Origin of the sequence: Desulfovibrio sp. TomC (assembly GCF_000801335.2) — a bacterium.
Lineage (GTDB): Bacteria > Desulfobacterota > Desulfovibrionia > Desulfovibrionales > Desulfovibrionaceae > Solidesulfovibrio.
Genome location: NZ_JSEH01000003.1, coordinates 286,503 through 339,746, shown reverse-complemented (window position 1 = coordinate 339,746; position 53,244 = coordinate 286,503). Strand labels below are relative to the sequence as shown.

The following is a 53,244-nucleotide window of genomic DNA, read 5'->3' as shown; positions in this document are numbered from 1 at the left end:
GATGGCCCTGCCTGCGCCGCAGTCCCCTGCCGACAAAGCCGCCATGCGCCAGCGCCGCCGCTGGCTGGCCAGACGCCGCTGCCTGCGGGCGTTGCGGCGCACTCTGACCTTCATCGTTCTGGTGACGCCGTTTTGCTATTTCGGTTTGATCCTGTGCTGCGGTATGCCGGCAGGAATGGGAGGGGCCATTCGCGCCCAGATCTACTTCTACGAATGGTGGATGTTTTTTCAAAACGGCTACGTATTCACAAAATACATCTGGCACGCACCACGCTTTGCTGCTCTCCCTCTGCTTGTAAATATTGCCTTCATTGTCGCTTACCCACCAGGGAATCCGTGGCAAACAAATTACGGCTTGTATTTTGAACAATTCTATAAAGATCGCATGGAGGTTATCCGGCTGGTTGAAAACGGTGTGTTGGTTGGTTTTGACGAACCCCATGGCGTTGTCTTGCTGCCGCCAGCATTTGCGCATACGGCATTCCCAACAGGACGAGTTGGATACAGTCGCAAGGGAACTCGCTACAGAATTTATTTTCCAGCCCAGTGGGATCCGTTAACGCAAAATGGATTTGAATACGACACGGATTACCACAAAGAAGCCGCACAATCTCAGAACCCTGTATATGCTTTAGACCACACGGCTTCATCGTGGTATTTTGTTGACGACTAGAATGCATCTATTGTTCTAGATACAATTACAACGGCCACGATCTGGCACGATAAAAATCCTGTATTACACTCAATCGTTTTTTGGCGCCAACCAGCCGGAGCGCACCTTCTCGGCCTCCTGCCCGCGACTGGCGCGGCGACCGGAAAACGGATAACCTGCCGCCATGATGGCCCTGCCTGCGCCGCAGTCCCCTGCCGATAAAGCCGCCATGCGCCAGCGCCGCCGCTGGCTGGCCAGACGTCGCTGCCTGCGGGCGTTGCGGGCGACAATAACTTCTTTGGTCCTGGCAATGCCCTTTGCGTGTTTTGGCCTTGTACTGTGCTGCCATATGCCATTTGGGCTGCAGACAACCATTCCAAACTTCATAAACATCTCCGTGGCGCTCATCTTTTTTCGAGCGATCTGGATCTTTGCAAGTGAAATTCGGTTTTCGCCACTATATTCCATTTTGCCACTGATCGTTTATGCATTACTCCAAGTCTCTCCATGGCCAAATGACACCTGGAAGGTAAATTGGGAGTTCTATTTCTCTCAATTCTATACGGACAGGATGGAAGTCATTCGACACATTAAGCAGGGTGAATTTCAAGAACTTGACAAATCCGAAGGCAAGATAGATCTGCCACAAAAATTCAAACACACTTCCTTTCCTCATGGAAGCGTCGAGTACTCTCGGATAAATGGCAAATATACTTTATTTTTTTCAACTGACTTGGACGGTATTCCATCGACAGGATTTGAATACAGCGACGACGAGGGGAAAGAATACTTTGCTACAATAAATCCTTCATACAAGTCTACGATGATCACACCGAATTGGGTATTTATTACATATTGATATAGACACACACTTTCATAAACAACTGATTAAGTATAACAACAACGCCATCAATAACAGCTATACGAAATCTCACCTGCCAGCCTGTTGGAATGCACCTTCGCGGCCTCCGACCGGCGGCCGGCGCGGCAACCGGAAAACGGATAGCCTGTTCGCCCTGCCCGCGCCGCAGTCCCTTGCCAACAACGCCGCCGGCCTTGCCTATTTCCCCGCCCTGGCCTACAGGCACATCATGGGCAACTCTGACCAAGACCATATTGCCCGGCACAACCGGCACTACAAGCGCAGCCTCACCCTGCGCTACATCACGGCCCTGGCCCTGGTCGCCGCCCTGGTCGTCATCTCCTACACGCTGTTTCGGCACATCATGGGCACCATCGACCGGGCCGCCGCCATTATCGCCATCTCCGGCTCGCAACGCCTGCTCACCCAGCGCGTCCTGGCCCAATGCCTGCTCCTGTCCGCCGCCGACGACGACGAGAACCGCCGCGACATCCAGCAACGCCTCAAGCAGGCCGTCGCCGCCCTGGTCGCCAACCACGAACACCTGCTCGCCGACCTGGACGCCCCCGGGTCCCTGGCCGCCAGTTCCCCGGAACTGCGCGCCATCTATTTCAAACCGCCCTACGACCTCGACAAGGGGATGCAGCTTTTCATCAAAAACACCCGCGCGTTCATCGATTCCGACGCGACCCGGCCGTCCCTGGCCGATCCGTCCTTTTTAAATCTCCTGGCCTTTGGCGAAAACGAGCTGTTGCGCGACCTCAATGCCGTGATCCGGCAGTACCAGCAACTGGCCGCCTCACGGCTGGCCGTGCTGCGCCGTCTGGAAGCCGGGGCCGCCGGCACCGTACTGGCCATCCTGATCGCTTCGGGCCTGTTCATTTTCCGGCCCATGGTGCGACGCATCTGCGCCGACCGCGAAAGCCTGCAGGGAGCCAACGAGGCCCTGGCCGAACTGGCGGTCACCGATCAGCTGACCGGCGCGTACAACCGCCTCAAATTCAACGAGGTCATGACCCGGCAAGTCAACCGGTCCGCCCGCTACCACGAGCCGCTGTCCGTGGTCATGTTCGACATCGACCACTTCAAGGCCGTCAACGACACCTATGGGCACGGGGCCGGCGACGACATGCTGCGCGAACTGTCCCATCGCGTGGACGGCGCGACCCGGGGCGTGGACTGGCTTTTCCGCTACGGCGGCGAGGAATTCGTCGTGGCCGCCCCGCAGACCAACCTGGGCAACGCCGCCCTGCTGGCTGAAAAACTGCGCCTGCTCGTGGCCGGTACGCCCTTTCCCCACGGCATAACCGGCAGCATCAGCCTGGGCGTGGCCGAACTGCGGCCGGGGGAGACCGTGGAGGAGCTTATGGGCCGGGTGGATGCCGCGATGTACGCCGCCAAGAACGCCGGCCGAAACCGGGTGGCGGTGGCGGAAAACTGCCAGGAAGGCGAGGCGGAAACGAACGACCGCTGTGGTCTGCCGCAGCTTGTGCCCAACGAGTAACCGTCCCCTTTCGGGGACAATGCCGGACGCTGGAGCAACGGTGGTTTCCGTCAAGGGGGAACTTCGGGACCCTGCCAACAGCCGACCGTATTGCCACCCAGCGCCGAGAACCCCTTAAAACTTCCCCCCTTTGCAGGGGTCCGGGAGGATCATCCCCCCGGCCGCCGGAGGTATCTTTCTCTTTTACACCCCACTCCCATTTGTTAGCGTCCGCCAGGGCCAAACGGCGCGGCGCCGGTGGCGTGGCCGGCGGCCAGGGCCTCCAGGCGGGGCGCGTCGAGGATTTCGATGGCGTGGCCGGACAGGTTGATCAGACCGTCGTCGGCAAAGCGGCGCAGCACCCGGGAGAGCGTCTCCGGAATGGTGCCCAGATAGGCGGCCAGCTGGCCCTTGGGCAGATCCAGGGACAGCACGCGCTTTTTGCTTTCCGCGCCAAGCAGCAACAGATGGGCGGCGAGGCGGGCCGGCACTTCACGAAGGCTTAAATCCTCAAGCTTTTTGACCAGCTGGCGCAGCCGGATGGATAAAAGCCCCAGCATGTTCATGGCCAGATCCGGCTCCTCGGCCAACAGCCGCCGGAAGCGTTCACGCGGAAAAAATAGATAGTCGCCCTCTTCCAGGGCCTGGGCGTTGGCCGGATAGACCCCGCCGGCAAAGACCGCCACCTCGGCAAAGACTTCGCCCGGGCCGAACACGTGCAGGATATGCTCCTTGCCCGACAGCGACGTCTGGTAGATGCGCACCTTGCCCGAGGCCACCGAGAAAAACCCCTCGGCCGCATCACCCGAAAAAAAGATGTCCTGCCCGCGTCCGTAGCGGCGCACTTCGGCCACAGCGGCCAAAGCGGCCAGTTCCTTGGGGCCAAGGCCGGCAAAAAGGCCGATAGCGGCCACGGCTTGGTTTTTCTCCACAACAATCCCCCTCTTTGACCTACGTCAAGGCGCTCCGGTCCAGGCTTGGCCAGGATCGGCCAAAATAGTCCCCTGACTCGTACCATACGCTCTGCGAAAGGACGCGCCATGTCTGCACCCGCCGTTCTACTGGAAACCTGCCGGGGCGTGAAGCCAGGCGGCTGCCCGCATGCCGCGCCGCTGCCGGCCGATGCCCTGGCCGCTCTGAGCCGTCTGGCCGAAACCACCCCCGTGCCCGATGCCCTGGCCGATCTGGCCCGGCCCATGCGCCGCCATGAGCAGTTCCGCCTGGCCGTATGCGCCTGCCCCAATGGTTGCGTGCGGCCGCAGGTGGCCGATCTGGGCCTTGTCGCGGCCCGGAGCGCGACGGTGGACGCGGCGGTCTGCGTCGGTTGCAACGTCTGCGCCGAGACCTGCCCTGATGCGGCCATTGTCGTACGCCGCGGCAAGGCGGTGCTCGACGACGTGGCCTGTCTGGGTTGCGGGCTGTGCGCCAGGGTCTGTCCGATGCGGGCCATAACCGTCGGCCCGACCGGCTTTCGGGCCTTTCTCGGCGGACGCCTGGGCCGCCGCCCGCGCCTGGGGCTGGCGGTCGGGAACAGCCTGACGCCGGAGGCTGCCTGTGCCCTGGCCGGGCGGGCGACAATCGCCTACGTCCGCCAGCTGCGCCCGGGCCTGCGCTTTGGCGACATCCTGTCCCCGGGCGGCCTGCCGGGGCTGCCGGCCTGGGTGCTGTCATGACCACGGCCGGTGTTCTCCTGCAAGTCCTCGGTCTGCTGCTTTTTGCCGCCCACAGCCTGCGCCAGGGCGATCCGGGGCTGACCGCGTCGAGCCTGGCGCTGATTGGCCTTCTCGCCAGCCGGCAGGGTTTTGCCCGGCTGGTCCTTGGACCGGCGCTTCTGGCCATGGGCCTGGCCTTTGCCGTCGTGGCCCGGGACATGGCGCTTTTTCGCCTGGCTGCCGGCCTGCCCTCTGTCCGTCTGCTGGCCATTATGGCCGGGGTGACGGCGGTATGCGCGGCCGGCGGGCTTTTCGCCTTTTCGGCCCGGGGAGCCGCGTTTTACCGGCGCGGCAGCCAGGCGACCGCCGCCCAGGCCGCGGCCTTCTGGCTTGCGGCCGGAGTGCTGGCCCTGGCCCGGGCCAAGGCGCCACAACCCATCTTGCTCGCCGACCGCTTTTTCCCGGGCTGGGGACTGCTTGAAATCACGGTCCTGGCCGGCTATGCCGCCTGGTTGACCGGACGCATGCTCGACGCGCCGCGCACCGGCCCCCTGCGTTCACGCTATTGGGCCGCCTTTTCCCTGGTCTTTTTCGGCCAGCTGGCCCTGGGTCTGGCCGGCGAGACGATCTTTCTCATGACCGGAGCGCTCCATCTGCCAGTGCCGGCGCTCATTGCCGCCGGACCGGCGTACCGCGGCGGCGGCTATTTCATGCCCATCCTCTATCTGGCCACCGTGCTGCTTGTCGGGCCGGGCTGGTGCTCCCACCTGTGCTACATCGGCGCGGCCGACGACGCCTGCGCCCGGCTCGGGCGCAAAACGCCCAAGCCCCTCTCTGCCAGACTCGGCTGGTGGCGGCTGGCGACATTGCTCCTGACGGTGGGCGGGGCGGTGGGGATGCGGCTTCTGGGCGTCCCGACCCTGACGGCGGTCTGGGCGGCGGCGATTTTCGGGCTGGCGGGACTGGTCGTCATGGCCACGGCCTCGCGGGCGACCGGGGTGATGGTCCACTGCACCATGTATTGCCCCATCGGCCTTGTCGGCAACGTGCTGGGGAAACTCAGCCCCTGGCGCATCCGCATTGCGGCGGGCTGCGACGGCTGCGGCCGGTGCGCCCGGGTCTGCCGCTATCTGGCGCTTGGCCGGGCCGATCTCGATCGGGGCCGGCCCGGCTCGACCTGTACCCTGTGCGGGGACTGCGTCGGAGCCTGTCCCGGTTCGCGCATCGGCTTCCGGTTTCCGGGCCTGTCCCCGGCGGCGGCGCGCCAGGCCTTTTTCGCGCTGGTTGTCGCGCTGCATGCCGTCTTTCTGGGGGTGGCAAGAATGTAACCCGGCGGCTGCCCTTGAACATGTTCCGGGGTGGCAGGGACTTGCTCCAGCCCAACCAACGGCTGCCAGGACACCCTCCCGGCAAATGTTCACTTTCCCTTGCCCTGTGAGAGGTATCCCTTTACCCTGAACACCTGGAACAGCCATAGGGTCATTTTCAAGCAGTCTCCCACAGGCCTGTGCCGCAGCATCGAGCACGCCAGAAATCCAGACAATTCTGCGTCACCCTGGGCCTTTTTTCATCCCGCCTGCCCCTTGGCAAGCGTTGCAACAGCACTATCCATAGAACAAGACCAAGACCTTCCCTTTCCCAGCCCCCGCCAGGGACGGACAGGAAAACGAAAACAGGAGCATGACAATGGGCGCATTTTCGATTTGGCACTGGCTGGTCGTCCTGGGCGTCGTTTTGATCATCTTCGGCCCGAGCAAACTGCCGAGCCTTGGCCATGACCTTGGCAAGGCCATCCGTGGCTTCAAGGATTCCATGGAGGCCAAAAACATCACGCCCGCCGAGACCGACGTCGAACAAAAGCGGCCCTAGCCGCTTCACGACAAAAGCCCGCGCCTCTTTCCGAAAGAGCGCGGGCTTTTTTTATTGGCGTTGCGTCGTAGAATAGAGGCAGGGACGAGGCACACAAATCCCCCACTCAGCCCCTCCCCACCTGTAGGCCCGGCACCAGCCGCCTCCCCCCGCAAAGCCCGCCTTGCCGTTTGCGTCCTTCATACCGGAATGAGTCCCTTGAGCGACAGGCCTGCCATGCCGCCATCGGCCACAGACCGCCCTGACACATATAAACCGGAACCTGCCTAACGCAACGTGCACCCTGTGCGGCGACTGCGTGGGGGCCTGCCCTGGCGCGTGCATCGGCTCTCGCCTTCCCGGGCCCTCGCCGATGGCGGCGCGACAGGTGTTCTTTGCGCTGGTAGTGGCGCTGCAAACAGTGTCTTTGGGGGTAGCGCGGATTTAGACAGGCAAGCTCCAGCCATTTATCTATAACAAAAAAGTCAATCCCAGATAATATTGTTCCATAATTTGCAGCTAAAGAAACTCAAACTAATAACAAGAGCACAGCAGCCAGACAATAACATTGTAAAAGGCCATATACGATCCATCAAAAACCGTTATAATCAGTACTTGCGCATCATTCTTCCAGTCAGAAGCATATAATTAGCATTGTTTACCAACGAAAACAGACACCCTTCATCCATCAATTCTTTTTGCAAAGTCATACTTGAAGTGCTGTCTTGCCATACTGCAGTATTATTCGACGGGAGAGCGATTGGTTTGCCATATTTTGCGTAAAAAGAAGACATGAGTGATTTTTTATTTATATTCTTTGCATAAATATGCACAACATTAAGTTTATTATCGACAAACTGAAAAAAAATATCAACTGGAATTCCTTCAATATTGCGCGGGAGCCCATCAATAACTTGGTAGCCTGGCTCCTTGTCATTTCCTCCAAATCTTGTGCGTATCAAGATAAATTTTTTAGATATATTGTCATAGCTCTCACCCCATTGTACTTCACAAAAATTATCGTGAATAGGCGTCAGATCACATTCTTTATAAGAATCGTTAGAGCAGCTAACGCCAAAGCAAAGACAGAAGATGAGTACAATTATGCAACGAAGTCTTGCCACAAGCACAGCCCCTACTTAGTTATTGCAAACCCAACAAGTTTCCACAAGCTACGAAGACAAAACCATTTTTCCCTCTACTCCACACACAAACAAGACATAAGCTTGTTCGCTAATACAATAATAAAACCACTATTTTGAAATTTCCTATCGAAACACCATCTAGTTTTTTAAACAAAAGCGTCCAGTTGTTATTTTAACCCTGGCTCTCAGAATCGACTCAAGCAAAGCTGCGAAACAAACAATAGACGCAGTAGCAAGGCCATAGAAACTATCTATGCTTATGTTAAAAAAGATCAAAAAATACCTCAAAACATTTTTGAAACGCTTTTAGAAAACAACCTATTCGTATCTGGCAAAACAATTTGCAGCATTAAAATATATTAACACATACATAACAGCCGCCAATTAATCAATGGCAAATTTAATCCGTACTCTCCCGCGCGAAGCAGCCTAGGAACAGCATGGGCCTTGTGTCGCGCTCTGAATCGCTCTGGCGCGCCTCCCCTGATCTCCATAAGACACCTCCCCAACGGCAGGTTCATACTGGCAAGTTGGTGTCCAAGAAAACCTGAGGCCTATCCGCCCTTGACCTTTTTCCCCCATCCCGTGCTATAGCCCCTAATATTCCCAAAAAGGTTTCCCGTCCCCGCGTCGGGAATCGCGCCCGTGCGCCGTTCCCACGCCTCGGTAACCACTGTTGCGGATTCCTTTTTTCCGGCTTTGCGGCTCCGGGCGGCTCCGGACTGAAAAAAACCGGCCCTTTCGAAAAAAAATTCCTTGTTTGACTTAGGTCAAACCGCTTTCGGCCCGGCCCGCGTAGACCCGAATCAACGAAACGGGAATCCGAACCAAACCCAAACGGAGGACGACATATGTTTTGCTACCAGTGCGAACAGACCGCCAAAGGCCTCGGCTGCGACAAACTCGGCGTGTGCGGCAAACAGCCCGACGTCTCCGACCTGCAAGACCTGCTCGTCTACGCCCTGACGGGCCTGGGGCAGGCCGCCGCGGCCGCCAAGAGCGAAGGCGTGGCCGTGCCCATGGAAACCGGCCGCTTTTTTGCCAAGGCCATGTTTTCGACGCTCACCAACGTCAATTTCGATGCCGCCGACTTCAAGCCGCTGATCGAAGAGACCGTGGCCAAGCGCAAGGCCCTGGCCGGCCTGATCAAGGCCACGCTGCCCGAAGGCCCGGCCACTTTCGTCCCGGCCGCCGACCTGGCCGGCCTGGTCGCCCAGGGCGCGAAACACGGCCTCAAGGACATCCCCGAAGCCGACGCCGACATCCGCTCGCTCAAGCATACGCTCATTTTCGGCATCAAGGGCGTGGCCGCCTACGCCGACCATGCCGCCATCCTCGGCCAGGAAGACCCGACCCTGTACGAATTCCTCTACGAGGGCATGGCCGCCACCTTCACCACCGACAAGGACCTCGGGGCCTGGGTGGCGCTGGTGCTCAAGTGCGGCGAAGTGAACCTGCGGGCCATGGAGCTGCTCGACGCCGCCAATACCGGCGCGTACGGCCACCCGGTCCCCACGGTCGTGCCGCTGGGGCACAAGGCCGGCAAGGCCATCCTGGTTTCCGGGCATGACCTCAAAGACCTCAAGCAGCTGCTCGAACAAACCGCCGGCAAGGGCATCAACATTTACACCCACGGCGAAATGCTTCCGGCCCACGGCTATCCCGAACTGAAAAAGTACCCGCATTTCTACGGCCACTACGGCACGGCCTGGCAGAACCAGCACAAGGAATTCGCCGCCTTCCCCGGCGCGATCCTCATGACCACCAACTGCATCCAGAAGCCGGCCGAAAGCTACCTGGGCAGCATCTTCACCACCGGTCTGGTCGGCTGGCCCGGCGCCGTCCACGTCAAAAACGGCGAGTTCGGCCCGGTCATCGCCAAGGCCCTGGCCATGCCCGGCTTCCCGGCCGACGAAGACAAGGACACGGTCATGACCGGCTTTGCCAGAAACGCCGTCATGGGCGTGGCCGGACCGGTCATCGACGCGGTCAAGGCCGGCAAGATCAAGCACTTCTTCCTGGTGGCCGGCTGCGACGGGGCCAAGCCCGGACGCAACTACTACACCGAGTTCGTGGAGAAGGCCCCGGCCGACACCGTCATCCTGACCCTGGCCTGCGGCAAGTTCCGCTTCTTCGACAAAAAGCTCGGCGACATCGGCGGCATCCCGCGCCTGCTCGACATGGGCCAGTGCAACGATGCCTACTCCGCCATCCAGGTGGCCGTGGCCCTGGCCCAGGCCTTCGAGTGCGGCGTCAACGACCTGCCCCTGTCCATGATCCTGTCCTGGTACGAGCAGAAGGCCGTGGCCATCCTGCTCACCCTGCTGCACCTTGGCGTCAAGAACATCCGCCTGGGACCCACCCTGCCGGCCTTCTTGACCCCCAATGTCCTCAACTTCCTGGTGGCCAATTACGACATCAAGGCCATCACCACCCCTGACGAAGACCTCAAGGCCATCCTCGGCTAACAGGCCACGCCAAGAGGCGGCCCCGGCGAATGCCGGGGCCGCCCCCCAGGAAAGAAAGCCATGAAACGCAAGATTATCGAAATAGACGAGTCGCTGTGCAACGGCTGCGGCCAGTGCGTCACCGGATGCGCCGAAGGGGCGCTGCAAATCATTGACGGCGTGGCCAAGATCGTGGCCGACCATTTCTGCGACGGCCTGGGGGCCTGCATCGGCCACTGCCCCACAGGCGCACTGCAAATCATTGAACGCGACGCCCCGGAATTCGACGAGCACGCCGTTGAAGAGCGATTGGCCGAACTGAAAAAAGCACCCAAGACTCCTTCTCCCTGCGGCTGCATGTCGGGCGCGCCGGTCACCATGACGCCGTGCCAGACGGCCAACGCGCCCACGGCCCAGGCGACTCAGACCGCCGGCGGCGGCTCGGCCCTGGCGGCCTGGCCCATCAAGCTGCGCCTTGTGCCGCCAAACGCCCCGTTTTTACAGGGAGCGCGGCTGCTGTTGACGGCCGATTGCGTGCCGCCGGCCTTTCCGGCCTTTCACAGCGCCTTCCTGCCCGGCCGCATTGCCCTCCTTGGCTGCCCCAAATTCGATGACGTGCAAAGTTATGTGGACAAGCTGGCGGAAATTTTGCGGCAAAACGACATCGTCGACGTCACGGTGCTGCAAATGGAAGTGCCCTGCTGCGCCGGCATGTCGCGCATCGCCGCAGCGGCCATTGCCGCCTCGGGCAAGGCCGTGCCGGCCACCCAGGTCGTGGTGACCCGGCGCGGCGAGATCGCCGGCATGCAGCCCTTGGCCGCCGGCGGCGCGCCCCTTGGCAAGCTGGGCTGACCCCGGCGGCTCCCGGCCTGACGCCTGCCCGGAGGATAGGCCTCCCGGCCCCTTTGACAGGAAACACGAGGTACGGTCATGAACAAGACCAATATATTCGAGGTAGGACCGTTTAAGGACACCGGCTACGGCATGCTCTGGGTGCATGATTCGGCCAATTTCCGGATCATCAACTTCAACTTCAAGGCCGGACAGACCCTGCCGGTGCATGCCCACGACATGGACGGCGAGCTGTCCATCGTGGTCCTTGAGGGCGAGGGGGAGTTTCTCGGAGCGGACAATGCCGCCAGCCCGGCCAAGGCCGGCGACGTGCTGGTGTGCCCCATCGCCACCCCCCACGGCATCCGCTCGATTACCGACATGCGGGTGCTGGTGACCATCGCCCCGCCGCCGTAAGTTGCGTGGGTAAGGGACGGGGGTAAAGGCGGAAGAGGCGGAAGAGGCCTCCGGCGGCCGGGGGCCTGAGGCCCCCGGACCCCCCAAATGGGGTAAAGGGAGTGGCGTTACCGCGACGGTGAGCGGGAGGAGGGATAATCCCCCCCGGACCCCCTTGGTGGGGAAAATTTATCACGGGATTTTGGGCGCGGGCTGGCGATGCCGGTCGGCTGTGGACCGGAAGCTCTCGGGTGGGCTGCGTGCGTCGACACGCCCGGCCGGGACCGACCACGTCACGAAAAAAATACGCCCGTTTGAAAAAAAATTCCCCGCCTGTACAATTCCAACGGGTTGCAGTTTCGGGTCGGCTTGCCTTTCCCTCACTTATGTGAAAAAAAGCGCAAAAGAAAGGGCCATTCATTTATCTACACGTTTTTTACGAGTAGGGGAAGCCGGCAACAGCCCTTTGCGCCACTTTTTTTACGATGCCCGGACGAGACGCGGCGAGACCGCCTGACGCACGTACGCCAACCACGCGCGCCAGGACGGAGTGCCGAAACAAAAGCCAATGGCGGACGCGAACCCGCCGGCCTCCTGACACGGACCCCAAGCCACAAGGACTTTGGCACTCCGGTCTCGCCCCGTCCCGTCCCGGCGTCCACTGCCGCTGCCCCAATCCCCATCCGGCGCTCCGCCCAAAGGCCCTGGCTTCGTCCTCCAGAAGCAGCAGCAGGCCGTCCCCCCCTACTCGCCCGCTACCCCAGAACTATCTGATTGCGCCCCTGTTCCTTGCCCCGATAGAGGGCCGCGTCAGCCCGACGCACGACATCGTCCAGGACGTCCCCCGGTGCAATGGCTGACACGCCGATGGTCACCGTGACCGACACGGTAACCGACTCCGTGCCCCGCCTGCAGTCAAAGCGTGTCGCCCCGACGCCTTCCCGGATGCGCTCCAGCAACCGGCCGGCCCCGTCCAGACCGGTCCCGGGCAGCAGCAGCAAAAACTCCTCGCCGCCCCAACGCGACACCAGATCACAGGCGCGCACCTCGGTCGCCATGGTCCGGGCAAGACCCCGCAACAGGTCGTCCCCGGCTTCATGGCCATACTCGTCGTTGACCCGCTTGAAAAAATCGATGTCGACCATGGCCACGGCACTCCCCTGTCCGGCCCCGTAGCGGCCAAACCGGAGCACCGCCTCCTCAAGGGCTTCCTCGGCATGGCGGCGGTTGGCCAGACCGGTCAGGCTGTCTGTCCGCGACAACTGGTCAAGGTTGCTATTGAGGGCTTCGAGTTCCTCTTTGGCCTCATGCAGGCGCTCGTTGGCTTCATGAAGCTCCCGGGTGCGCTCCAGCACCCGGGCCTCCAGCGTGGCGTTAAGCCCCACCAGGGCGGCCTCGGCCCGCCTGCGCCGCATCCGGTTGACCACCAGACCGAGGACGAGAAACGTCTCGACGAGCAGCAGGACAACACCGCTGACGACATACCATTTGTACTGCCCCCAGAGGCTGTTGTCCTGGAAAAGGAGGGTGCTGCCGGCGGGCAGGACGAATTCGCGGATGCCGAAACGGCGCAAGGCGCGCTGGTCAAAGACATAGGCATTGATGGAGGCGGCAAGCGCTTCGCCGGACGGTTCCCGGCCGTCCAGGGCATCAAGCATCCAAAGCGCCGTGCGCCGGCCGAACAGTTCGAAGCTCGCGGCATAACCGCCGACCGCTCCCTCGCCGATGAGGTGCTGGGCCACCACAAACACCGGCGCGGCGGCGCGCCCGACAATGTCCCGGACCACCTGGGCCGGCACAAAGGAAACCCCGTCGCTGTCCAGGGCAAAACGGATATACAAAATGGCCTGCTCGGCCGGGACGGCAGCAACCTGCCCCATGAGCGCCGCATGGGACAGACCGGAGGTGGACACGCAGGCAATCCGGTCGGCATACTTGGCGGCGGCTTTGGTGATTTCATCCGCCAGACGCCGTTCTTCCTCGGATGCGCCGAGGACCACCAGCACCGAGTTCGTCCCAGGCCGCAGCCTCTTAATCAGTTCCAGGTTTTTTTCAATATCCGACGTCGCCGTTGTCCAGGAAATCGTCTTGAAAGCCGATCCGGCCACAACGCCCTCGCCGCCCCGGTCCTGGGCGATAAAACAGGGAACGCCCTGGAAGGCCTCGCGCAGATACTGAGTATACAGGCCGGTGACGGCCCGGTCCGCAAAAACGGCTTCCGGTTGCCAGTGGGCATACTTCATGGCCAGATAGCGGGCCGTATCCGACGCATACAACGGCACGTTTTCAAAATTGGTCACATTGATATATTCGGCGGAGACGCGGACATCAAACTGCGTACTCGTCCGCAGTGTCTCGATCAGGCCGTGGTCAAATTGGGCGATGGCCGGATGGTCCTGATTGAGATTATGCAGGAGCAACACATTTTTGCGAGGCAATCCCCGGGAAAGGGCAGGCCCGGCCGGGAGGAACAGAAAAAGGGCCAAGGAAACGACGAAGAAAAAACAGGTTGGAGGCTTGCAACCTGTTCGCTTTGGGGTCACGCCACTAAATAGCATGGTCGCAGGATACAAGGGGACAGCCCCTGGAGCAAGACCGCCTCGTGCAACAATTCCATCGTAGGCCACTTGTTCCTCTGATTCCGACAGATAAAATCAACCAACAATGCCCGGCGGCGCAGACACAGGCGCAAACCCCGGGAAGACATCCCCGACCTTTTTCTCCGGCAAGCCCAGATGGCGCACGGCAATGGGTGCGATAACATCGCGCCAGTCCGTCGCCACGGCCACATCCCGGCCACCGGCCAGCCGATGGCCGGCCAGCCCCGGCCACTCGCCATAGATCCGCCCGCCAACGACCGGCCCGCCAAGGACCAGCATCACCCCGCCCAGGCCGTTGTCCGTGCCGCCAAAGGCGTTTTCCCGGGCGCTGCGGCCAAATTCCCCCAGGGCCACGATGACCGTGTCCTCGGCCGCCTGGCCAAGCCCGGCCAACATTCCGGCCAAGCCCTGGCCGGTTTCGCGCAAGCGGTCGGCCAGATAGCCCTTGGCCGCGCCCTGGCCGCTGTGGGTGTCAAACCCGCCAACCGAGACGAATCCCAGGGCCGCATCCCGGCGCTTGGCCAGTTCCCGGCCAAAGTGCTGGCCAAATTCGGCAAAATGCGGGGCCGGGATGGCTCCGCCGGCTGCCCGGCGCGATTCTTCGAGCAGCTTGGCCAAGACCTCCTGACGGTCCTCCCGCCCGGCGGCAAAAGCCTTGCCGAGCGCCCCGCCGGTTTCGCCGTAGAGCCGGCCGACTGCGGCAAAAAGCGCTTGGTCCTCCACCGGAAGTCCCGGCAGGGACTCCCCCCGGCCTGGGGCGATCATGGTGTAGTGCGGCGCGCCGTCGTAGGCGTCGGACTGGCAGGCCACCAGCATCTGGGAGCGTTCCCCGGCCAGGGCCAGGGCCAGTCGGCCAAGCCAGCCCGACTGGCTGCGCTTGCCCTGGGCGGTTGGCGTGCCGGCGGCAAATTGGGCCAGGGCCGGGCCATGGCTCGTCCCCTGGCCGGGCATGGCGCAGGCCGGGATAACGGCCAGCTGTTTTTTGGCAAAAAGCGGGGCCAGGGCGGACAGGGCCGGATGGAGCAGGAAGCCGCTGCCAAGGTCGACGCCGCCGCAATCAGCCGGCAGGGCCGTGGTCGGACGCAGGAACGGATACAGCGGATCGGCCACGGGCGCAGCCACGGACAAGCCGTCCGGGCCGCCCTGGAGCAGCACCACCACCAGCTGTTTGCCGGTGCGCCAGGGAGCCTTGGCCGCCGTCTCCCGGCCTTTGCCGCCGGCCTCGGCCTTCCCCTCGCCGGACGATCGGCCGGCCTTGCGGGCCAGGGCCGGCCCCGGCACGAGGCCAAGCGCTCCTATCCCGGCCAGCCACCGCAGCACGTCTCTTCGTCGCACCTTGCCCCCCACTCGTCCGTATTCCCGGGTCTGCGCGCTCACGTGGCGCGTCCGCAAGCTTCGTTTTTGCGAACGCCCAGGCCAGCATGCAGGAGGAGTTATCTTGTAAGGAACGCCAGCCTAGTAGCGCAAAAAATCCGGCGACGCCAAAATGACGCCCGCGCCATTGTCCCCGGCCTTGGCCGCCGCCTGCCCCACTGCCGGCGACAGCTCCGGCCCAAGGGCCTCAGTCAGGGTCTGGACCCCCACTTTGGCCGCCGGCGAAAGTCCGGCAATACGCCCGGCAGCCAGGTCCCCGGCAAAGCTCACCCGACGCGGCAAGGCCTCAGGCTTCTGCCAGGACGCCGAGCCCGGCAGATACCCTTCGGGACCGTCGGCGGCAAAAAGCGGTTGCCCAAGGCCGGCCAGGGCCCCGGCCAGGGCGGCGGCGTCGGTTGGCGTCTGGCCCATGGCCCGCACGGACGAGACGATATGGCGCAGCGGCGATTTGATCCGCCCGCCCCGGTACTTGGCGTCAAAAAACGCATCGTTGGTAAAAAGCGTGCGCAAGACCTCGCGGATATTGCCGCCGGTTTTGCCAAAGGTCTCGGCCATGCTGGCCACCAGCCCGGCCGGCGGGTCGTCGGTGAGGAAATAGACCGCCAGCTTGCGGCTGATGTTGCGGGCCGTGGCCGGATGCTCGGCCAGGATGCGAAGAGCGGCCGCGCCCTCGCCAAGGCCCGTGCCCTTGACCGTCTGGCCGAGCAGTGTCTTGTCGGAGGGATCGTGCAGCTCCACGTCGAAATAAAACCCGCCGGTATCGGAATCGGCCCGGGCCGCGCCCACGCGCCAGCCGGTGAGGATGCGGGCCAGGGCCTGGGTGTCGGCGGGTTTCTGGGGACCGCCGGGACCGAGGGTGTGGTGGGCTAAAAGCAGCGCGGCATAGGTCGGCTCAAGGGCTTCGCGCGCTCCCTGGCCGCCGTCGCGGTGGACCACGTTTTTCCAGTTGCCCCGGGCGATCAGCATGGCCGGATGCATGGCCGTGGCCGCCAGCAGATCGAGAAACCTGCCCATGGCGTAGGGCCGGATGGCCTCGCGTTCAAACGAGCCGACCCACAGGTGGGCCAAGCCCTTTTTGGCCCCAAGGCTGAAGTGTTCGCACCAAAAGTCGACCATGAGCTCCTGCAATTGGCGCGGCGAGGCAATGGCCCGCAGCAGGCGGGCCTTGGCCGCTTCCAGGGCCACCACGTCGGCCCGGTCAAAGGTGCGGCGCATGGCCTCGGGGTCACCGTCCCGCCCGGCTTCGGCCGGCGGGCCGTATTCCCGGAAAAGGCGCACCGTGTCCATTTGCAGCGAGGGCAGCGCAGCCAGGGCCTCAGTAAGTCCGGGAGGCTCGGCCAGGGTTTCCGGGTTGAGCTGGGATTCGATAAAGGCGGGCAGGCCCATGGCCTCCGCCTGCCCAAGCAGCCCCGGGCCGGGGCCGTAGGTCAGGCGGTTGACGGCCTGCACAATTTTGGGGTCGGCTCGGGAATCGGCAGCCCGGACCGGGACAGAGGCCAGACAGCACAACAGCAGGACACCCGGCAGGATGCCGGAGAGGGGACGCCACAGGGAGCGGTGAAACTGCACGATGCCGGCCATTTGGACAATGTGCGCGGCCAGTGGGCAAATGTCAATTGTGCGGCGCTCGCAGCCGGCGGATGCGCCCGAAACAATTCCATGCTAGGCTGCAGCCAACCACAAGGAGGCGAAAATGGCCGTCTATGCCAATCAGACCATCATCAAATACGGCGTGGGCTTTGGTTCGGCCCTGGCCATGTCCGTGTCGTTTGCCCTCAACAAATCCATCGCCTGGGCCATCATCCACGGCATCCTGGGCTGGATCTACGTCTTCTACGCCTGGATTTTCAAAGCCTATTGAGCGCGGCGAAATCGCCCGTCGCCATGGCCACGCCAGGGGGGCGGCGGGCGAAATAGACCCAGGCCGTACGGATTTCGCCGTCGGCGTCCATGACCACAGCCGTCTGGCGGCGCTCATAGACCTGGGGATGCTCTTCCAGGTCGTCCAGGCCGGCCAGCGTGTGGGCGTCCGTCACCCGGTACACCTCGCCAACCACCGGATAGCGGGCCTCGTCGGCCGCCAGATAGGGGATGCCCGCTTCCAGATACAGGCCGTAGGCCCTGGCTGTTGTCGCCGTGCCGCAAAAGGCCGCCCCGCCAAGCCAGCCGTGGTTGCAAAACCCCCGGCGCAGCGTGCCGTACACGAACACGTCCCAGGCCATTCGCCGCTCCTTTGCCAGGGCCGTCCCCGCCCACCCGGTTTTTCTGCCTGTCCGGCCAAATCTTGCGCGTCTGCGGACGCGCCCTTCCAGGCAGGCCTTTGCCGCAGCGCCCGCTTCGTTCCAAGCGCGAGTCCGTTGCGGCTAAAAGCTGACGCTCAGGCCCACATCGCCGCCGTAGCCGATCACCTGGGGATTGGACAGCGTGGCTGAGGCCGCGCCCCGGACCATGATCCGTTCGCTGATTTTATACGAGGAACCAACCGAAGCCGTGGCCCAATCGGCAGCGACAGGGGCGGCGCGCAGGGCATACGGCGCGGCGGTGGTCGAGGTGAGCGCGGCCTTGACCATGCGTCCGCTCTGGTCAACCAGCTCATGGTTCCATTTGGCTTCGGCAAACGGCCGCCAGTCGGCAAGGTCCACCGAGGCCCGCCAGCCGAGCTGGCTTACGGCCGAATCCCGGATCTGTTCGCCGTACGACAGGGCGGTAACGCCGTTGCTGCCGGTTGCCGTTCCGCTGGACCCGGATTCGGCAAACCCCTTGATGCGCACCTGCTGCACAACCAACCCCGCCACCGGGCCGGTGGTGACCGGTCCCAGGCGCAGATCGCCGCCAAGGCGCAGGGCCAGGGCCAGGGAGCGGCCGGTCGTGTCGGCGCTGTTGGCGTCGGTGAAAAGGCCAAGGGTCACGTCGCGGACGATCTTGTCCTGCTGCCAGCCGTAGGAAGCCACCGCATCCCCCCACACCGGCCCGGCCTGATAGGCGGTGTAGAGGCTGAGTGCCTGCTCGTTTTGGTCAAAGCGCCCGCCTCCCATGGAAAACTGCTGGGTCTGGGTGGAGGCCGTGAAGGCCGCGCCCAGGATCAAGCCGCAAGGCGTCCGGTAATCCGCGCCAATCGAACCGGTAAACGGCGTGCCGGCAACGCCCGGGAAACCCGAGTCGTTTTTGAGTTCCAACGCGCCCACGCCGCCGCCGATCCAGACGTTTATGCCGGTCGGACCGCGGTGCTGCCCGGTCAGATCGATCTGTCCCTGGAGAGCGGCCGCCCGGGCCAGACCGCCCTGCACCGGGGCCTCGGCCAGAAGCGACATCAGGCGTGGGGCAACAAGCAGACTGGTTTCGTAATCCGTTTCAATCCGCTGGCCCGCCGTGGTCAGGTGCTTGCCGTCGATAAACAGATAGGTCTGCAATTGGACGGGAGTGATGTCGGCCCAGGAGGTCACCAGGGCGGCGACCGGCGAGGGGGCGTTGGCGGCCAGCACCGAGTCGTACGTAAAGCCGAACAGGGTCGGATTGGTCGCCACGAACCGAAACAGGCTGGAGAGGTCGGCGGGAATGAAGCGGACGCCGGCCGCAGTCAGGTCCGCCCATTTCGTATTCCCGTAGGCAACGGTCCGGGCATAGTTCTCAATGCTGGTTTCCGGGACAAGCCCGCCGGAACCGGACAACACCGTCGTATAAAACGAATTCGGCACCATGATGGTGCGCGCGCCGGCTGCCTGCAAGGCCGCCACGCCGGCAGTCAACTGCGCCGCCACGCCGCTTAAAAAGGTCGGATTGGCGGCGATCCAGTCCGCGCCCTGGTTTTGCACGAAAATCAGATCATTGTTGCCGCTGTTGACCACATACAGGGCGTCGGCATTGGCAGCCCCGCCCCCGGCGGCCAGAAAGGTTGCGATCTGCTGGGTCGTGGCCACGTTCCCGGGCAGTTGCCCGGAAGCCGGGGTACCGCCGGTCGTGGCGCTCAGGGGCGCCGTATAGGCGCTGCCGTTGCCGAAGTTGCCGCCGCCGATGCTGACCGGCTCGGCGCCAAGGCCAAAGCGCGCCGCCAGCATGGTGGTCGTCATCACCCCTGGTCCGGCAAACCCGCCGCCGGCTCCATTGGCTACGGCAGCGACGACTGCGGCGTCGACGCTGGCGTTGCCGCTGGTGGTATAGCGAAAATACCCGGAATCCAGGGTGCTGTCGCCAAATCCGACAAATTGATTGAATGCGCCGGCCGCATTCCCGGACACCGGCCTGGCGCAAACCGCCAAGGCAACTCCGACGAGTATCAGGGCCATCGACTTCAGTGTGCACATGGCATTGCCTCCGGCAACCGCCCCAAAGGACCCCGACCAAGCTGTCCCGGGAAAAATGTTTCTTTGCTTCCAGTACCCAAAAAGCCGCCAATCTCCCAAGACAAGGCTAGCCCCGGTCAAAGACTCCGAACCGCACGATCCACCACAAAGCGGCCAGCCCGTCTCGCCAGCCGATCTTTTTGCCTTCCTCATAGGTTCGGCCGTAATACGACACCGGCACCTCATAAATACGGGCCCGAAGCCGGGCCACCTTGGCGGTCAGCTCCGGCTCCACGCCGAACCGGTCGCTTTGAATGCGGATTTTCTGCAAGACGTCACGACGAAAGACCTTGTAGCAGACTTCCATGTCCGACAAATTGATGTCGTTTAACATGTTCGACAGCAGGGTCAGCATCCGATTGGCCACGGAGTGCCAGAAGTACAAGACCCGGTGCGGGCCGCCGAGGAACCGGGAGCCGTAGACCACGTCGGCCTTGCCGGCGAGAATGGGCTGGAGCAGGACCGGATAGTCCTCGGGATCGTATTCCAGGTCCGCGTCCTGAATGAGCACGATGTCGCAGGCGGCAGCGGCAAATCCGGTGCGAAGCGCCGCACCTTTGCCCTGGTTTTGGGCATGAAACAGCACCCGGATGCGGGGATCGCCGGCCAACGTACGCAGGTAATCGCCGCTGCCGTCGGTGGAGGCGTCGTCAACCAGAATAATCTCGGTGGTTTCCGGTCGGGCCAGGACCATGCCCAGGAGGACCGGCAGGGTTGTGACCTCGTTATAAACCGGGATGACGATGCTGACGGTCATGGCGCGACCGGAATCAGGGGCTTGCATGGGTGGCTCCGTATCAGAGGGAGGATTGGCCGAGTGCCTGGAAATACCGGCTTCGACAGGAAGTTTCAATAGCGCACAGCGCGGCCAGGGCCGGACCGAAATCATCCCTCCCCATGGTGAAGACGCCGTGGCCGCAGACAATGACCCCGCGCCGTCCGCCGTCGGCAGCCAGGGCCGGGGGCATGGTGTGGACGAGGCCCCGGGGGCCGCAACCCACTTCGCCGGGCACGATGGGCACGTCGCCGACGAATCGTTCCCGGGGGCAGGCGATGTGGCAGGCGTTGCGCTGGGCGCAGTCGGTCGCCTGGCAATCCATGGACATGACCACGGCAAAGCGGGGATGGCCGTGGAGGATGGCCCGGCGGCGATCCAGGCGCACCAGGGCGCTGTGGGCGGCCAGTTCGCTTGAGGCCGTCAGCCCGGCGCAGGACGAACCATCCAGGGGGACCCAATCGATGCCGCCGGCCAGTTCGTCCAGGGCCGCCCCGGTCTGGCTGATGGCCAGCGCCCCGTCCAGGTTGTAGGAAATATTGCCAAAGACCGAATCGACCAGCCCCAGTTCCACCGTGGCCCGGCCGGCCTCGATCATGGCGGCCAGGACCGTTTCCCGGTCGCCAAACGGCCCCTTGGCCAGTTGCGGCACGGCGGCCGGCGGCGGCGGCAGATGGGCCACGGCCGTCTCAAAGGCGGCCCAGGCAACGGCGTCGAGGGTTCCGGCCCGGGCAGCGGCCAGATGGTCGGCGAAAAACTTGACGAACCCGGCAAAGGCCACCGAGGACACGGTGACAAAGGCCTGCTCGGGCGAAAGCGCCCCATGGGCCAGGATGCCGACGCCGGGGAGGTAGGCCCCCTTGCGTCGGGCCAGGGCCTCGGCTGCGGCGGCGACGGTCGGTTCGGCCACCACCGGGATGTCGTGAAAAAAGGTGCGCGTCTCGCAGTCCCGGGGCCTTATGGCCGGGGCTTCCCGGGCGGCCAGCCATTCCAGGATGGTGCGGTGCGGCTCGGCCGGCGGGGCCAGGATGACGCAGCCGACGCCCAGGCGGTCGATCAGCCCGGCCAGCAGATCGGCCCGGGACGAGGGCCGGGAAAAGACGAGCGCGTCGTCCAGGCAGGCCACCACGGCCGTCTCCGGGGCGCACAACCCGGCCCGGACCAGCCTATCGGCCCACTGCCGGGCCAGATCCTTGGCCGTCTGTCGGTTCAGGCCAGCCATGGCAGCTCCAGCTCCTCGGCCCGCCCCGGGCTTGGCCGGCCGTCTTCGGCTACGCCCCGCAGCCGGTAATACCCGGCCCGGGCGGCCAGAAACGCCGGCCGGGACAGCGGCGGCACGTCGATGCCCTCGCCGCTTGAGCCCGGTTCGGTGAAAAAGCGCTCGGGCAGATCGTCGGCTGCGGCGGCAATCCCGGCCCGGGCGTTTCGCTGCCGCTCCCGGAAAACCGCCCGCTCGCCAAGCCTGGCCAGTTCGCCAGCGGCAACAATGGTTCCGGTTGCGGCCGACACGGCCAGCCCCCATTCTTCCAGACCGACAGCCAGGGTGCAAAGCGGGCAGCCGCCAAGGGAGGCCGCCGCCGCCACCGCGTTTTCGCCCAGATAGACCGCCCTGGCCTTGCCGGCAAAGGTGAAACGGTCGGTGGCCACAGGCTTTCGCAGCAGCTCATGGGCCAGGCACAGTCCGCCCCAGGCATCCGGTCCGGCCGGACCCACAGCCAGGGACAGGGCCAGGCCGCAGGCTCCGCGCGGGTCAAAGGCCGGCAGGGCCACGCCCTTGACGCAAAGGGCCGGCAGGGCTGCCGGGGCCTTTGCCAGGGCAGCGACGGCGGCGGGGACCTCGCCCGGGTCGGGGTCACGGCCGTCGGCCTCGGCCCGGCCGGCCAGGACCGCCGCCGCGCCCGGCGGATCGAGGCCCATATCCAGACAGGCGGAGTTGGCGGCAACGGCCAGACGGCCGTCGGCCAGCCCGAGCAGGGCCGTGAAATGGGACAGGGCGTCGCCATCGGGCATGATGGCCCCGGAATCCGTCACCCGGCGGCAGGGCACGGGACAGCCGGGACAGCCGACCGCCCGGGGCGTGAAGACGGCATCCAGGCGCGGGGCCGAGACGGCCGCGGCCTGGGCGAAAACGGTCTGGCGGAAATTACGGGTGGGGAGCATCCGCCGCCCGGCGGTCAGGTCCAGGAGGGCGGCCGTGCCGAAGCGGCCAAAGCCGCACGGACCGGACAAGGCCGGGGCCGCAGCGATGAGACGCTCCATGGCGGCCCGGGCCGCGCCCATGGCCGCAGCATCGACCGGGACCGGAGCCGGTTCCCCGGCCACCGTGGCAGCGACCACGACCGCCACAATATTTTTGGCGGCCAAAAGCAGGCCGCTCCCGCCCCGGCCAACCGGATGCACGCCGTCGGCCACGGCAATGGCCAGCCGCGAACCGGCCCGCGCCGCCGGCCCGACCGCCAGCAGGCCGTGCCAGGGAGCCAAGGCGGCTGCTATTGCGGCCAAGCCCTGTCCGGCCAGGTCGCCGGCCGGGACAAGGCGCAACCCCTGCCCGTCAAGCATGAGGAGCATCGGCACATCCGCCCGGCCGGTCAACACCAGCCCGGCCAGACCGCACCGGGCCAGACCCTGCCCGATTCCGCCGGGCACGGACGCCGTCAACACCCCGCCCGTATGCGGATTTGCCCCAACCAGGGAGGCAAACGAGGCCCCAGGCAGGTCGTAACCGGCCAGCGCCCCGGGAAACAGGCACAGGCAGGCCGCCGGGTCGTCCCACGGGACGGCCGGTGAGGCGGCGAAAATGGCTCCGGCCAGCCCACGCCCGCCCCGGTCCGCCCGCAGGTCGCAGCCGGCCGGGGATTCCCGGCGGCGGCGACCCGTGGTCAGGTCGAAAAAAAGGATGTCGGCAGTCGGCTGGTCCATGGCTTGTCCTTTTGCGGTAACCGGCTGCGACCTAGCAGACGGGTCGTTTCGTGGCAACAGCGCGCCCCCCTAAAGCCCTGGCCCAAAGGGCCGATAAGAGCTGTGCACCAACACAAAGACGAGGCCCGGCCATGCAGATCACATCTTACTCCGGCAACATTTCCAGCCTGCTCACCCTGTCCGGCCAGACAACAGCCCAGGGAACAGAGCAGAGCGCGTCCGCCACCTCGGGGCACGCCTCACTGACCTTTGGCAACGGCGATGACAAGACCACCGCCACCATCAAAGCCCCCAGCAGCACCTCGGAGGTCTTTGCCTCGGAAATCATGCGCCGCATCAGTCTGGCCGAGACCCCGACCACGGCCAGCAACGCCGGAACCGGGGTCAATTTCGGCGCTGCCGGCGACTTGCAGACCTCGCTGGCCGACGCGGTCGAATCCGTGCGGCAAAGCCACGGCGACGCCGCGGCCACGGCGGTCATGGGCATTGTCATCAAGGGCGTCGGGGATGGGTCCGGCGGCGAGGACGCCCTGGGCGACGCCCTGGTCTCGGCGCTCAAATTCATTGACCGCAATTTCGGCGTTGCCGCCGGAGACGCGGCCATGGCCAATTTCAACGGAGCGCTCAACAATTCGATAAACGATTTCTACCAGAACGGGCATCTGGAGGAATTTTACGCCTCGGACGGCTCGAGCGGGACAGGCAGCGCCATCAAGCAGGCCCAGGGCGTGGTGTCCTCCACCCTGGCCCATGTGGCCAAGCAGTACGGCGTGGATGCGGCCCAGACGATTGCCGACATCCTGGACACCAATTTCACCCAGACCGGCTCCACCCGCGAGGGCCTCGGCAAGGCCATTGCCGCCGCCGACGCCTACCTGACCGAGAACTACGGCGCAGGCGACCTGGGCGACCTGCCCCTTGGCCAGGAGACTGCTCTGCCCAAGGGGTCGGTCCTAAGCCTTTCCGTCTGACCGGGCCGGCTTGCCAGCCAGGGCCAACGGTCCCAGCCCCTCTTTTCGTGCCCACCTGCCGCTCACCGGCTCGGCAACGCCCAGAGTCAAGTCAAACTCCCCCCAAGAGGGGGATTCCAAAGGGACTCAGTCCCTTTGGCCGCCGGAGGCACTCTTCCCGCCTTCCCCCACTACACTTGGCCGCTGCCGCAAGCCACCTGGGCCGCCCCGGAATTGCGGTCTGGGCCAATGCGCAGCTCCCCCTGGGGCAGGCTCAGGAAAACCGTTGTCCGGCCGGTTTCGTCACTGGTTTCCATGCGGACCGTGCCGCCGTGGGTCTCGGCTATGAGCCGGGTGGAATAGACCCCAAGACCGGTGCCGCCCATCTTGCCTTCGGTGGCGTACTTCTGGAAAAACCGTTCCCGCATCCCCGGCGGCACCACGCCGGTGTTTTGCACCCGCACCTCGGTCGGTTCCCCGGGGTGCAGGTGCACCGCCACCACGCCGCCCGCCGGCGAAGCTTCCAAGGCGTTTTTCACGCAATTGGCCAGCATGGTATAGAGCAACAGCCGTTCGCCACAGAGATATACGGTGTCGCTTGCGCCGGCCTCGCGTCCGTCGATGGTCAGACGGCAGGTCAGATTCCGTGGTCCGGCCAAGGCGGAAAATTCCATAAAGAGCCGTCGCGCCATGGCGACCAGCTCCACCGGCTCGGGGTTTAAGCGATAGGTTCCCCGCTCGATCTTAAACAGATCAAGGGACAGGTTGATCATGGACAGCATTTTGTAGCCGTTTTCCTCGATCAGCCGCAAATACATGGCCTGGGCGTCGGTCAGGCCGCCGTCGTCGAGGATGATCTGGGGCAGGCCGATGATGCCGGTGAGCGGGGCCTTGAGATCGTGGCGCATGATGCGGTCCACGTCCTCGCGCAACGTGGCCGCATCGAGTAGCTCCTCGTTTTGCCGGGCCAGGGCCTGCCGGGCAGCCCGCAGTTCCAGGTGGTTTTTCACCCGGGCCCGCACCACGGCCGGACTGACCGGCTTTATGAGGTAGTCCACGGCCCCGAGCGACAGGCCATGGGCCTCGTCTTCCGGGGCATGGTTGGCGGTGACGAAAATGATGGGGATGTCGGCGGTTGCGGCCTCGGCCTTGAGCCGGCGGCAGACCTCATAGCCGTCAATGTCGGGCATGACCACGTCGAGCAGGATAAGCTCAGGAGCCACCCGGCGGGCCAGGGCCAGGGCATCGGTCCCGCTGGCGGCCGCATGGATGGTGTAGCTGTCGTGCAGGCACGCGGCCAGCATGCGGATGTTGGCCGGCACATCGTCAACGATGAGGATCGCAGGAAGTTTGGACGGCGTCGTCATGGGCTGGCGGTTGCGGCAATCGGGCAGCTCTGCCTAGCCCTCGAGAAATTCCCGCTGGATTTCCTGAACCCGATCGAAATCGTTGAAAAAGACATCCAGAATGCGCGGTTCAAAATGGCTTCCCCGGCCGGCCCGCATGATTTCCAGAGACTTCTCATTGCTGAAAGGCTCCTTGTAGGGCCGCCGGCTGGTCAGGGCGTCGAACACGTCGGCCACGGCGCAGATGCGGCCGTACAGCGGAATATCCTCGCCGGAAAGCCCCTTGGGATAGCCCGATCCGTCCCATTTCTCATGGTGGGACAGGGCGATGATCTCGCCCACCCGCAACAGCTCGAAATTCGATTCGCCAAGAATGCGCGCCCCGTAGATGGTGTGGCGCTTCATGACCTCCCACTCCTCGGGAGTGAGCTTGGCGGGCTTGAGCAGAATGCTGTCGGGAATGCCGATTTTGCCGATGTCGTGCATGGGACTGGCTTGCAGGATAAGGTCCACCTCGGCCTCGGGCAGCCCCAGCCGGGCGGCCAGCAGGGCGCAGTAGCGGCTCATGCGCTGGATGTGGTCGGCGGTTTCCTCGTCCTTGAATTCCGCTGCGGCGGCGAGACGGTGAATGGTCTCCAGGTGGGCGGTCAGGATGACGCGCTGGGACTGCTGGACATTGTCCAGGGCCATTTTGAGCGCCGAGGTGCGCACCGCCACCATTTCTTCCAGCTCGGCCTGGTAGCGCTTCACCTCGTCCTGGGATTCCTTCATCTTGAGCAGCGATCCCATGCGCACACGAAGCTCGGTGAGATCAATGGGCTTGGAAATAAAATCGTTGGCCCCGGCTTCCACGGCCTTGAGCCGGTCCTGCTTGCTGGTCAGGGCCGTGACCATGATAATGGGCACGTCGGAAACGCCCTCCATGGACCGGATCTGCCGGGCTACGGTAAAGCCGTCGGTCTCGGGCATCATGACGTCGAGCAACACGAGGTCGATGCTCGAATCAAGCAGGGCCTTGGCCTCGGCAAAGGATTCAACCAGGATCGGTTCGTGACCGAGATTGCGCAACAGTCCGCCAATAACCCGCAAATTGATGCGCTCGTCGTCTATCGCCAAAATCCGTTTGGGCTTGTCCACACACACCAGCCTTATACCTTGTGTTTGCCCGAAGGCCTTCGGTCTTCTCTATTAGAGGATAGAAAACCACAGGGTCAAGTCGGGAAACCTCCCAACTGCTTGATTGCAGGTTGAACAGACCACCCGATCCTGGCAAGGGTGGACTGGCAACCATCCGCCGTCGGCCGTCAAACCCAAGGATCAACCATGCAGAGCACCACCGGCCCGGCCTGGCACGCCCGCGCCGAAGCCGAGGTCCTGGCCGCACTGGAAACGGACGCCGCAAGCGGCCTGTCCGCCAATGAGTCCGCCCGCCGTCTGGCGCGCCACGGCCCAAACGCCGTCAGCCCCGGCCGCCGGACCGGGGCGCTTGGGCGCTTTCTCCTGCAGTTTCACCAACCGCTCATTTATATCCTGCTGGCCGCCGCAGTTGTCGCCGCCCTGCTGGGCGAAGCGGTGGATGCTACCGTCATCGGCGGCGTGGTGCTGGTCAACGCCGTTGTCGGCTATCTCCAGGAGGCCAAGGCCGTGGCTGCCCTCTCGGCCCTGGCCCGGTCCATGGTCACCGAAGCGGCCGTCCTTCGCAACGGGATCTGGCAGGCCATTGCCGCCGAGGGACTGGTCCCCGGCGACATCGTGCGGCTGCGCCCGGGCGACAAGGTCCCGGCCGATCTGCGTCTTCTCTCGGTGCAAAGCCTGCGCCTGGACGAGTCGCCCCTGACCGGCGAATCCGTACCGGTAGACAAGGCCGTCGCCGCCCTGGCCGAGGAGACCATCCTGGCCGAACGCAGCAATCTGGCCTTTGCCTCCACCCTGGCCGTTTACGGCCAGGGCACGGGGGTGGTGGTCGCCACCGGCGACCATGCCGCCATCGGCCGCATCGCGGCCCTGACTGCCGCCGCCGACGCGCTGGCCACGCCGCTGACCCGGGCCATCGCCCGCTTTTCCCGGCTTGTTCTCTGCGGCATCCTGGTCCTGGCCGGCCTGACCTTTGTCGTGGGCGTGGTCCGGGGCCAGCCGACCACCGACATGTTCATGGCCGCCGTGGCCCTGGCCGTCGGGGCCATCCCCGAAGGCCTGCCGGCCGCCGTCACCGTCATCCTGGCCATCGGCGTTTCGCGCATGGCCGGACGCCGGGCCGTGGTGCGCCACCTGCCGGCGGTTGAGACCCTTGGCTCGACCACGGTGATCTGCACCGACAAGACCGGGACCCTGACCCAAAACCGCATGACGGTCAGTGAGCTGGTCCTGCCGGGCGGCGTCTGGACGGTCGGGCCGGACGGCTTTGCCCCGACAGCCGGAGACGCCGGGGCAGACCGTCGGGAACTCACCGACACGCTGACCGCCGCCGCCCTGTGCAACGACGCGGTCCTGGACGCCGACGGCAGCGGTTTTGCCGGCGATCCCACCGAGGCCGCCCTGCTCGTCGCCGCCAAACGGGCCGGACTCGACCTCGCCAGTCTGGCCCAGGCCCTCCCCCGGCTGGCTGACGAGCCCTTTGCTTCCGAACGCATGTACATGGCCACCCTGCATGCCCCGGGCCGGGAGGCCGCTTCGCACCTCTTTTTCAAGGGTTCCGTGGAGGCCACCCTGCCCCGCTGCCACGCTGCCGCAGGCGCGCCCCTGGATGCGGCCGCCATCCGCCGGACCGTGGAGGACATGGGCCGGCGCGGGCTTCGGGTCCTGGCCCTGGCCCGACGGAAGCTGCCCCCGGGCAGGACCGCCATTGCGGCCGCCGACCACGACAGCGGCCTGACCTTCCTTGGGCTTGTCGGCATGATCGACCCGGCCCGGCCCGAGGCCGTGGCCGCCGTGGCCGCCTGCCGCCGGGCCGGCGTCATGGTCAAGATGATTACCGGCGACCACGCCGCCACCGCCGCCGCCATCGGAGCCGACATCGGCCTGTCCGGCGACAACCCCATCGTGGCCATGACCGGACGCGACATCGACGCGGCTCCGCCTGAAAACTTGCCCCGGCTGGCCGAGGCTGCCCACGTCTTCGCCCGGGTCTCCCCGGAACAAAAGCTCCGTCTGGTCAAGGCGCTCCAGGGACTTGGCCACGTGTGCGCCATGACCGGCGACGGGGTCAACGACGCCCCGGCGCTCAAGCAGGCCGACATCGGGGTGGCCATGGGCCGGGGCGGCACCGAAGCGGCCAAGGAAGCCGCCGACATGGTGCTCACCGACGACAACTTCGCCACCATCGAGGCGGCGGTGGAGGAAGGACGCGGCGTTTTCGACAATCTCACCAAGTTCATCGTCTGGACCCTGCCGACCAACCTGGGCGAGGGGCTGGTCATCCTGGCGGCTGTGCTCTTTGGCCTGGACCTGCCCATTTCGCCGGTGCAGATTTTGTGGATCAACATGACCACGGCCGGCAGCCTCGGGCTCATGCTGGCCTTTGAACCGCGCGAACCGGGTGTGATGGATCGGCCGCCCCGCGCCCCTGGCCGGCCGATCCTCGACGCCGGACTGCTGCGCCGCGTGGTCCTTGTCGGCGGGGTGCTCTTGGCCGCCGCCTTTGGCCTGTACGCCTGGGAACTGGGCCACGAAGCCGGCGTGGCCGAGGCCCGGACCGTGGCGGTCAATGTCTTTGTGGCCATGGAGGCGCTCTATCTCTTAAACTGCCGCTCCCTGACGCGGCCGGCCCTGTCCCTGCGCCTGACCGGCAATCCCTGGGTGCTTTGGGGCATGCTCGGAGCCGTGGCCCTGCAAGGACTTTTCACCTATGCCCCGTTGATGCAGAAGCTGTTCGGTTCGGCCGCCATCGCGCCCATGGCCTGGGTACGGATTCTTGGCGTGGCCGTGGCCGGTTTTTTCCTGGTCGAAGCCCAAAAAACATTGGAGAACCGGGCTTAGGCCACCCTGGCGGTTGCTTGGCCGCCAGACCTCGTGATACAGGGTGATCGTGGCAGTTATTTCTCTTCGCATAGCGCACTGGGAGCGTTTTCTAAAAGCCGCCGGGGGCCTCGCGCTTCCGGTCGGGTTTGTCCTGGTTCTGGCCGTTTCGGCCCTGGCCGGCAGCCGGGTGGAGCCGGCCAAGGTTCCGGCCGGGCTGGCCTACGTGGTGCGCTACGAAGGCGACGTCGCCCCGGAAACCCTTGATCTGCTGCACCGCGTGTCCAAGGCCGAAACCCTGCGCGACACGCCGCCGGATTCGCCGCTGTTGCTCGAACGCCGGGCCGAAGAAGACAAGGCCGCTTTTGCCAAGGTCTTCCAGTCCCAGGGCCGGTTTGCCGCCACCATCGCCGCCAGCCTGGACACCGCCGCGACACCGGCCGCCCTCACCTACCGCATCGACGCCGGCCCGCAGTTCGACCTGCGCCGGGTGGTCCTGACCCCGACCAGCGGCAGCGACGCCCCGGCCCTGCCCGGCCCCGGACAGATCGGCCTGACCGTGCCAGAACCGTTTACGGCCAAGGCCATCCTCGAGGCCGAAGAAAAAATCACCGAACTGCTTCGCAACGACGCCCACCCCTTCGTCAAGGTGGAGAACCGGCAGGTCACGGCTGATTTCGCCAACCACGCCGTCAGCGTGGTCTGGACCGTGGACACGGGACCCCGCACGGCCTTTGGCCCGGTGGTCTTTTCCGGCCTGACCACGGTCAAGGAAAGCTATCTGGCCGGGCTTGTGCCCTGGCTGCGCGGCGAACCCTACGACGCCCGGACCGTGGAGCGCTATCGCCGCAAACTGACTGGCCTTGAGCTGTTTAACGCCGTGCAGGTGGAAACCGGTCCGGTGGACCCGGCCACGGGCCAAGCCCCCATCCAGGTGGCCCTGGTCGAACGCAAGCACCGCACGATCAAAGGCGGCGTGGACTACAAGACCGACGAAGGCCCCGGGGCCAACCTCGGCTGGGAAAACCGCAACCTCTTTGGCGGCGGCGAAAAGATGGCGGTTACGGCCAGCGCCTCGGGCATCGAACAATTCGGCGAGGCGTCCTTTGACAAGCCCGACGCCATCACGCCCAAGGATCTCTTCCGAGCCAAGGCCAGGATCGCAAACGAGGACAAGAAGGCGTACAAGGGCCAAAACGCCACGGCCACGGCCACGCTACGCCGCCAGTTCACCGATTCCCTGTCCGCCGGGGCCGGTCTTGGCTACCGGGCCTCGCGCATTGAAGAAGATCAGTCGCGCCCCTGGGAGGACGACGCCCGGTACGGCTTTGTGTTCGTGCCGGTGGAAGCCACCTACGACGGCCGCGACGACGTTCTTGACCCCCAGAAAGGCGTTCTGGCCAGCGCCTCGGTGGCCCCGTACTGGGGCACCCTGGCCGGCGGCGCGAATTTCATCCGGCCGGAACTCTCCCTGGCCCATTACTTAAAGCTCATGGACAAGCCCGGCGTGGTCCTGGCCACCCGCGTTTCCGGCGGGGCCAACGCCGGGGCCGAGCGCGACGACGTGTCCCCGGACCTGCGCTACTACGCCGGCGGCAGCGGTTCCATCCGGGGCTATTCCTACCAGAGCGTCGGTCCCACCCGCGGCAAAACGCCCATCGGCGGCGGCTCGGTGCTGACCTTTTCCACGGAACTGCGCCTGCGCGTCACGGAACTGGTCGGCATCGTCCCCTTCCTGGACGGCGGCACAGCCTTCACGAGCGCCCTGCCGCCCTACGACCAGCCCATCATGCTCGGCGCGGGCCTTGGCCTGCGGATATTTACCCCGGTCGGCCCGGTGCGCATCGACGTGGCCACCCCGCTGGCCCGGCGCAAGGACATCGACGACATTGCCCAATTCTACTGCAGCATCGGACAATCCTTCTAGGCCGTCCCCGGCTCCCGTCCCGCACCGGCCCTGGACCCGCTCCCTATTGCGGGGTCTGGCCGCAGCAGCCGTGATTCTGGCCGGCCTGTGGGCTTTTTTGCTGACCCCGGTCGGCCTGCGCACCGCCGCACGACTGGCCGAACGCGGCATCGCCGCCGGCAGCGGCTTTGAGGCCCGCATCGAGGACGTCTCCGGCGTCTTGCCCTTTTCCCTGCGGGTCGGGCGCTTTGCCCTGGCCGATGCCAAGGGTCCCTGGCTGGTCATCGGCGACGCGGCCGTGTCCTGGTCGCCGGCGGCCCTGTTGCGCGGGCGCATCGAGATCCGCGAAATCGCCGCCGATGTGGTGCGCCTGCTGCGCGCCCCCCAGGTTCCGGACACCCATTCCACCCCGACGCCGCTTACGTGGCCGCCGCGTTTCCCCTCCCTGCCGCCCATTCTGTTGGACCGCCTCGCCGTCAACCGGCTAATGCTGGACAAAGAACTGGCCGGACAGGCCGCCGTCCTGTCCATCAATGGCCGGCTGGCCGAATCCGGCCAGGGAGCCGTGGCTCTGGCCCTTGACGCCAAGCGCCTGGACGGCGACATGCCGCTGACGCTCAATGTGGGCGCGGCGCTCAATTACGCCGACTGGCGGCTGGCGGTGAAGGCCCACTTAAACGACGCGGCCGGGGGCCTCCTGTGCTGCGCCCTGGCCGGCCCGAATGCCCCGGCCCTGGATGCGGCCCTGACCGGCGACGGTCCGCTGGACGCTTGGAAAGGACGCTTAAGCGCCAAACTCGGGACCACGCCGCTTTTGGCCATGGACCTGGGGCTGGCCGTGCCCCTGGCCAAGGACGCCCTGGCCGCCTTTACCCTGGAGGCTCGTGCCGCGCCGCCGCCGGGCCTGCTCCCGGCCTTTTTCGAGGGCCTGCTTGGCCCGCGGCCCCATTGTTCCGTAGCCGCCCGGGTGGGCATCACCACCGACGCCCTGTTCCTGGACAAGCTCACGCTGGACGCCGCCGCCGGCTCCCTGGCCCTGGCCGCCCGCCTGGACCCGGTCGGCAACGCCCTGTCGGCCACGGCCAAGCTGGCTATAACCGACGCCTCCCGCCTGGACGGGACGCTCGGTGGAACGCTTGGAGCCGATATGACGGCCTCGGGCACGCTGTTGCAGCCAAACCTGGCGGCCAGCATCACCGCGCACAATTTCCACGCCGGTCCGGTCACCCTGGCTGACGCCGCTTTGACCGCCACGGCCCAGACACCCCGGCCCATGACCAACGATTTTCCCGGCGCAATCCTGGCCGTTTCCGGCACCTTGCGCGGTCTGGCCGGTCCTGACGGCACAACGCTTCTGGGCCAGTCCCTGGAGCTTGCCGCCAACGGCAGCCTGGCCCCGGACGGCGCGTTGGCCATCGAGAACGCCGCCCTGACCGGAGCCGGCGGTTCGGCCACCCTGGGCGGCGGACGGATCAGCGGCGAAACCCTGGCCGGGCATGTGGCCGTGGCCCTTGGCGACGTGGCCGGAGCCGCCTCCCTGGGCGGCCTGCGCCTCGGCGGCAGCGCCACCGTGGCCGCCGACATCGCTTCCGATCCAAACGGCCACGGCACGGCCAAGGCGGTCGTGTCCCTGGCCCGGCTGGCCGCCCCGGACCCGGCCGATACCGCCGCCGCTGCCCTGGCCGCCCTGCTCGGCCCGGCCCCGGGGCTGTCTGTCGACGGCGCATTTTCCCCGGACGGCGCAACCCTGTCCGAACTCTCCCTGACCGGCAAAGGAGTCAGCCTCGCCGGCACAGGCCGCTTTGTGGCCGCAACCGGGCACCTCGAAGCCAAAACCAGCCTCAAGGCGGCCGACCTTTCCCTGCTGGCTCCGGCCCTGGGGCAACCCTGCTCCGGGTCCCTGGAGGCGGGCGTCACCCTGTCCGGACCGCTCGTCTCGCCCCATCTGGCCCTCTCGGCCAAGGCCGACCGCCTGCACCTGGGCGAACTGGCCCTGACCGACGCGGCCTGTGACCTGACCATGGCCGACGCCGCCACCCGTCCGGCCGGCAAACTCACCTTCACGGCCCGTCGCGAGGGCGAAGCGGCCCGGTTGGAAACCACTTATGTCCTGGCCGGGACGCGCCTGACCGTGGCCGACCTGCGGCTGACCGCTCCGGAGGCGGCCTTTGCCGGCGAAGCCGACATCGACACCGCAACCGGGCGCGTGGCCGGCAAATTATCGGGCAATGCCGCCAATCTGGCCGGACTTGGCCGCTTTGTCGGCCTGCCGCTTGGCGGCAGCCTGAAGATTTCGGCCTCGGCCGCCAAAGGGGCGACCCAGTCCCTGACCCTTGACCTGACCGGAACCGGCCTGCGCCTGCCCGGCCTGACCGCCGGCACCCTGACCGCCACGGCCAATCTCGACGACCTGGCCGGCCGGCCCCGGGGCAAGGCCAGCCTCGCCGGCAAGACCATCGAAGCCTCGGGCCTCTCCCTGGCCAGCCTTTCCGCCACAGCCTCGGGCGACGGGCGGACCCTGGCCCTGGCCGCCGACGCCAAGGGACGCCTAAACGGCCAGATGGGCCTGGACGCCTCGGTGCGCGGCAATCTGGCCCCGGCTGAGGCCGGCCGCCAGCGTCTGACCCTGCAAACCCTGTCCGGCAGCCTGGAAGGCCATCCCTTTGCCCTAAACGCCCCGACAACCCTGAATTTCGGCAGCGGCGTGGCCCGAGTGGACACGCTGGCCCTGACCTTTGACAAGGCCCGGGTGACTGCCGCCGGCGGCTACGGCCCGACTGAAGCCTCGGGCAAGGTCAGTGTGGAGCACTTTCCCCTGCCCCTGCTCACCCTCTTCGGTCTGGCCGGCATCGACGGCACGGCGGATGTCAGCGCCACCCTGTCCGGCAGCCCGGCCAAACCACAGGTGACGGCCCAGGCCACACTCTCGGGCCTGCGGCTGGCGGCGGAACAGGGAAAGGGCCTGCCAAGCGTCGGCCTCTGGGCCAAGGCCGCCTGTACCGCCACCCGCCTGGACATCACGGCCGGCCTGACCGGCAAGGGCGGCAAGGGCGGCAAAAGCGGGGGTGACGCCATCACGGTCCAGGCCGGAGTGCCGGTGCGCCTGTCCCTGGCCCCGGCCGCCTTCGATCTGCCGCCAAACGGCGCGCTGTCCGGCCGGATGACAGCCGATTCCGACCTGTCCGATCTGGCCGCCGTGCTGGCCCGCTTCAATACCCGCCTCACCGGCCGCCTGACCGCCGATCTGGCCCTTGGCGGCTCGGTGGCCGCCCCGACCGCGACCGGCGCTCTGGCCCTGGCCGCCAATCGGGTGGAAAACGCCGACGCCGGGTTGGTCCTCACCAACGTGACCCTTCAGGCCGAAGCCGCCGGCGGCGTCCTGACCATAGCCAAGGCCTCGGGCGAGGACGGGCGGGGCGGCCGTTTCACCCTGGCCGGCCATTGCGGCTTTGCCAATCCGGCCAAAGACCCGGTGGACCTGAAGCTCACCCTGGCCCGGCTGCGCGTGGTCGGCCTCGATCTGGCCACGGCCGTGGCCGACGGCTCCGTGGCCGTGTCCGGCACCCTTGACCACATGCGGGCCGCCGGGACCATCGCCATCGGCCCGGCCGACATCAACCTGCCGACCTCGCTGCCCCCGGATGTGGCCGTCATCCCGGTCACCTACATCAATGACCCGGCCGCCCCCAAAAAACCGGCCAAGGTCGCCCCACCGGCTGCGGCCCGCCATATCGACCTCGACCTCAAGGTCGTCCTGGGGCAGGCCGTCTATGTCCGGGGCATGGGCCTGGAATCGCGCTGGACCGGCCAGCTGGCCATCACCGGGACCGCCGCCGAACCGGTGGTGATCGGCAAATACAGCGTGGCCAAGGGCAGCCTGGATCTGCTGGGCAGCACGCTGGAAATCACCAAGGGCGAGCTGGCCTTCACCGGCGCGTCCCCGCCCACCCCGGCCTTTGATATCCGGGCGGAAACCACCAAAAACAACATCACCGCCGGCATCGCCATCACCGGCGACGCCGGGGCTCCGAGCATCACCCTGACCTCCACCCCGCCCCTGCCCCGGGACGAAATTCTCTCGCGCCTGCTCTTTGGCCAAAGCGCCGGCTCCCTCTCGCCCCTCCAGGCCGCCCAGCTGGCCCAGGCCGCCGCCTCCCTCTATGCCGGCGGCACGCCGACCAGCATCCTGGCCCGCACCCGGCGCATCATCGGCCTGGACCAGCTGACCATTGTCCCGGGCAAGGCCGGCATGGCCGGCTCCGTGCTCAAGGCCGGCAAAGAGATCTTCAAGGGGGTCACGGTCGGGGTCGAGCAGGGCATGGGGGCGCAAAGCGGGGCCGTGTCCGTGGAGGTGCAGGTCACGCCCAACATCACCGTGGACAGCCGGGTGGGGACCGACAACAAGCAGGGCGTCGGCGTCAACTGGAAGTGGGACTATTAAAAAAAGCGGCAGAGGCTGGCCACCCCTGCCGCTTTGAGCGGACAATCGCCGTCCCGGCCTACACCGGACAAAACACCACCGGGTCGTCGGTAAAGGGCGTCACCTCGTGCTGGCCGGTGGATTCGAGCACGGAACGCCAGTAATCCGAAGAGATATTGAGTTTTTTGCGCTTGAGCGTGACCAGATCGAGCGGCAGGTGGACGTAGCGGTCAAAGAGCCGGGACACCACCATGCCGGTCTTGCCGGCCATGGCGGCATGGACCGCATTCTGGCCCAGAAAGCCGCAGTAGACCCGGTCGTTGGCATTGGCCGGCACGGACCGGATGATGTAGCTCGGGTCGATAAATTTGAGCGTGATCGGCATCTGCCGGTCCCGGAAATAGGCCTCGATCTCCCCGCACAGATATTGGGCGATGTCGCCGAGCACAGGATTGCCCGAGGCGTCGCGCGCGCCGGTATCGGGCAGCAGATTTTGTCCTGCCCCCTCGGCCACCACGATGACCGCGTGCTTGCGGGCCTTAAGCCGTTCTTCCAGGGACGGGAGCAGCCCCTGCTCCCCGGTCAGGGTAAAGGAACATTCCGGCACCAGGACGTAGTTGACCTCTTTGAGGGCCAAGGTGGCCTGGGCGGCAATAAATCCGGATTCCCGGCCCATGACCTTGACCACGCCGACGCCGTTGAGCGCGCCTATGGCCTCGGTATGGGCGCAGCGGATGGCCTCGGTGGCCTTTTCCACGGCCGTGTCGAAGCCAAAGGACTTGGTGACCAGATTGACGTCGTTATCAATGGTCTTGGGCACGCCGATGACGCTTATTTTCGACCGACGCCGGGCGATTTCCTCCTGGATGCGCCGGGCGGCCTTCATGGTGCCGTCGCCGCCGATGACAAAGAGGATGCCGACGTTCAGGCGTTCCAGCGAATCGACAATATCTTCGGGCTTTTGCGGTCCCCGGCTCGAACCGAGCATGGTGCCGCCGAACTGGTGGATGTCGGAAACGCTTTGGGGGGTCAGATCCATCGGGGCATGGCCATACGACTCGATAAAGCCTTGCAGGCCGAACCGGATGCCGAGCACCCCGGCCACATGGTAGTTGTGGTGGCACTCCATGACGATGGCCCGGATGACGTCGTTTAAGCCCGGGCACAGCCCGCCGCAGGTGACAATGGCCACCTTGACCTTGGAGGAATCGAAATAGATGCGTCCGCGCGGGCCGGCCAGTTCGAAATCGGCCAGGCACGGGCCGCGTCCGGAACCGAAATCACTGGCGTCGAGTTCCAGGCGCACCCGGGCCGCGTCGTCGTCGAACCGGCAGTAGGGCAGCGGCGAGGGAATCTTGGCCGGCCCGAGCACGGTGATGGCGGTATCGGCGTCAGAGACAGGGCAGCGGTCTTCCATGGCGTCCTCCTTGACCCGGTCAAGGCCTACCAGCTTGCGCCCCCGGCAGCAACACGGGCCGGCGACAAACCGACGAAATCGCGGCCTCGTCCCGCCCTGCGCCGTTGCCGCCGCCCCCCCTGCGGCAATGACCAGGCATACCGCTAGTCCCAGCGCACCTTGACTTCCGAGGACTCGCCGCGCCCGGAAATGATCACCTTGCCGGCCTGACCCAGGGTCAGGCTCTCGCCCGGAGTCAACACCGTGTCGCGCCCGTCGCCCGAGGCCGTCACCCAGACCACGCCCTTGGCGCAGGTCACCCGGCAGTAGCGCACGCCGGTCAGCGCCAGATACTTGCCCTGGCCCAGCCGGAAATAGAGGCTTTTTCCCGGCGAAAACAGTTTGGACCCGGCCTCGGCCAGCACCCGAAGCATCCGGTTGTCCCGCCACCGTGACAGCCATTCGTCGATGATCCCCACCCGCGCGGCGTCAAGCGCCCTGTCTTCCCGCACACGATCTGCAAACATGGCCTGCTCCTTTCCCTTGCCCGGCGGCGACGGCCTCCGGCGCGCTTCCCTTGGACCACATTCTCTGTTACCATTACAGATACAGATTTCAAAAAAAACGTGCATAACAGCCTTGGCCCGACAAGACGTCAAACCAACGCCCCATGAGGCCAGAGGCGGCCCGGCAGACATCCGGGCGACGACGGAGCATGACCCAGGAGAGCATCATGACGCTGCCGGAAACCGCTGCCGGAGTTTTTCGCTATGTCACCGTGGAGAAACATATTCTCGGACTCGTCGAGTCCGGGGAACTGAAAGCCGGGGAGCGCATCCCGTCGCTGCGGGCCCTGGGGAACCGGCTTGGAGTGAGCGTCTCCACGGTCAACCAGGCGTATCTGGAGCTGGAGCGGCGCGGCATTGTGGAAGCCAGGCCCAAATCGGGATTTTTCGTCCGCCAGATGCCGGCCCGGCGGGCGGCGCCGCGGGGCGCGACCCGGCCAGCCCAAGCGCCGGCCACCGTGGCCCGGGGGGCGCTTATCCGGGAGGTGCTCGACGGCATGGCCCGACGCGACATCGTGCCCCTGGGCGTGGCCCGTACCGACGAGGCGTTGTTGCCCACCAAGCAGTTGGGGCGTCTGCTGGCCAAGGTGGCGGCCGGCGACGACCGGGTGACGTCGTACGAAGCCGTGTGCGGCAATATGGAGCTGCGCCGTCAGATCGCCTGGCGACTGGCCGAGGCCGGCATCACGGCCAGCGCCGAGGACGTCATGATCACCGGCGGGGCCATGGAGGCGCTCTATCTGGCCCTGCGCTCGGTGACCCGACCCGGGGACAACGTGGCCATCCCGGCCCCGACCTATTATTGCTTCCTGCAACTGCTGGAAAATCTCGGTCTGCGGGCCGTGGAGCTGCCCTCCTACCCGGACGGCGGAGTGCGCCCGGCGGATCTGCGCTCCGCCCTGGACCGCTTCGATCTGCGGGCCGTGATCCTGACGCCCAATTTCAACAATCCCGACGGCTCGCTTATTCCCGACGAAGCCAAGGCCGAGATGGCCGCGCTGTTGGCCGAACGCGGCGTGCCGGTCATCGAGGACGACGTGTACGGCGACCTGCACTTCTCCGAGCGGCGGCCGCGCTGCCTGCGCTCCTTTGACGCCAGCGGCAACGTGCTGCATTGCTCGTCGTTTTCCAAGACCCTGGCCCCGGGCTTTCGCCTGGGCTACATGCTGCCCGGCCGCTACGCCGCCCGGGCCTTTGAAATAAAAGCCACCACCAACGTCTGTTGCGCCACCCCCACCCAGATCGCGGCGGCCATGTATCTGGCCCAGGGCAGCTTCGACCGCCATCTGCGAAAGCTCCGTGCCGTGATCGAGCGCCAGGCCCGCATGGCCGAGGAGCGCGTTCTGCGCCATTTCCCCGAAGGCACGCGGGTCACCCATCCAAGCGGCGGCACGGTGATCTGGGTACAGATGCCCGACAATGTGGACTCCATCGCCCTTTTTTACGAGGCCAAGAAGTTCGACATCGGCGTGGCCCCGGGCAACATCTTTTCCGGCTGCGACCAGTTCAAGCATTTCCTGCGCTTAAGCTACGGCAACGCCTGGACCCCGGCGGTGGAACAGGCGCTGGCGACGCTGGGACGGCTGGCCCAGGACTTGTCCGGCCGGGTTGCGCCCCTGGCACAGACTTCTTGACGGAGGATTGGAATTCTCCGTATCAATTCAGTGGGAATACCGGGAAGCCGGCAAAATCCCCCCGCGAAGCATTGGTTTTTTCCCGCAAGGCTGGTAGCCTGTTCCTGAACAGATTTCGGGCCGCATGGTCCTGAGGAGCTGGCCGATGCAGTTCACAGTAAGCGAAACGGATCAAGCCATGGTCGTGAGCCTGTCGGGCGAAATCATCATGGACGCCGTCAGCGAGAACAAGGCCGAGGTCGAACGACTGGCCCTGGAAACCGCAGCGGCCGGCGTCGTTGTCGATCTGTCCGGCGTGAGCTTCATGGACAGTTCGGGCGTGGGCTTTCTGATCGGCCTGCGCCGGCTGTGCCAGGAGCGGGGCAAGACCATGGCCGTGGCCAACCCTGCCCCGCCCATCAAAAAACTCCTCGATATGCTGCGGCTTTCCGAATATTTCGCCGTATCTTCCGCGCCAGGCCAAACGGCCCCGGTCTAGCGGTCCCCCATGCGTATCAGCATCGTTGACGATTCCGAAACCTTCAGGGCCTACCTATCGGGACTGCTGACCGGTTGCGGCGAGACCTGCCTCCATGCTTCGGGCGAAGACTGCCTGGCGGCCCTGGCCGCCGGGGAAGCCCCGGACCTCATCCTCATGGACCTGATCATGCCCGGCATGGGCGGTCTGGCCGCCACCCGGCGCCTCAAGGCCGATGCGGCCATGGCCGACGTGCCGGTCATCGTCATCACCGTGGCCGAGGACGACGCCTCGCTGGCCGAGGCCTTTGCCGCCGGGGCCATGGACTACATCAAAAAACCGCCGTGCCGCCCCGAGTTGCTGGCCCGGGTGGATTCCGCCCTGCGCCTCAAGCGCGCCATTGACGAACGCAAGGCCCGGGAACGGGATCTCAAAGCCGAGAAAGCCTACATTGCCGCCATCCTGGAATATTCCCATGACGGCATTGCCGTGGCCGGTCCGGGCGGCCGCTTCACCTTTGTCTCGCCGGGCATGGAACGCATCTTCGGCCTGCCGGCCGACACCTACACCACGGCCGACCGCTGGTTGGACATCGTGTTTCCCAACGAGGCCGCCCGGGCCGATCTGGCCGACATCTTCAGCTCGCGCCCGGCCCCGGGCCATGTCTGGCGGCGGCTGTATCCCTTTGCCGACAAGAACGGCCAGGGCAGGGTCTGCCAGATCCATTTTTCCACCATGCCAAGCGGCGATCTCATCCTCAATATCCAGGACATGACCCTTTTTGAGAAGCAAAAGGAAGATCTGGTCAAAAAGCACACCCGGCACCAAAAAGACCTGGACGCGGCCGCCGAGATCCAGCAGAGCCTGTTGCCCCGGCGCTTCACCATGTCCGACTCGCTGCGGTTTGCCTGGGAGTTCCTGCCCTGCGACAACATCGGCGGCGACATCTTCAACGTCTTTCCGCTGGGTCCAAACCACGTCGGCCTCTACATGCTCGACGTGTCCGGGCACGGCGTGGCTTCGTCGCTGGTGGCCCATTCGGTCTACAACTTCATGCACTACCAGCGCTCGACGCTCATCGACCGCTCGGAAGGCCACATCGACGTGGTGCCGCCGGAAGTGGTGCTGGAGCGGCTCAACGACGAATTCCCCTTCACCAAATTCCAGAAATTTTTCACAATTTTCTTCATGACCATTGATCTGCGCTCCGGCTACGCCCGCTATGGCAATGCCGGGCATCCCGCGCCCCTGCTCATTACGGCCGAGGGAGGCATCACCCCGCTCCCCATGCGCGGCACCATCATCGGCCTGTCCGGCCTTGGTCCCGTGCCGCCCGGGGAACTGACCCTGGCCCCGGGCGACAAGATCCTGTCGCTCAGCGACGGGCTGGCCGACAGCCGCTCCGCTGCCGGCGACTATTTTGGCGAAGAGCGCATCGATGCGGTGGTGGCCCGGTATGCCGCCAAACCGGTTGGCGAACTGCTCGCCGCGCTGCGCCAGTCGGCCTGGGAGTTTTGCCAGGCGGCCCCGCCCCGCGACGATGTGAGCATGCTCGGGGTGGAATTCGTGCGGCCAAAAGGGTAGGGCCTCTCCTTACCGGCGGGCCGTCCGCCGGCAAGCGGCCCGCGCCGCCCGACCTGCCACCTGCAACCCTGGCGCAACCACCCATGCCCTTTACCGTTTATCAGGCCCCGCCCGGGCTTTTGTCCGAACTGACCGGCGAACTCGGCAGCGCCGTCACCGCCGTGCGCGATCCGCTGGTCGTGGCCGACGGCGCGCCCATCGACTGCGCCTTTGCCGCCAATGTCTGGCTCACGCCGGACTTCATCCCCGTTGAATCCATCGGCGACGCCGCCCGAAAGCTGACCGCCATCCAGCGCAATTGGTCGCTTGTGCCGTCGGGCCACTTCCGCCGGGCTGCTCTCATCGCCGAAAAGCTGCCCCGGGTGTCGGCCAAACCGCTCGTCTACGGCCGGGGGCTGCCGACGGCCCCGCTTGGGGCCTTTACCCTGTGGGAAGACAATGTGCTGCTGGCCTCGGCGCAGACCAGCCAGCCCGTGCCGGAGGGCGTCTACCGCTTCGAGGAAGACAGGACCGGCCCGCCGAGCCGGGCCTATCTCAAGCTGTGGGAGCTCTTTACGCGTCTTGGCGTCCATCCCGGGCCGGGGGAGCTGTGCCTGGACATGGGCGGCAGTCCCGGGGGCTGGTCGTTTGTCCTGGCCGCGCTTTCGGCCAGGGTCTTTTGCATCGACAAAGCGCCGCTGGCCGAAAACGTGGACCGAAATCCGCTGGTGTCCTGGTGTCCGGGCAGCGCCTTTGGCCTCGACCCCCGCCATGCCGGGGCCGTGGACTGGCTTTTTTCCGATGTGATCTGCTATCCCGAGCGGCTTTTCGAGTGGCTAAGCCGCTGGCTGGAACTGGGCGAATGCCGCCGCTACGTGCTGACGGTCAAATTGCAGGGCGAGACGGATTTTTCGCTATTAAACCGGTTTCGGGCCGTGCCGGGCAGCCGACTGTTGCACTTAAGCCACAACAAGCACGAGCTGACCTTCGTGCGGCTTTAATTCTCCGCGCCAGGACGATTTTCGGCCACCTTGGCCAGCACCTGCACCAGTTCCGACGTCTCCACCGGCTTGGCCAGAAAATGGTCCAGGCCGGCGGCGGCAATGGCCCGGCGATCCGTAGCCTGGGCCCGGGCGGTCAGGGCCACGATGGGTATCCGACCGGTCCTGCCCGGCAAGGCCCGGATGTGGCGGGTGGTGGCCAGACCGTCCATGCCGGCCATGCAGATGTCCATGAAGACGACATCGAAGACTTCCCGGGCCAGCAATTCCAAGGCCTCGACGCCGCTGCCGGCACAGACCGGGTTGTGGCCGAGGAAGGCGAGCAGCCGCACGGCCGTCACGCCGCACACCGGCTCGTCCTCGACCACCAGGACGCGCAGGCCGTCCCTGTCCGCCCTCTGGGCGGGCGCGGCCAGACTCCCGGACCCGGGCAGCGGGATGTCCACGGTGACGCTGGTGCCGACGCCGGGCTGGCTTTCCAGGCGCACCGAACCGCCCATGAGGGCCGTGAGCCGGTCGACAATGGCCAACCCCAGGCCCGTGCCCTGGTAGCGACGGGTCAGCGAACCGTCCACTTGGGTAAACGGCTCAAAAATGCGTTCGCGCTGCTTGGCCGGGATGCCAATGCCCGTGTCGGACACCACCAGGCGCAGGAGTGGTCCGGCCTGAACATCGTCCAGGCGATCGGCCCGGACATGCACGGACCCGGCGGTAGTGAACTTGACGGCGTTGGAGACAAGGTTGGCCGCCACCTGCCGCAACCTGGCCGCATCGCCGCAGGCCGGTTCCGCCAACCCGGGGTCGGCGGCCAGGGTCAACTCCAGCCCGGCGGCCTTGGCTTGGCGCGCATAGGCGTCCACCACGCCGCGCAAGACAGCCAGCGGGGAAAAGGACGTGCGGCACAGGATCAGACTGCCGTCTGCGACATTGGAAAAATCGAGAATGGTGTTCATGACGCCAAGGAGGTCCCGGCCGCAGGTCAAGGCCGTGGCCACGAATTCGCCCTGTTCCCGGTCAAGCGGCGTGCCCTGCAAGAGCTGCAGCATGCCAAGGACGCCATTTAAGGGCGTGCGGATTTCATGACTCACATTGGCCAGGAAGGCTTCCCGGGTCTGGTTGGCGGCCTCGGCCGCCTCCTTGGCGGCCTCCAAAGCGGCAATCAGGTCATACATATCGCCGGTATCTTCAAAGAGGGCCATGAGCCGGCCCGAATCGACTCCACTTAGCCGGGCCACCTGCACAACGGCCGACACCCATTCCCCGTCGGCCCGCTTCAGCCGCCAGCCCACCGGCAGGCCGCTCCCGCTGTCCTCGCTGCCCTTGCCCCAGGATTCGGGGAAAAGCCCTGTTCCCGGCAGGAGCGGCGCGGCCAGATCGTCCAAGAGCATGTCGCGCTCCTGGCCCGGCGCCAAGCCCAAGACCGTGCGGGCCGCAGGATTGGTTTCCAGAATGCGGCCGGCAACGTCGAAAATCAGCATGGCCGTGGAACCGTGGTCGGCCAGAAGGCCCAGACGGCGACGGCAGGCCTCCAGTTCGCGCTCAAGCTCCGCAACGACTGTATCCGATCCTGGAGCAACGTGGCTGGGAGCCTGGCCGGCTGGCGCAGGACGGCCGGTCAGATCTGGGTCAATTAGGTCGGCAGATAGCGTCGTGTCAGGCTCGGGCATGCGATGTCCTTTCGCGCGGCGCGGCGTGGCCCCATTGCGCCATCCCCGGTGGTATGTGTCCTGACGTTGTACTATACTGAGAAGCCGTTATGAGGCAAGGCCAGGCACTGGCGTCGGCAAAAACACGACAGTGGATACCTGGAATCCGTTTGGCCGTGTCTACAACGCCTTGACTGCCGCAGCGTTTCGGCCTCGCTTCCTGGCGGTTACGCGCCAGCGCAGCCGGTCCAAATACAGATAAATCACCGGCGTGGTGAAAAGCGTCATGATCTGGCTGACCACCAGCCCTCCCGCAATGACGATGCCCAAGGGGCGTCGCAGCTCCCAGCCCGATCCATGCCCAAGGGCCAGGGGCAAAGCCCCAAGGAGGGCGGCCAGGGTGGTCATCATGATGGGCCGAAAGCGTTTGAGACAGGCTTCGGTGATGGCCTCCCTGGGACCCATGCCCCGGGTGCGCTCGGCCTCCAGGGCGAAATCCACCATCATGATGCCGTTTTTCTTGACGATGCCAATGAGCAAAATGATGCCGATAACAGCGATGATGGAAAGGTCGAGGCCGAACACCCACAAGGCGGCCACGGCCCCAAGGCCGGCCGAGGGCAGGGTGGACAGGATGGTTATGGGATGGATGGTGCTCTCGTAGAGCACGCCAAGGACGATGTAGACGGCGAGCAGCGCGGCCAGGAGCAGGTAGGGCTGATTTTTGAGCGATTCGCCAAAGGCCTGGGCCGTACCGGCAAAGGTGGTGCGAATCGACGAGGGCAGACCCATTTCGGCCACAGCCGCATCAATAGCGGCCGAGGCCTGGGAGAGCGAGACCTTGGGGGCCAGATTAAAGGAAATGGTGGCGGCCGGAAACTGGCCCTGGTGTGAGACCGAAAGCGGGGTCAGGGCGCTTCGCACCGTGGCCAGGGAGGCCAGGGGGATCTGGCTGCCGTCAGCGGCCGGCACATAGATGTGGCGCAGGCCCTCGGGCGAGGCCCAGATGCGGGCCTCGGCGTCCAGCACCACCCGGTACTGGTTGACCTCGGCATAGGATACCCCGGCCAGACTCTGGCCGAAAGCGTCGTAGAGCACGGCGTCGATGGACGCCATGGAGACGCCCAGGCGGGCGGCGGCGTCACGGTCCACGACCACCGAGGTCATAAGCCCCTTGGCCTGCTGGTCGGCCACCACGTCGGTGAGCAGGGGCACCCCGCGCAGGCGCTCCTCCACCTTGGGAACCCAGGCGAGCAGTTCGGCAAAACCGTCGCCAAGGAGCGTAAACTGGTAAAGCGCCTTGCCCGGCCGGCCACCCAGGCGCAGTTCCTGGGCCGGCATGAGAAAGGCCTGGGCTCCGGGGATGGCGGCGAGCGACTGGCGCAGCCGCGAAAGCGTCACGACCAGGGGTGGCCGCTTCGCCTGGGGCTTGAGTGTCACAAACATCTGCGCCGAGTTGGTGCCGCCGCCGCCAGGCCCGCCGCCGCCGCCGGTAAAGCCGGTGACGGATTCCACATCGGGATCGGCCTTGACGACGGCGACCACGTGTTCAAGCTTGCCGGCCATGGACTGAAACGAACTGTCTGACGAGGCCTGGACAAACCCCATGAGCCGGCCGTTGTCCTGTTCCGGGAAAAAACCCTTGGGAATGGCAATATAGAGCCAGACTGCGCCGGCCAGCGCGCCGGCCGTGACCGTGAGCATGAGCCGGGGATGGGACAGGGCCACGTCCAGGCCGCGGGCATAGCCCCGGGTCAGGGCGGCGAAAAACCGCCGGCCAAGCCCCGGGCCTTTGGCGTCGGTTGCCCCAGACTCCCCAGATGTTCCAGATGTTCCAGATGTTCCAGACGACCGGCCCGGCCGCAGCAGCACGGCACACAGCATCGGCGTGGCGGTCAGGGACAAGGCCAAGGACAGCATGATGGCAATGGACAGCACCGCGGCAAATTCCCGAAACAGCCGGCCCACCATGCCGCCCATGAAAAAGATGGGGATGAAAACCGCCACCAGCGAGATGCTCATGGAGACGACGGTGAAGGCCACCTCCCGGGAGCCGGCAATGGCCGCAGCTCGCGGCGTCTGCCCGGTCTCCATGTGGCGCGAGACGTTTTCCAGCACCACAATGGCGTCGTCCACCACAAAGCCGGTGGCGATGGTCAGGGCCATGAGCGACAGATTGTCGAGCGAGTAATTGAGCAGATACATGACGGCAAAGGTGCCGACCAGCGAGGCCACCGTGGCCACGGCCGGGATCACCGTGGCGGTCAGGGTGCCCAGAAACATCCAGACCACGGCGATGACCAGCAGGCAGGACAGGGCCAGCGTCCACTCCACTTCCGACAACGAGGCCCGGATCGGCGGGCTGCGGTCCATTTCGACCGAAATGTTCACGTCCCCGGGCAGCGAGGCCGTGAGCTGCGGCAACAGCGCCCGGACATTGTCCACGGTCTCGATGATGTTGGCCCCGGGCTGGCGAAAGACGATGATCATGACCGCCGGAGTGCCGCCGACCACGCCGGCCGTGCGCACGTCCTCCACGGAATCGGTGACGGTGGCCACGTCGGACAGACGCACGGCCGCGCCGTTTTTGTACGACAAGATCAGCGGCTGGTATTCCCGGGCCTTGTGCAGCTGGTCGTTGACGTCGATCTCATAGGCGGCCCCGTCCGACTCGATGCGGCCCTTGGGCCGGTTGACCGTGGTCTTGGTAATAAGCCCGCGCACGTTTTCAAGGCTCAGCCCGTTTTGGGCCAGCTTGGCCGGATCCACGCTCACCCGCACGGCCGGCAAGGCCCCGCCGCCCACGAACACCTGGCCCACGCCCTCGACCTGGGCCAGCTTCTGCTGGAGCACGGTTGCGGCCACGTCGTACATGTCGGCCCGGGGCACGGTGGGCGAGGTCAGGGCCAACACCATGACCGGGGCGTCGGCCGGATTCATTTTGCGGTAGGTGGGATTTTGCCGCAGGGTGGACGGCAAAAAGCCCCGGGCCGCGTTGATCGCCGCCTGGACGTCGCGGGATGCGCCGTTGATGTCGCGCGACAGCTCGAATTGCAGGTTGATCTGGGCCGACCCCCGGGAACTCGACGAAGTCATTTCCGTGATCCCGGCGATGCGGGCGAATTGGCGCTCCAGGGGGGCGGCCACCGAGGTGGCCATGGTCTCGGGTTCGGCCCCGGGCAGCTGGGCCTGGACCGAGATGGTGGGGAAATCCACCTGCGGCAGGGCGGCGGCCGGCAAGAGCCGAAAGGCGATGGCCCCGGCCAGCATGAGGGCCAGGGTCAACAGCGCCGTGCCGACCGGGCGACGGATGCAGATTTCAGGCAGATTCATGACTGGGCCGACTCCCCGGCCCCGGGGCCGCGGCCGCGACCGGCCAGGCGTTCAAAGAAGAGATAGATGACCGGCGTGGTATAGAGGGTCAGGACCTGACTGACCACCAGCCCGCCGACAATGGCAATGCCAAGGGGGCGGCGCAGCTCGCTGCCGACCCCCGTGCCAAGGGCCAGGGGCAACGCGCCAAGAAGCGCCGCCATGGTGGTCATCATGATGGGCCGAAACCGCAGCAGGCAGGCTTCGTAAATGGCCTCGCCCGGGGGGAGTCCCCGCTCGCGCTCGGCGCTTAAAGCGAAATCCACCATCATGATGCCGTTTTTCTTCACGATGCCGATCAGCAAAATGATGCCGATAACGGCCATGATGCCCAGGTCCTCGCCGCACAGCCACAAGGCCCCGACCGCCCCGACCCCGGCCGAAGGCAGGGTGGAGAGGATGGTGATCGGGTGAATGAAGCTCTCGTACATGACGCCAAGGACGATATAGACGGTGATCAGGGCGGCCAGGATCAGGAGCGGCTCGTTTTGAAGCGAGTCCATAAAGGCCCGGGCCGCGCCGGTAAAGGCCCCGGCAATGCTGTCCGGCAGGCCGAGCGCGGCCGACACCGTGCGCACCGCCGCCACGGCGTCGCCCAGGGAATGGCCCGGGGCCACGTCAAAGGATACGGTTGCGGCCGGGAACTGGCCCTGGCGGTTTATGACCAGCGGCGCTTCCCCCTGGGTGACCGTGGCCACGGCCGAGAGGGGCACCTGCCCGCCGCCCGTGCCGGTCAGGCGGATGCGCGAAAGCGCCTCGGGTCCCTGGGCCATGGCCGGGGACACGCCAAGGACCACGCGGTACTGGCTCAGTTCCGTAAACATGGTGGAAATCTGGCGCTGGCCAAAGGCGCTGTAGAGCGCGTTGTCCACGTCCTCGGGGGTCAGCCCGTAGCGGGCGGCGGCCACCCGGTCGATGTGCACATTGAGGCGAAGCCCGCCCAGGGCCAGATTGTGGGAGACGTTTCGCATCTCGGGCCGGGCGGCCAGGGCGGACACAAACTGCGGCGTCCATTGGCCAAGCTCCCGGGTGCTCGGGGTCTCCAGCGTGTATTGGTACTGGGCGCGCCCGGCCCTGGCGTCCACGGACAGATCCTGGACCGGCGACAGGGCCGTCGTCAGCCCCGGCAGGCTGCGGACTTTTTCTTCGAGACGCCGGGCCACGCCGGCGGCGTCGGCCGTGCGGGCGGCCTTGGGGACCAGCTCCAGGGCAAGGCGGCCGACGTTGGGGCTGGGGTTGATGCCGTCCACGCCGACATAGGCGGCCACCGACGCCACGGCCGGATCAGCGGCCAGGATCTCGGTCAGCCCGGCCTGGGCTTCGGACACGGCGGCAAAGGAGGCCGAGGTCGGGGCCTCAAAGACGCCGGTCAGGCCCCCGGTATCCTGCACCGGGAAAAAACCTTTGGGCACGACGGCGTACATCCATACCGTGGCCGCGACCGTGGCCACGGCAATGAGCAGGGTCAAGGGCTGATGGCGCAGCACGACGGTCAGGGTCCGGGCGTAAAAACGGGCCAGACCGGTAAAAAAGGCCTGGAAGCCCCGGGCCACGAAGCCGCCCGAGGCCCCGGAGGCCTTGCCCCGGCCAAGCAGCCGGGCGCACAGCATCGGAGTCAGGGTCAGCGACACCACGGCTGAGAGCAAAATGGCCACGCCAAGCGTCACGGCGAATTCCCGAAACAGCCGGCCCACTACGTCGCCCATGAAAAGGAGCGGAATGAGCACCGCCACCAGGGAGACGGTCAACGACAGGATGGTGAAGCCGATCTGGCCGGCCCCGTCCAGGGCGGCCTTGAGGGGCAAAACGCCCTCTTCCACATGGCGGGCCACATTTTCGATCATGACGATGGCGTCGTCCACCACGAAGCCGGTGGCGATGGTCAGGGCCATGAGCGTCAGGTTGTTTAACCCATAGCCGAGCAGATACATGACGCCAAAGGTGCCGACCAGCGACAGGGGCACGGCCGTGGCCGGAATGAGCGTGGCCGGCAGGTCGTGCAAAAACAGGTAGATGACCCCGATCACCAGGACGACGGCCAGGAGCAGTTCGATCTGCACATCGTCGATGGAGGCCCGGATGGTGACGGTGCGGTCGGTCAGGACGGCAAGGTTGACGGCGGCCGGCAGGGCGGCGCGCAGCTGGGGCATGATGGCCTTGACCCGGTCCACCACGTTTATGACGTTGGCCCCGGGCTGGCGCTGGATATTCAAGACGATGGCCGGCTTGCCGTTCACCCAGGCGGCCTGGCGCACGTCCTCCGGACCGGAATGGACGTCGGCCACGTCGGAAAGCCGCACCGGCCGGCCGTCGCGGTAGGAGACGATAAGCGGCTTGTACTCGTCGCTGGAGAGGAGCTGGTCGTTGGTCTCCAGAATCGAGGACTGGCGCGGCCCGTCAAAGCCGCCCTTGGCCTTGTTGACGTTGGCGGCGGCAATGGCCGTGCGCACGTCTTCGAGGCTCACGCCGTAGGCGGCCAGGGCCGTCGGGTTGGCGTCGATGCGCACGGCCGGACGCTGCCCGCCGGCCACGCTGACCAGACCGACGCCGGAGAGCTGGGAAATTTTCTGGGCCAGCCGGGTATCGGCCAGATCCTGAACCACGGTCAGGTCCAGGCTGTCCGAGGTCAGGGCCAGGGACAGGATGGGCGCGTCGGCCGGGTTGACCTTGCTGTAGACCGGGGGCGTGGGCAGATCGTCGGGGAGCAGGCTGTAGGCCGTGTTGATTGCGGCCTGGACCTCCTGCTCGGCCACGTCGAGGCTTAAGCTCAGGGAAAATTGCAGGGTGATGACCGAGGCCCCGGACGAACTGACCGAGGTCATTTCGGCCAGACCCGGCATCTGGCCGAACTGGCGCTCGAGCGGCGCAGTCACGGCCGAGGCCATGACGTCGGGGCTGGCCCCGGGGTAAAAGGTCCGGACCTGGATGGTCGGGTAGTCCACTTGCGGCAGGGCCGAGACCGGCAACTGGAAATAGGCCACAGCTCCGGCCAGGATCACCGCCACCATAATGAGCGTGGTGGCGACCGGCCGCACAATAAACGGGCGCGACAGGTTCATGGTTTGCCGGCAATCCCCGGGCCGGGGTTGCGCACTGCCACCTTGGCGCCGTCGCGAAGCCGATCCGCCCCCTCGACCACCACGATCTCGCCGGCGGCCAGGCCCGCATCCGCCACCACATCCTCGCCAACGGCCAGGCCGACCGTCACCGGCTTGGACCGGGCCACGCCCTCGGCGTCGACCACATAGATCCGCGCCCCCTTGGAGCCGCGCTGCACCGCCGCCGCCGGCGCCAGGACCACGCCCTTGCGCTCTTCCAGGAGCAGCTCGGCATTGACGAACTGGTTGGGGAACAGGGCTTCGTCGGCATTGTCAAAGACCGCCCGCAGCTTGACCGTGCCGGTTGCCGTGTCGATCTGGTTGTCGGCGGTGGTCAGTTTGCCCAGGGCCAGCCGCTTGGACATGGTGCGGTCGTAGGCGGCGACAGAGAGAGTCTCGCCGGCCCGATACCGGGCCAGGACTGCCGGCAGCTGGTCCTCGGGCAGGGTGAAAAGGACGCTTATGGGCGAAACCTGGGTGATGACGCAAATGGTCGTGGACTCGCTCGCCTTGACCATGTTGCCGGCATCGACCTTGCGCAACCCCACCCGGCCGGTGATCGGGGCGGTGATGCGGCTGTATTCGAGCTGCAGTTTGGCGTTGTCGATAAGCCCCTTGTCCGTGCGGATGGCCGCCTCGTACTGGCGCACCAGGGACCCCTGCGTATCCTTGGTCTGGCCGGCCAGCATGTCCTTTTTGGCCAGATTGTTGTAGCGCGCCAGATCCGCCTGGGCGTTTTCCAACAGGGCCGTGTCCTTGGCCAACTGGCCCTGATACTGTTCCAGCTGGGCGGCAAAGGCCCGGGGATCGATCTGGGCCAGCAGCTCGCCCTCTTTGACGAGCTGGCCTTCGGTGAAACGCACGTCCATGAGTTCGCCGTCCACCCGGCTTTTGACCGTGACCGTGCGCAGCGGCGTCACCGTGCCGATGCCGGAAAGCGTCACCCGGGCCACGCCGGTGCGGGCCACGGCCGTGGTCACGGACACCGGCTGGCCAGTCAGGCCCGGAGGGCCGCCCGGGCCGCCGGGTCCCTGGGCCTGGCCGTTTCCGGCCCCCTGCCACCAAAAAGCCCCGGCAGCAATGAGCAGCAGCACACCCAGGGCCAGCCAGCGAAACGGTCCCCTGCGCAGGGGACCGGAAGCAGTCATATGCATTGCAACATCCTTGTCTCTCGTTTCGGCCATCCCGGTCCGGGCCGAAGAAGCCGCCGTTTGGGCCACGTCGTAAGCGACGCGGCAAAGGTTACAGCGAGAACCTTCTCCGGGCCAGCCCGGAGTGCCGTCCTTCAATTTTGTCAGAATTATTCGGCGGCTACCACAGCCCGAACGATCCGGGTCACACCGCTCTTGCGCAGTCCGTCCGCCCGGCCGGCCAGGTACCGGGCATTTAAGGCCGCCGCACTCGGATCGTCCACCCGGCCAAAGCCCAGCTGCTCAAGCGTCGCGGCCAACACGGCCGGGTCAAAGGCCGATTTCCACGGCTCGCCCCTGGCCGCTGCCCGGGCGGCCACGCGCTCCCGGCCCCGGCATTCCCCGGGAGAAAGCAGGGACGGGTCCACGGCGTAGTCGAAAACGATCTGCGTCCCCAGCGGCAAGGCGGCGATCCAGCCCAGGATTTCCCGAATAGTAGCCGCTTCCAGATACATGGTTACCCCAAGCCAGGTAAAAAAGGCCGGGCAGGTGCAGTCAAATCCGGCGGCAGCCAACGCCTCGGCCAGCCGGAACGACTCGAAATCGGTCGGGACAAAGACCACGTTGCCCCCGACTGCCAGACCGGCCTCGGCCAGAAGGCGGCGTTTCCAGTCCTGGGTCGCCGGATGGTCCACCTCGAAAAAGCGGGTCTGTCCGTCCCCCCGTCGCCAGGGGGCGGTGTCCAGTCCGGCCCCAAGACTCACATACTGGGCCACGCCGCCGGCCCTGGCCTCGTTCCAGGCATCCTCGGCCACCCGGCTGCGCAGGACCCCGGACAGGCGAAGGCCGCGCAATTCGCCGCCGTCGAAGCGTCCTGGGTCGGCCCGAAGGGCTGCCTCCCGCTCCGGCCCAATGATGCGAAGGGCCAGGGGATCGTCCAGGACCAGGGGAGCGTCGAGGAGTTGATGGGCCGCCCGCAGCATGGCCATGCCCAGGGCCGTCTGGCGCGGACCCGCCGCATCCCCGGATGTTTCCTCCGGCCGGGAGGCGGCCCGGGCCGCGTCCAAGGCCCCTTCCAGCCAGGCCAGCATGGGTTCGCTCATCCCGACAGCCTGACGCACGCCCGCCTCAGCGCGCACCAGTTGGCGCAGCTTGCCAAGGAGAGCCGGGTCATCGCCGGCAACCGTCCGGGCCAGGGCAACGACCCGGCGGGCAAGGGCCAGCCCTTCCCCGCTTCCCGGGGCCACCTGCCCGGCCATGGCCGCGGCAACGGCGGCGGCAATCCCGGCCCAGGCCGTGCGCCGCTCCCGGCCCGGGCTGCGCTGGCGGCGCAGCCGGGCCAGTTCGTCTTCGGTGAAATACCGACTCCAGACATGCATGAGCGCCAGGGTGTCCAGCCAGTCGCCCAAGGCCGTCTCCTTGTTGTGAAGCAGCCGGTCGCGAAGCCGCGACAACTTTTCGCCAAGGGCCGCGGCCTTGTC

General features: G+C 65.8%; 37 protein-coding genes (1 of these 37 cut by a window edge). 18 read left to right on the top strand and 19 right to left on the bottom strand.

Going from position 1 to position 53,244, the window contains the following annotated elements; all coding sequences use genetic code 11:
* The 3 genes from NY78_RS25185 to NY78_RS04675 form a co-directional block, all read left to right on the top strand.
* Nucleotides 1-673, top strand: a 673-nt coding sequence (locus tag NY78_RS25185) for a hypothetical protein (RefSeq protein WP_043632276.1), incomplete at its 5' end; no start/stop codon positions are given.
* Between the two features lie 163 nt (nt 674-836).
* A complete protein-coding gene (locus NY78_RS24520; RefSeq protein WP_156180865.1) occupies nt 837-1,511 on the top strand; it encodes a hypothetical protein in 675 nt (224 codons plus the stop codon).
* A 232-nt stretch (nt 1,512-1,743) separates the two neighbouring features.
* Nucleotides 1,744-3,018 carry a GGDEF domain-containing protein gene (locus NY78_RS04675; RefSeq protein WP_043632273.1) on the top strand — a complete coding sequence of 425 codons (1,275 nt, stop codon included), beginning with the start codon at nt 1,744-1,746 and terminating at the stop codon, nt 3,016-3,018.
* 203 nt (nt 3,019-3,221) lie between these two features.
* Here the strand turns inward: NY78_RS04675 and NY78_RS04670 are convergent, their stop codons facing one another.
* Nucleotides 3,222-3,929, bottom strand: coding sequence for a Crp/Fnr family transcriptional regulator (locus NY78_RS04670; RefSeq protein WP_043632272.1), 708 nt, complete (start codon nt 3,927-3,929; stop codon nt 3,222-3,224).
* Between the two features lie 108 nt (nt 3,930-4,037).
* On the opposite strand from NY78_RS04670, the gene NY78_RS04665 reads away from it, so the two are divergent.
* From NY78_RS04665 to NY78_RS04655, 3 genes are all read left to right on the top strand, one after another.
* Nucleotides 4,038-4,670, top strand: a complete 633-nt coding sequence (locus NY78_RS04665; protein ID WP_043632271.1) for a 4Fe-4S dicluster domain-containing protein — start codon at nt 4,038-4,040, stop codon at nt 4,668-4,670.
* Complete coding sequence (locus NY78_RS04660; protein WP_043632270.1) at nt 4,667-5,977, top strand: 4Fe-4S binding protein; 1,311 nt, start codon at nt 4,667-4,669, stop codon at nt 5,975-5,977. Before NY78_RS04665 ends, NY78_RS04660 begins: the two co-directional genes overlap by 4 nt.
* A gap of 358 nt (nt 5,978-6,335) precedes the next feature.
* Complete coding sequence (locus NY78_RS04655; RefSeq protein WP_043632268.1) at nt 6,336-6,518, top strand: Sec-independent protein translocase subunit TatA; 183 nt, start codon at nt 6,336-6,338, stop codon at nt 6,516-6,518.
* Nucleotides 6,519-7,105: 587 nt separating this feature from the next.
* Here the strand turns inward: NY78_RS04655 and NY78_RS24515 are convergent.
* Complete coding sequence (locus NY78_RS24515; RefSeq protein WP_156180864.1) at nt 7,106-7,621, bottom strand: hypothetical protein; 516 nt, start codon at nt 7,619-7,621, stop codon at nt 7,106-7,108.
* Between the two features lie 872 nt (nt 7,622-8,493).
* Here NY78_RS24515 and hcp point away from each other — a divergent pair.
* The 3 genes from hcp to NY78_RS04640 all read left to right on the top strand — a co-directional run bounded on the left by hcp (nt 8,494) and on the right by NY78_RS04640 (nt 11,337).
* Entirely contained in the window at nt 8,494-10,110 is a 1,617-nt protein-coding gene (hcp, locus tag NY78_RS04650; RefSeq protein ID WP_043632266.1) for a hydroxylamine reductase, read from the top strand.
* A gap of 60 nt (nt 10,111-10,170) precedes the next feature.
* Nucleotides 10,171-10,941: an ATP-binding protein gene (locus tag NY78_RS04645; protein ID WP_043632263.1), complete on the top strand. Its 771-nt coding sequence runs from the start codon at nt 10,171-10,173 to the stop codon at nt 10,939-10,941.
* Between the two features lie 78 nt (nt 10,942-11,019).
* Nucleotides 11,020-11,337, top strand: a complete 318-nt coding sequence (locus NY78_RS04640; protein WP_043632260.1) for a cupin domain-containing protein — start codon at nt 11,020-11,022, stop codon at nt 11,335-11,337.
* A 734-nt stretch (nt 11,338-12,071) separates the two neighbouring features.
* Here the strand turns inward: NY78_RS04640 and NY78_RS04635 are convergent.
* The 3 genes from NY78_RS04635 to NY78_RS04625 form a co-directional block, all read right to left on the bottom strand.
* Entirely contained in the window at nt 12,072-13,739 is a 1,668-nt protein-coding gene (locus tag NY78_RS04635) for a GGDEF domain-containing protein (RefSeq protein ID WP_231583767.1), read from the bottom strand.
* Nucleotides 13,740-13,970: 231 nt separating this feature from the next.
* Entirely contained in the window at nt 13,971-15,293 is a 1,323-nt protein-coding gene (locus NY78_RS04630; RefSeq protein WP_231583765.1) for a DUF1501 domain-containing protein, read from the bottom strand.
* 78 nt (nt 15,294-15,371) lie between these two features.
* The gene (locus tag NY78_RS04625) at nt 15,372-16,871 is read right to left on the bottom strand and encodes a DUF1800 domain-containing protein (protein WP_043632258.1); all 1,500 of its coding nucleotides are present in this window, start codon (nt 16,869-16,871) and stop codon (nt 15,372-15,374) included.
* Nucleotides 16,872-16,983: 112 nt separating this feature from the next.
* Between NY78_RS04625 and NY78_RS25180 the strand changes: the two genes are divergently transcribed.
* Entirely contained in the window at nt 16,984-17,151 is a 168-nt protein-coding gene (locus tag NY78_RS25180; RefSeq protein ID WP_197084202.1) for a hypothetical protein, read from the top strand.
* Here NY78_RS25180 and NY78_RS04620 read toward each other — a convergent pair.
* The 5 genes from NY78_RS04620 to NY78_RS04600 form a co-directional block, all read right to left on the bottom strand.
* Nucleotides 17,138-17,512 (bottom strand): gamma-glutamylcyclotransferase family protein, encoded by a 375-nt coding sequence (locus tag NY78_RS04620; protein ID WP_043632254.1) that lies wholly within the window; start codon nt 17,510-17,512, stop codon nt 17,138-17,140. The two genes, NY78_RS25180 and NY78_RS04620, sit on opposite strands and share 14 nt — an antisense overlap.
* 141 nt (nt 17,513-17,653) lie before the next feature.
* Complete coding sequence (locus tag NY78_RS04615) at nt 17,654-19,591, bottom strand: autotransporter outer membrane beta-barrel domain-containing protein (protein ID WP_043632252.1); 1,938 nt, start codon at nt 19,589-19,591, stop codon at nt 17,654-17,656.
* Between the two features lie 106 nt (nt 19,592-19,697).
* On the bottom strand, nt 19,698-20,414 hold the full coding sequence (locus tag NY78_RS04610; protein ID WP_043632249.1) for a glycosyltransferase family 2 protein: 717 nt from the start codon (nt 20,412-20,414) through the stop codon (nt 19,698-19,700).
* Nucleotides 20,415-20,427: 13 nt separating this feature from the next.
* Entirely contained in the window at nt 20,428-21,627 is a 1,200-nt protein-coding gene (locus tag NY78_RS04605) for a class II aldolase/adducin family protein (protein WP_043632246.1), read from the bottom strand.
* Nucleotides 21,615-23,324, bottom strand: coding sequence for an aldehyde ferredoxin oxidoreductase C-terminal domain-containing protein (locus NY78_RS04600; protein ID WP_043632243.1), 1,710 nt, complete (start codon nt 23,322-23,324; stop codon nt 21,615-21,617). The genes NY78_RS04605 and NY78_RS04600 overlap by 13 nt, the downstream gene beginning before the upstream one ends.
* Before the next feature lie 131 nt (nt 23,325-23,455).
* Between NY78_RS04600 and NY78_RS04595 the strand changes: the two genes are divergently transcribed.
* Nucleotides 23,456-24,295, top strand: coding sequence for a hypothetical protein (locus NY78_RS04595; protein ID WP_043632240.1), 840 nt, complete (start codon nt 23,456-23,458; stop codon nt 24,293-24,295).
* Nucleotides 24,296-24,465: 170 nt separating this feature from the next.
* Here the strand turns inward: NY78_RS04595 and NY78_RS04590 are convergent, their stop codons facing one another.
* Nucleotides 24,466-25,641, bottom strand: a complete 1,176-nt coding sequence (locus tag NY78_RS04590; protein WP_043632239.1) for a hybrid sensor histidine kinase/response regulator — start codon at nt 25,639-25,641, stop codon at nt 24,466-24,468.
* Nucleotides 25,642-25,674: 33 nt separating this feature from the next.
* Entirely contained in the window at nt 25,675-26,757 is a 1,083-nt protein-coding gene (locus NY78_RS04585; protein ID WP_047960028.1) for an HD domain-containing phosphohydrolase, read from the bottom strand.
* A 186-nt stretch (nt 26,758-26,943) separates the two neighbouring features.
* Between NY78_RS04585 and NY78_RS04580 the strand changes: the two genes are divergently transcribed.
* The 3 genes from NY78_RS04580 to NY78_RS04570 all read left to right on the top strand — a co-directional run bounded on the left by NY78_RS04580 (nt 26,944) and on the right by NY78_RS04570 (nt 35,921).
* The gene (locus NY78_RS04580) at nt 26,944-29,595 is read left to right on the top strand and encodes an HAD-IC family P-type ATPase (RefSeq protein WP_043632233.1); all 2,652 of its coding nucleotides are present in this window, start codon (nt 26,944-26,946) and stop codon (nt 29,593-29,595) included.
* Nucleotides 29,596-29,644: 49 nt separating this feature from the next.
* Nucleotides 29,645-31,501 (top strand): autotransporter assembly complex protein TamA, encoded by a 1,857-nt coding sequence (locus NY78_RS04575; protein ID WP_231583764.1) that lies wholly within the window; start codon nt 29,645-29,647, stop codon nt 31,499-31,501.
* A 70-nt stretch (nt 31,502-31,571) separates the two neighbouring features.
* Nucleotides 31,572-35,921, top strand: a complete 4,350-nt coding sequence (locus NY78_RS04570) for a translocation/assembly module TamB domain-containing protein (protein WP_231583754.1) — start codon at nt 31,572-31,574, stop codon at nt 35,919-35,921.
* Between the two features lie 58 nt (nt 35,922-35,979).
* Here NY78_RS04570 and NY78_RS04565 read toward each other — a convergent pair whose 3' ends face one another.
* Nucleotides 35,980-37,317 carry an ATP-dependent 6-phosphofructokinase gene (locus NY78_RS04565; RefSeq protein WP_043632229.1) on the bottom strand — a complete coding sequence of 446 codons (1,338 nt, stop codon included), beginning with the start codon at nt 37,315-37,317 and terminating at the stop codon, nt 35,980-35,982.
* Nucleotides 37,318-37,460: 143 nt separating this feature from the next.
* Nucleotides 37,461-37,823 carry a DUF2917 domain-containing protein gene (locus NY78_RS04560; protein WP_043632227.1) on the bottom strand — a complete coding sequence of 121 codons (363 nt, stop codon included), beginning with the start codon at nt 37,821-37,823 and terminating at the stop codon, nt 37,461-37,463.
* A gap of 206 nt (nt 37,824-38,029) precedes the next feature.
* Between NY78_RS04560 and NY78_RS04555 the strand changes: the two genes are divergently transcribed.
* The 4 genes from NY78_RS04555 (at nt 38,030) to NY78_RS04540 (ending at nt 42,517) form a co-directional block, all read left to right on the top strand.
* Nucleotides 38,030-39,496 (top strand): aminotransferase-like domain-containing protein, encoded by a 1,467-nt coding sequence (locus NY78_RS04555; protein ID WP_043632368.1) that lies wholly within the window; start codon nt 38,030-38,032, stop codon nt 39,494-39,496.
* 145 nt (nt 39,497-39,641) lie between these two features.
* Nucleotides 39,642-39,974 (top strand): STAS domain-containing protein, encoded by a 333-nt coding sequence (locus NY78_RS04550; protein WP_043632224.1) that lies wholly within the window; start codon nt 39,642-39,644, stop codon nt 39,972-39,974.
* A 9-nt stretch (nt 39,975-39,983) separates the two neighbouring features.
* A complete protein-coding gene (locus tag NY78_RS04545) occupies nt 39,984-41,537 on the top strand; it encodes a SpoIIE family protein phosphatase (protein ID WP_043632221.1) in 1,554 nt (517 codons plus the stop codon).
* 83 nt (nt 41,538-41,620) lie between these two features.
* Nucleotides 41,621-42,517 carry an SAM-dependent methyltransferase gene (locus tag NY78_RS04540; protein WP_043632220.1) on the top strand — a complete coding sequence of 299 codons (897 nt, stop codon included), beginning with the start codon at nt 41,621-41,623 and terminating at the stop codon, nt 42,515-42,517.
* Here the strand turns inward: NY78_RS04540 and NY78_RS04535 are convergent.
* The 5 genes from NY78_RS04535 to NY78_RS04515 all read right to left on the bottom strand — a co-directional run.
* Complete coding sequence (locus tag NY78_RS04535) at nt 42,514-44,184, bottom strand: PAS domain-containing hybrid sensor histidine kinase/response regulator (protein WP_053062135.1); 1,671 nt, start codon at nt 44,182-44,184, stop codon at nt 42,514-42,516. The genes NY78_RS04540 and NY78_RS04535 overlap by 4 nt on opposite strands.
* Nucleotides 44,185-44,343: 159 nt before the next feature.
* Nucleotides 44,344-47,496, bottom strand: a complete 3,153-nt coding sequence (locus NY78_RS04530) for an efflux RND transporter permease subunit (RefSeq protein ID WP_043632217.1) — start codon at nt 47,494-47,496, stop codon at nt 44,344-44,346.
* On the bottom strand, nt 47,493-50,594 hold the full coding sequence (locus tag NY78_RS04525; protein ID WP_043632214.1) for a multidrug efflux RND transporter permease subunit: 3,102 nt from the start codon (nt 50,592-50,594) through the stop codon (nt 47,493-47,495). Before NY78_RS04525 ends, NY78_RS04530 begins: the two co-directional genes overlap by 4 nt.
* The gene (locus tag NY78_RS04520) at nt 50,591-51,787 is read right to left on the bottom strand and encodes an MdtA/MuxA family multidrug efflux RND transporter periplasmic adaptor subunit (RefSeq protein WP_043632211.1); all 1,197 of its coding nucleotides are present in this window, start codon (nt 51,785-51,787) and stop codon (nt 50,591-50,593) included. The genes NY78_RS04525 and NY78_RS04520 overlap by 4 nt, the downstream gene beginning before the upstream one ends.
* Nucleotides 51,788-51,933: 146 nt before the next feature.
* Nucleotides 51,934-53,244: the 3' portion of a MerR family transcriptional regulator gene (locus tag NY78_RS04515; RefSeq protein WP_043632208.1), read on the bottom strand. It continues 273 nt past the right edge of the window; 1,311 of the gene's 1,584 nt are visible here — the last part of the coding sequence; its start codon lies beyond the right edge, outside the window; its stop codon occupies nt 51,934-51,936.

Excerpts from the sequence above, each read along its gene's own strand:
- NY78_RS24520 (WP_156180865.1), top strand. The coding sequence starts at position 837 with ATGATGGCCCTGCCTGCGCCGCAGTCCCCTGCCGATAAAGCCGCCATG.
- NY78_RS04565 (WP_043632229.1), bottom strand. The coding sequence starts at position 37,317 with ATGGAAGACCGCTGCCCTGTCTCTGACGCCGATACCGCCATCACCGTG.
- NY78_RS04525 (WP_043632214.1), bottom strand. The coding sequence starts at position 50,594 with ATGAACCTGTCGCGCCCGTTTATTGTGCGGCCGGTCGCCACCACGCTC.
- NY78_RS04540 (WP_043632220.1), top strand. The coding sequence starts at position 41,621 with ATGCCCTTTACCGTTTATCAGGCCCCGCCCGGGCTTTTGTCCGAACTG.
- NY78_RS04560 (WP_043632227.1), bottom strand. The coding sequence starts at position 37,823 with ATGTTTGCAGATCGTGTGCGGGAAGACAGGGCGCTTGACGCCGCGCGG.
- NY78_RS04660 (WP_043632270.1), top strand. The coding sequence starts at position 4,667 with ATGACCACGGCCGGTGTTCTCCTGCAAGTCCTCGGTCTGCTGCTTTTT.
- NY78_RS04620 (WP_043632254.1), bottom strand. The coding sequence starts at position 17,512 with ATGGCCTGGGACGTGTTCGTGTACGGCACGCTGCGCCGGGGGTTTTGC.
- NY78_RS04625 (WP_043632258.1), bottom strand. The coding sequence starts at position 16,871 with ATGGCCGGCATCGTGCAGTTTCACCGCTCCCTGTGGCGTCCCCTCTCC.
- NY78_RS04535 (WP_053062135.1), bottom strand. The coding sequence starts at position 44,184 with ATGCCCGAGCCTGACACGACGCTATCTGCCGACCTAATTGACCCAGAT.
- NY78_RS04580 (WP_043632233.1), top strand. The coding sequence starts at position 26,944 with ATGCAGAGCACCACCGGCCCGGCCTGGCACGCCCGCGCCGAAGCCGAG.
- NY78_RS04520 (WP_043632211.1), bottom strand. The coding sequence starts at position 51,787 with ATGCATATGACTGCTTCCGGTCCCCTGCGCAGGGGACCGTTTCGCTGG.
- NY78_RS04590 (WP_043632239.1), bottom strand. The coding sequence starts at position 25,641 with ATGACGACGCCGTCCAAACTTCCTGCGATCCTCATCGTTGACGATGTG.
- NY78_RS04665 (WP_043632271.1), top strand. The coding sequence starts at position 4,038 with ATGTCTGCACCCGCCGTTCTACTGGAAACCTGCCGGGGCGTGAAGCCA.
- NY78_RS04545 (WP_043632221.1), top strand. The coding sequence starts at position 39,984 with ATGCGTATCAGCATCGTTGACGATTCCGAAACCTTCAGGGCCTACCTA.
- NY78_RS04655 (WP_043632268.1), top strand. The coding sequence starts at position 6,336 with ATGGGCGCATTTTCGATTTGGCACTGGCTGGTCGTCCTGGGCGTCGTT.
- NY78_RS04640 (WP_043632260.1), top strand. The coding sequence starts at position 11,020 with ATGAACAAGACCAATATATTCGAGGTAGGACCGTTTAAGGACACCGGC.
- NY78_RS04595 (WP_043632240.1), top strand. The coding sequence starts at position 23,456 with ATGCAGATCACATCTTACTCCGGCAACATTTCCAGCCTGCTCACCCTG.
- NY78_RS04555 (WP_043632368.1), top strand. The coding sequence starts at position 38,030 with ATGACGCTGCCGGAAACCGCTGCCGGAGTTTTTCGCTATGTCACCGTG.
- NY78_RS04615 (WP_043632252.1), bottom strand. The coding sequence starts at position 19,591 with ATGTGCACACTGAAGTCGATGGCCCTGATACTCGTCGGAGTTGCCTTG.
- NY78_RS04530 (WP_043632217.1), bottom strand. The coding sequence starts at position 47,496 with ATGAATCTGCCTGAAATCTGCATCCGTCGCCCGGTCGGCACGGCGCTG.
- NY78_RS04610 (WP_043632249.1), bottom strand. The coding sequence starts at position 20,414 with ATGCAAGCCCCTGATTCCGGTCGCGCCATGACCGTCAGCATCGTCATC.
- NY78_RS04600 (WP_043632243.1), bottom strand. The coding sequence starts at position 23,324 with ATGGACCAGCCGACTGCCGACATCCTTTTTTTCGACCTGACCACGGGT.
- NY78_RS25180 (WP_197084202.1), top strand. The coding sequence starts at position 16,984 with ATGGCCGTCTATGCCAATCAGACCATCATCAAATACGGCGTGGGCTTT.
- NY78_RS04675 (WP_043632273.1), top strand. The coding sequence starts at position 1,744 with ATGGGCAACTCTGACCAAGACCATATTGCCCGGCACAACCGGCACTAC.
- hcp (WP_043632266.1), top strand. The coding sequence starts at position 8,494 with ATGTTTTGCTACCAGTGCGAACAGACCGCCAAAGGCCTCGGCTGCGAC.
- NY78_RS04550 (WP_043632224.1), top strand. The coding sequence starts at position 39,642 with ATGCAGTTCACAGTAAGCGAAACGGATCAAGCCATGGTCGTGAGCCTG.
- NY78_RS04645 (WP_043632263.1), top strand. The coding sequence starts at position 10,171 with ATGAAACGCAAGATTATCGAAATAGACGAGTCGCTGTGCAACGGCTGC.
- NY78_RS04605 (WP_043632246.1), bottom strand. The coding sequence starts at position 21,627 with ATGGCTGGCCTGAACCGACAGACGGCCAAGGATCTGGCCCGGCAGTGG.